We start from the raw sequence: 57,671 nt of genomic DNA, 5'->3' as shown, positions 1-57,671 counted from the left end.
CCCGGAGGTCGGGAAGCCGGCGAAGCAGTGGTGTCGGCACCCGAGGTATCGGTCATCTCCTTCACCGGATCGACCGCAGCCGGACGCACGGTCGGTGAATCCGCCGGACGTCTCCTCAAGCGCTGCCACCTGGAACTGGGTGGCAACAACGCACTCGTCGTCCTCCCCGGGGCAGACGTCGGTCCGGCCACCTCGGCGGGGGCATTCGGCTCATGGATGCATCAGGGACAGATCTGCATGACCACCGGGCGCCACCTCGTCCACGACAGCGTCTACGACGAATACGTCGAGCAGCTGGCCGAGCGCGCCAGGAACTTGCCGGTAGGCAATCCCGCCACCGAGGAGGTCGCGCTGGGGCCGATCATCGACGAGAAGCAGCGGACGAACGTCCGCGACATCATCGACAAGGCTCAGGCCGACGGCGCACGACTCGTCGCCGGCGGAACCGGTGAAGGAGCATTCGTGCCGCCGACGGTATTGGCAGACCTCAGCCCCTCGAACCCAGCCTGGACGCAGGAGATCTTCGGACCAGTAGCGCCCGTGAGTCGTTTCTCGACTCTTGAGGAGGCCGCGGAACTGATCAATGCCAGCGAATACGGGCTGTCGGTGGGCATCCTCGGTGATGTGGGCATGGCCATAGATTTGGCCGACCTCGTCGACTCCGGCAAGGTCCACATCAATGAGCAGACCGTCTCCGATGAGGCGAATGTGCCCTTCGGCGGCACCAAGGATTCCGGCAACGGGTCCCGCTTCGGTGGGGCCGAAGCCAATATCGAGGCCTTCACCGAAACCCAGTGGGTCACGATGCGCTCGCAGATCGCGCCGTATCCCTTCTGATTCGCTGACCGTCCAACCACACTGACCTACTGAACGACCGGAGACACTGATGTCCACACCTGCCGCAGCCCCTGGCACTGCCAACACCGCCCGCGCCGGCGATACCCGCTGGCCGGCGATCCTGTGCTGGCTGGCCGTCGCACTCGAAGGCTTCGACCTCGTGGTGCTGGGAGCCGTGATCCCCGAACTTCTGGCGACCAACGCCATCGGCTTCACCGCCGAGGCCGCGACCCTCGTCGCGACCTTGAGCCTGGTGGGAGTGGGCCTCGGTGCTGCGGCGGTGGGACCGATCGCCGACCGCTTCGGACGCCGCTACACGATCATCTTCTGCGTGCTCGTCTTCTCCGTCTTTACGATTCTCGTCGCGTTCTCCCCGAACGTCGCCCTGTTCACCACCTTCCGGTTCATCGCCGGACTTGCCCTGGGTGCAGTGATGCCCGGCTGCCTCGCCTACATCAGCGAGCACAACAAATCTGGCAAGACCGGCAAAGCGACGACCCTGACGATGACCGGCTACCACGCCGGTGCCGTGGCGATCTCGCTGCTCGCCGTCTTCTACTCGCACAACTGGCACCTGCTCTTCATCGCCGGCGGCGTCGCCGGACTCGTCCTCGTCCCGCTGCTGTGGTGGAAGCTGCCGGAATCTCAGGAGTTCGTCGAGGCTCAGGCGGCGAAGCAGGCACCTGCGCAATCCACCGGCGTGGCCCCGAAGACCGGCATGGCCGGTTTGTTCGTCGGCAGGTTCAAACTGGTCACGATCGGCGTCTGGGCCGCCAGCTTCATGGGTCTGCTGCTCGTCTACGGACTCAACACCTGGCTGCCGAAGATCATGGCCGATGCGGGCTACGAGGTCTCCGACTCCCTCGTCATGCTCTTCGTGCTCAACCTCGGTGCCGTCGTCGGACTCGTCATCGCCGGCTGGCTGGCGGACAAGCACGGCACCAAACCGATCGTGCTCATGTGGTTCCTCCTGGCAGCCGTGTTCCTCGCGGCACTGAGCATCCCGATGACGAGTCAGATCCTGCTCAACATCGCCGTCTTCATCACCGGTGTCTTCGTCTTCTCCGCCCAGGTCCTCGTCTACGCCTTCGTCTCAGCGATCTACCCACCCACCGCACGCGGAACGGCGCTGGGCATGGCCTCGGCAGTCGGCCGCATCGGAGCCATCGTCGGACCGTTCATCACCGGCACCCTCGTCACGGCAGGCATTGCCTATCCGTGGGGCTTCTATCTCTTCGCTGTCGTCGCCGTACTCGGTTTCGCCGCGATGGTCATCGTTCCGAAGGCTGTTGATGCAGCCGGACGGTGATTCGCAGGTGTCGTAATCTTAGGTCTATGACCGACTGGATCGATGCCGCGTTCGTCCGTGGAGGCACGAGCAAAGGACTCTACTTCCGTGCCGATTCCCTGCCCGAGCTGGACACGGTGCCAGCCCCGGGAGCCGCCGGCGACACCTCGGCATGGGATGCGATCTTCTGTTCCGCACTCGGCTCCCCGGACGCCTTCGGCCGTCAGCTTGATGGCATGGGTGGTGGAATATCGTCATTGTCGAAGGTGATGGTGGTGTCCGCGTCGATGCGGACAGGTGTCGACCTCGACTACACCTTCGGTCAGGTCGATGTCGCCGAGGCGGTCGTGGACTATTCCGGCAACTGCGGAAATCTGTCCTCCGGTGTCGTGCCCTTCGCCCTGCTGGCCGAGATCATCTCCGCGGCCGACGGGTGGCACGTCTTTCGTCTCCACAACACGAACACGGGCAAGCTCGTCGACGTCGGCCTCACCGTCGTCGATGGACAGGCTGCGGTCGCGGGAGACTTCGAACTCACCGGTGTCAGCGGCACCGGAGCACCGATCGAACTCATCTACCCCGATCCCGCAGGCAGCCGCACCTCGGGGATTCTGCCCACGGGAGCGCCGTCGGAATCGATCGACATCGACGGTCGCTTGGTCGACGTCTCCATGGTCGATGCGGCGCTGCCCGTCGTCATCGTGCCCGCAGAAGCGATCGGTCTCAACGGCGATGAGTCTCCGGAGTCCATCGACGCCGAAGCTCCCACGAGGTTGATGATCGAGGAACTGAGACGCAAAGCGGCCGTGCGAATGGGCTTGTGCGAGACTCCGGAGACAGCTCCGCAGGTTGTACCCAAGATCGCGGTCGTGAGCTCACAGAAGCCGACGACCCTTCTCGACGGCACCACCTTGGATGCGAGAGATTCCGATGTCGTCGTCCGTATGATCTCGATGGGGCAGACCCACAAGGCTGTACCGGGTACCGGAGCAATGTGTCTGGCCGCGGCCGCGCAGATCCCCGGCACCATCGTCGACTCCATCATCACCCGTTCTGAGTGTTCGGTGCCCGGCCCCGAGGTCCGCCTCGGCACACCTTCGGGTGTTGTCACCGCCTCCGCCGTCTGGGATGACAAGCAGAAGACCGTGACTGCGACCTCCCTGTTCCGCACCGCCCGGGTGCTCATGGTCGGGAAGGTCGCCGTCACGGTCTGAATCCGTGCGGGCCTGGGCGCTCAGAAGCCCTTGTCTATGCCGTTCTTCCCGGCATTGTGGTTGCCTTTGGCAGTGCCGTTCTTGCCAGCATTCTTGCCGCCGTTCTTCCCGGCATTGTGGTTGCCGTTGGCGGCGCCGTTCTTTCCGGCGTTGTGGTTGCCGTCCTCATCGCCGTCCTCATCGTCGGGCCCGAAGAGCCCGACGACCACAGGATCGTGGTCCGAGGCACGGAACGGATCCGGGGCGTAGAAATCGCTGATGTTGTAATTGAAGCGGCTGTATTCGAGTGCAAGGGCCTCGACGGAGTTGATGTTCCAGACATCGGCACCGGTGATCGCATCGAAGGCACTCGAGGGCAGATCCGCCTGTGCGCCGGGAGCCGCCGCCTGGTCGGCGGCGTCAGTGCCCGTTGAGCCCGAAGAGTCCAGTGCCAGCACATGGTCGAGGCTGCCGGTGCGGGACTTGAACACGTAGGTCGACTTGGCCGTCATCTCGGACGCGACATCCTTGAACCCTGCTTCGTAGAAGACCTGCATCGGGTCTTCCTGCGTGTAGGCGTTGAAGTCGCCGAGCAGGTAGACGAGGTCGGAATCCGCTGCCTCCTGCTGCTGACCGGCGAAGTCCACGAGCGACGTCGCCTGCTTCACACGGTCAGCATTCGAGGCACCCTGACCGTCGCCGCTGTCCTCATTGCCCGGACCTGAGCCCGAACCTTTGGACTTGAAGTGGTTCGAGATCGTCACGAAGGTCTTGTCCGTGTCAGTTTCGCCTGACTCGTCCTTCGGCGCGAATGCCTGCGAGAGGGGTTCGCGCGCGTTCGAGAACGCGGCCTCATCGTCAAGGATCGTCGAATCGTTCTGCGGGGCCACCTCGGCGGGCTGATAGATCAGGGCCGTGCGGATGACATCCTCATCTGCGGGAACGTCGTCGGGGGAGGGAACGAAATCCCACTTCTCGGTGCCGGCGGCCTCGTTGAGGCGTTCGACCAGCGTCGCGAGAGCATCATCGCGGTCCTTGTCGAACGCGGCGGAGTTCTCGATCTCCATGAGAGAGACCACCGAGGTGTCGAGCTTGTTGATGGCCGAGACGATCTTCGTCTCCTGCCGCTTGAGGCTCTGCGCGTTGGCAGCACCGCGAGCATCGCAACCGCCGCGAACCGTGATCGGGTTGCCCTCGCGATCGGAATAGTAGTCACAGCCGGAGAGCTGATCGCCAGTCGTCGTGAAGTAGTTGAGAACGTTGAAGCTGGCCATACTGATCTGTCCGCCGACAGCTTCCGGAGCCTCTGTACGCGTGTCCGAGAAACTCGCTGGCTGAATTGCTTCGGCGTTGTCCCCGGTCAGACGCGTCGTGGGCTGGAAGCGCCACTTCTCATGGTCGAAGCCCAGCACCACCGGAGAGGTCATCGTGGCGCTCGCACCGACACGCACAGGGGCGTCGTTTGAGACGTAGGGCAGAGGAACGTCTTTGTCGTTCTGCAGGTAGTTGACGGTCGCGCCGTCGTCGAGGACGACCTCACGCTCGAGGTTGTCGGCCTCGATGGCCCTGGCCTCATCGCTGCCCGGGCGGGCGACGTCGGTGGGCTGAGGGAGCGTGCCCTCACCGGTGGCCAATACGACCTCGCCGTAGGTGTTGGTGTTGTAGTTGTCGGCCACGGTCATCTTACCGCTGGGCTGCAGGAGCATTCCCTCGAGCGCCTCACGTGCGGCAGCGACGGTGGGGAACGCGTCTTCGACGGGCTTGACCACCTCGGCGGGTTCATCCAGGGCCGCGACTCCATCGCTGCTGACGGAGATCTGGGTCTGACCGTAGCGTTCGGAGACTGCGCCGGTGAGTTCGAGGTGATCACCGATGCTGACATCGTCAACCGAGTCGGGGGAGTACACGAAGACACCGTCCGAGGCTCCGGGAGTCTCGTCCTCGGCTCCGCCGGTGCCCGGCGTCTGCACGTAGTAGCCGTTCAGCCCACCGGTGGGGTACGACGCTGTGACGACTCCCTGAGTCTTGACAGTTGTGCCTGCCAGGGGACTCTCCTCGCCGGTGCCCTGAATGTCGGCGATGGGCGTGACGTCCTCAGGGGCCGGATCATCTCCGCCGCCATCGTCGCCGGGAAGTGCGTCGGGGGTCGGGGCCGCAGAGTTCCAAATGCCGTCGATGAGTTGGATCGACTGTCCGCCCGTGGCGGTGGCACCCGTGGGTTCGGCATCCTTGCCGACAACAGCCTCGGGAGTGTTCGTATTCGCCTTGCCCGTGACTCCCTTGCCGTCGACGACTCCGCCGACCTGATCGAAGTCCACGAGCATGCCTTCATCATCGATGATGAAGGCCGAGGAGCCATAGCTGCCGTCGGCGGCGGTCCCGGAGTTCACGGAGTTCGTGATCGACACTTCGACGGCCAGCGCTCCGCTGTCGCCGACGGTGGTGCCAGCGGGAACGGTGGCGAGATTCTCCTCGGCCTGAACGCTTCCGCCGCGAGTCACGGACCCGAACGTCCATCCGGAGACGTCGGTGCCCGGCTCGGCTGCGATCTCAATGAAGTCGGTGTCGAGCACGTACCCGATCTCGCTGATGTGCGGATCCTCGGCGGCGGTTGCCGGCGTCGCCGGTAAGGTGAGGCCGATCGCCGCGACGAGGCTGAGCGCCGCGCACGATGAGGCCGTCTTGGAGACTGTCATGGGAGCCTTTCGGAGTTTTGTGCACCGGAGTCGACGACGGCGCAGACGCATGCACACTATCCGTTGACGAGGCGTCATCGGTGACGATCTTGTGAATACGGTGTGAACTGACTGTACTATGTCTCACTGGCACTGACGCTGAAAGATCTAGACTGATGGCAAACCATCGATCTGCAGGGAGGCAGAAGATGCGTGTGCTGATCGTCGGTGCCGGAATCGCTGGCTCCACGCTGGCCCATTGGCTGCAGCGAGCGGGGCATGAGCCCACTCTCCTCGAGCGCTCACATGGACTGCGCCGCGGTGGATACCTGATCGACTTCTGGGGCACCGGATTCGACGTGGCGGAGCGGATGGGCCTCGTCCCCAGGCTGCGCCGAGACGGATACGAGCTCATAGAGGCCCGCGACGTCGCAGGAGACGGACACCGGATCGCGTCTCTTGATCCCCAAAGCCTCGTCGCGGGAGCAGGCGGCCGATATGTCAGCATCCTTCGAGCAGACCTCGCCGCCGCGATATACGACAGCCTCGACGACGGAGTCGAGACGATCTTCGGTGATACCGTCGCCCGACTCACCGATGGGGAACAGAGCATCGGCGTCGAATTCGACCATGGCGCCCCGCGCGAATTCGACCTCGTCGTGGGTGCCGACGGGCTGCACTCTCGCGTCCGTGAGCTGGCCTTCGGACACGAGTCCCTGTTCGAGCGCGATCTGGGGATCGCCGTCGCTGCGTTCGATGTCGTCGGCTACCGCCCACGCGATGAACACGTCGCGCTCATGCATGCCGAAGTCGGGTTCCAAGCGATCCGTGTCGCTCTGCGCGAGGACCTGACGATGTTCATGCTCACCTTCGGCCACCATGGTCCTGTCCCCACCGATGACGTCGGGGCCCAGCAGGAGCTGCTGCGCACGAGCCTGGCCGATGCAGGGTGGGAGATCCCAACGATCCTCGACGAGCTGCCGCGAGCACGGACACTCTACCTTGACCGGGCGAACCAGATCCGGATGCCCTCGTGGACCAGCGGCAGGGTCGCACTGATCGGTGATGCGGCGGCGAGCCCGTCATTGCTCGCCGGTCAGGGATCGGCGCTGGCGATGGTCGAGGCCTATGTTCTGGCTGCCGAACTGGCTGCCACACCTGAGGACCATCGCCGAGCCTTCGCTGCTTATGAACGCCGGCTGATGCCGATGCTGCGCAGCAAACAGGACGCGGCCAAGGGCCTCGGCACGGCGTTCGCCCCGCCGAATCGCCTACGCCTCATGCTGCGAAACACACTGATGAGGCTCATGGGTCTGCCGCCCGTTGCGAACCTCGCCATGGGGCGCAGCCTGCGGGACCCGATCGAGCTTCCCGCCTGGTCGGGCACCTGAGCTCAGGCACCCGACCAGATCACGCACCCGAGGGGCTCAGGCCTTGAGCTCGGCCGCCAGCTCGTGGAAGTCACGGCTGGGATTGCCGAAACGGTGCAGGGTCATCGACACTGCCTGCTCCTGCACGTAGTACCGCATCTCCACCCGCGCCGAGGAGGTCACAGGCTCATCGATGACCGCAACCTCCGGACGTGGTGCTGTGGCAGCCAGCAGCTCAGGTTCCTGCGGTCCGAGCACGCGGATGCGGGCACCGACGGAGTCGTCGTAGCGTCCTTCGCCGACCATATTCGCGAACGTCGCTGCGGACTCGGTCCGAGCTGCGACACCCGCGTTCGTGGCGGCGATCTTCACCTCGGAGGCCACCTCCTCGGCGACGGACAGCTGCACGGTCGACCCGACGCACTTCGCTGCGTGCAAAGACCTCTCCAGGTCGAACAGCGACGACGTCGAGGTCACTCGCAGTGTGACAGGGCGGGGCCGGTAGCGGAAGATGTTGGCTTCTGACTTCAGGCCCGTGTGATCCTTTGCCGCTCCGAATTCGCGTGCCAGCCAACGCTCATCGTCAGCCTTGGCCAGCTCGAGGCTCTGACTTGCGTCAGTGGCGCCCGGCAGAGTGGAGGGATCGTCGGTGTAGTGGCCGAAGAGCATGAGGTAGTTCGGGCCACCGGCCTTCGAACCGAGCCCGACGGAGGACTGCTTCCAGCCGCCGAAGGACTGGCGCCGCACGATCGCTCCGGTGATGCCGCGGTTGACGTAGGCGTTGCCGACCTGCACACGGTCGAGCCAGGTGCGCACCTCCTCGGGGTCGAGGGAGTGGATGCCGCCGGTGAGGCCGAAGTCCACATCATTCTGGAACTCGATGGCCTCGTCGAGGTCGCGGGCGTGCATGAGACCGAGCACCGGACCGAACACCTCGGTGAGGTGGAAGAAGGATCCAGGCTTGACGCCGTCCTTGATTCCCGGGCTCCACAGCCGACCGGTGTCATCGAGCTGCTTGGGCTCGAGCAGCCAGGACTCACCCGGTTCGAGGGAGGTCAGAGCTCGTTCGAGCTTGTCGGAGGGATCCTCGGTCAGCGGTCCCATCGTCGCTGACATGTTCGCCGGCCAGTCGACGACCATCGAGGAAGCAGCATCGATGAGCTGCTTGCGGTAGCGCTCGGAGTCGTAGGTCGAGCCGACCATGATGCCCAACGAGGCGGCCGAGCACTTCTGACCGGCATGGCCGAAGGCGGAATACACGAGATCGGCCACGGCCAGATCGCGGTCGGCCGCCGGAGTGATGAGCAGTGCGTTCTTGCCCGAAGTCTCCGCGTTGACGTGCAGGTCAGGACGGAAGGACTTGAACAGGGCCGCCGTTTCGGAGGCACCGGTGAGGATGACACGGTCGACATCCGGGTGGGCGACGAGATGACGGCTGAGATCCCGGTCGGACGGTGTGCACAGCTGCAGCACGTCCTTCGGGACGCCGGCTTCCCACAGGCAATCGATGATGAGGGCCGAACACTGAGGTGTGGGCTTCGACGGTTTGTGGATGACGGCCGAACCGGCCGCCAACGCAGCCACGGTGCCGCCGGTGGGAATGGCGATGGGGAAGTTCCACGGCGGAGTCACGACGACCATCTCATCAGGGACGAAGTTCGCTCCTTCGAGGCTGCCCAGCTCTGCGGCATTGAGTGCGTAGTAGCGGATGAAGTCGATGGCTTCGGAGATCTCCGGGTCGGACTGAGACGGCATCTTCCCGACCTCGGCGGCCTCGACGGCGATGAACTCACCACGGCGGGCGGCGACCACTTCGGCGGCCCGGTGGAGGATCTCTCCACGACCGGCGGCACCCAGCGCACGCCAGGCCTTGGCAGCCTCGCGGCCATCGGCGATCATCTCATCGAGCTTCGCGGCCGAGTCGACCTTCGGCGTCTTCGGACGGTCGTCGAGATATCCGGGGGCGGTCGCCTCGGCGATGATCTCCTTGGCCCACTTCTGGTTCGCCGGCAGCGAGGGATCGGTATCCGGTTCATTGACGAACTCAGTCGGGACACCCCCGGAAACGTCGCGTTCGGTCGAGCGATCCTGGATTCGGTTCGGCCTGGGCGCAGTCTCGCCATCGGCAGCGAGGATCTCCTCGAGCTGTTTGACGGAGTCCTGGAAGCGGTCGGCCTCCCGGACGAAGACCTCGTTGCCGTTGGCCAGGTCGAAGATGCCTGACATGAAGTTCTCGTGAGAAGAGTTCTCCTCGAGTCTGCGCACAAGGTAGGAGATTGCGACGTCGAATTCCTTCGGATGCACAGCCGGGACATAGAGGAGGAGGTCTCCGACGTCCTCGGTCACCGCGGCGGCCTGTTCCGAGGCCATGCCCTGCAGCATCTCGAATTCCACACGGTCGGTGACCTCGCGGTCGAGCGAGAGGTGGTGGGCGAAGGCGATATCGAAGAGGTTGTGACCTGCCACGCCGATGCGCAGCCCCTTCATCCGTTCGGGAGTGAAGAGCCAATGGAGGACGCGCTTGTAGTTCGCGTCGGTGGACTGCTTCGAATCGCATGTTGTCGCCGGCCAGCCGGCGATCTCCGCGTGAACGGTCTCCATCGCCAGGTTCGCGCCCTTGACGAGGCGTACCTTGATTCCGACCCCGCCGTCGGCGACACGCTCGTTGGCGAATTCGCTCAGGCGCTGCACGGCACCCAGTGCATCGGGCTGGTAGCCCTGGATGACGATTCCGGCCTCGAGGTTCTTGAACTCGGGTTCGGAGAGCAGGCGGGTGAAGACCGCGATCGTGAGTTCGAGATCCCGGTACTCCTCCATGTCCAGGTTGACGAACTTGGATCCGGTCGGTGCCTTCGCCGCCTGCTGGTAGAGCGGTCGGAGGCGTTCGACTACGTAGTCGACGGTCTCGTCGAAGGCCCACATGGAGATCTGAGAAGCGACAGAGGAGACCTTGACGGAGACGTAGTCGACGTCTTCACGGGCCAGGAGTCGGTGGGTCTCCTCGAGGTGGTGATCGGCTTCGCCATCACCGAGGACGGCTTCGCCGAGGAGGTTGATGTTGAGTCGGTGACCGTCTGCGGTCAGTGCGGCCACTGTCTTGCCGAACTGCTTGTCGCGGGCATCGACGACCATGTGCCCGACCATCTGACGCAGGCGGGTGCGGGCTGCCGGAACGACGACCTGCGGCAGAACCCGAGCCAGAGCGGCACCGGTCGTGATCTGGGCGCGGTCGAGGGCAGACATCGTCTCGGGCGCGAGTTTGCCGACCTCGGTCAGGGCATCGGCGGCGGCGTGCACATCATCGGTGCGCACGACCCTATCGACGAATCCGACGGTGAAGTCGAGTCCGTTGGGGTCGGAGAGCACTGCCGAGAGGCGTTCGGCGGCAGGGTTCTTCGCCGTGGTCTTGCTCGTTGCCACGCGCAGCCATTTGCGAACGGTGTCGATTGAGCGACTGGTGAGCTGATCAAGATCGGAGTCTGTGTGCAACAACTGCTCGTTCCTTTTCTGTTGGACGAACTCTGGATGAGTCTGGCTGGGGTCTGTACCAGCAGTTCCCGCGTCGCCGTTGACCGTTGACGGGATCGTTGAGAACAGTATGCGCCGGAGAGAATACGGGGTGAAGGGCTCGTGACCAATCGCAGACATAGTTGAGTCAGAAGTACTAGAATGGCGTGATGTATTCCTCAGAGATGCGTCGTGATGCCGTGGCCAGGACGGCCTCATCCTCCATCGCCGAGGTGGCAGCTGAGCTGGACGTCTCACCGTCGAGTCTGCGTCGGTGGTTGGTGAGATCCGATCTCGAGGATCGTCCCCGAAGCGGCCGTCCGCAGATCCAGAGCACGGCCGATCAGGTGGTGGAAGCGCTGGTGAGCACGGCAGGGGCGAGGATCTCGGGGAAGGACTATTCGACCCGGGCGCTGGCCGATGCCACTGGCCTGAGCCAGAGCATCGTCTCCCGTGCGATGAGGGGGATGACCGTGCCGCGGGATCAGGTGCACGGCGGCGATGAGATCACCGTCGTCGCGGGAGGATTCCCCTTGGTCATCATCGGCATTCGCGTTGCCGATCAACGAGGTGGAGGTGCGAGCGCAGTCTCGGCGCGGCGGGTTCAGCGCCGCATCGCCGGCATCGTGGCCGGTCTGCGTTCGGCAGGGGTCCGACATTGGCCGCAGCGATTCGACAGTGAGCACCGCCAGACCGATGCGGCGGCGATGCTCGAGCTGCTGCAGGCAGGCGGCGACCGCGAGCGCTTCGTCGTCTTCGATCCCTTCGGAGAGACGAGCGGTACGTCCGAGAGCGCGAACATCGCCGTCCACCGTGAGTTCGCCGAGTTTCTCGATGACGCGAAATCTGCCCTCGCAGCCTGCCGCGATATTCCCGGGTCTCTGCTCGACATGCTCGCAGCTCGCGTGCGGCATGGTTTCGAAGGCGTGATGTGGCGGCAGTCGAGTCAAGCAGACCCTCGGAGAAGTTCCATGATTTCTGACTCAATGGAGATCTCTTCGTGGCTGCCGAAGGAGACTCGATCCATCACCGAGCATCTGGCGATCGCGCTGCGAGAGGAGATCATCGACTCCGGCTATGAGCCCGGGGACAGAATCAACCCGCGTCTCCTGTCACGCCGTATGCAGGTGCCCCGATCGTCGGTGGATGCCGCGCTCCGGCGCATGGTCGATGACAAGCTGCTTGACGGCTCACGTGGTGGTTCGAGAATTCCGCTGATCACCACCCTCGACGTGCTCGACCTCTATGCCGGGCGTATGGCGGTGGGGGAGGTTCTGCTGCGGTCTCTGGCGCTCCGGCCGAAACGCTACTTCGTGCCGGTGCAGCTGGCGCTGCGGCAGGTGGAGGCATCGGCGGCGACGAAGAGCGGCATCGACGTCGAGGACGCCGACCTCCACTTCCAGCAGGAACTGGCTCGTGCCTCCGGGCTGCGGCAGAGCACACGCGCCTTCGAAGCCCTGACGCTGCGTCTGCGTCTGTTCATCTCTGTGCTGCAGCTTGACTACTCACCGGCCAGCGATCGCATCCTCATCGACGACCGTGCCATCTTCAAGGCGCTGTCGCTGGGGGATGCCGACACCGCTGTGAGCGCCTGGCGGGGCAAGGTCGACAACGCGGTCAGGCACATGGCTGGGCTTTTTGCTCGCCGCAGGTTCGACCAGGACCTCTGGGCACAGCTCACCCGGCGGCGTTGAACGGCCCCGCCGGACAACCTCGGCGAGGGTGACTGGTATAAATTTGGGGAAAGTCAGTGCTTGAGTCCGCACAGCCGAGAGGGATAGTTGAAACGTGGAGACCTTGATTGTAGGCGTGGCCGGTGGCACCGGCAGCGGAAAGACGACCTTGACCCAGGCGCTGCTGGACAAGTGCGCGGGCCCACCCTCGGTGCTGTTTCACGACAACTACTATCGGCGGCGAGACGAACTGACCTACGAAGAACGGGAGAAGGTCAACTACGACGATCTCGACGCCTTCGACAACGACCTCTTCGTCGAGCACCTGCGCGCACTGCGGTCCTCGCGATCGGTCGAGAGCCCGGTCTATGACTTCTCGATCCACAATCGCAGCGATCGCACGACGCTGGTCCAACCATCGCCGGTGATCATCGTCGAGGGAATCCTCATCTTCGCAGAGCCCCGGATCTGCGAACTGCTGGACATCAAACTCTTCGTCGACACGGACGCCGATGTTCGTCTGCTGCGACGGATCAAGCGGGATGTCGTCGAACGAGGCCGCACCCTGCAGTCGGTCGAGGACCAGTATCTGGGAACTGTCAAGCCGATGCATGAACTCTACGTCGAGCCTTCGAAGCGCAATGCAGACATCATCATCCCTGATGGTGGGCACAACATCGTGGCCATGGACATGGTGCTCAACCGAATTCAGAGGGACGTCGGTTAGTTTCCTGATTGATTGAGAGATCTCGTGTCAGTAGCGACTCGTAGTGTACTGACATGGACGCGACCATCGTTCCGGAGACGCCACCGGCGGATCATGATCTGCTCGCTGAGATCGACCGCTTCGCCTCCATGCTGCGTGGTGGCGCGTCTGCGGTGACCGAGTCCGCAGCGCTCGCTCGGATCGGCGCACTTGAGTCCCTCAAAGCGACGATTGCTTCCGTGCAGTCGACCGAAGCCGTGGCCTTCGAGGTGCTGCGTCGGCGTCGAGATGTGCTCAACCAGGTCCCGGACCGCGACTGCGGTATCCACGCTGCCGAGGAGATCGCCTTGGCGAAGAGAGTCTCCCCAGGCAGCGGTCGGAAGTTCCTCTCAGTCTCGCGTACCATCGTCGGCGAATTGCCCAACACATTCAAGGCACTGTCCTCGGGTGAGATCTCCGAGGACAAGGCACGCATCATGGTCGACGAGACAGCATGCCTGCCTTCCGCCGACCGACGCAAGGTCGACACTCGGATGAAATCGAGTATGGGGCCATCGGGACTGCGGAGTCTGCGGACCGAAGCGCGAGCCCTGGCAGAAGAGATGAATGACGAAGCCGCTGCCGAACGAGTGAAGAGGGCAACAGCCAATCGGCGTGTGACGATGACTCCGCTCGACGACGGGATGGGACGTGTCTCTGCGATTCTGCCCATCCAACAGGCAGTCGCGGTCCATGAAGGACTGCGAGAGGCGACAGATTCAGCTCTGGCGGCCGGGACGGCACAGGGGCGCAGGCACAATCAGCTCATGGCCGATACCTTCGTCGAGCGGCTCACCGGTCAGGCAGGTGCCGAGGCAGTTCCCACCGAAGTCCACCTGGTCGTCGAGGCGGAATCCCTGTTCTCCGACGGTATGGTTCCCGCGTGGCTGCCCGGATTCGGCCCCCTGCCTGCCAAGACGGCTCGCAGCTTCATCGCCGCAAATGAGGCGGAGGTCTTCATCCGCCGCATGTTCACTCAGGTCACCGATGGCCAGCTGGTGGGCATGGAATCACGCTCGCGTTCCTTCACCGGATTGCTCAGGCAGATGGTCGTCTACCGCGATGACGTGTGCCGGACGCCGTGGTGCGATGCCAGGATCAAGCACGCCGATCACGCCGAAGGATATGCATCCGGGGGAGTGACCTCGTGGGAGAACGGCTCGGGACTGTGCGCAGCCTGCAACTATGCCAAGGAACACCCGGGGTGGATGCACGAGGCCACGGCTCAGGGTTTGAAGGTCACCACACCGAGCGGCCTCGACTACGAAGCGGCAACACCTCCGTTCGTCAGACGAATGAGATACCCACGCCCCGGTACGGCACCACCGGATGCGAACGCCGCCGACGATTGGCGGCTGCAACTCGCTGGGCTGCTCGAACCGCAGAGAGACCCGCCTGATACCGATTCGGAGCCGGGCGACGTCGACGAACGCGAGGTGGAGCTGCCGTTCCTCCCGATCTCGGCCTCGGAAGCCAGGAAGTTCGTGGCAGCGGCGCCAGCAGGGGAGAGCATCGATTGCGAGACCGCCGAGATTGCGAAGGTAGTCGATCCTCTGCGCCTTCCGCCGAAGTTGAGTCTGAGATACCGCCCCCGGTCCCTTGGACCTGGGCGATCTCGGCCGACTGGCCGGCGGCGTGTGCCGGAGACTTCGCCGGGAAGCACAATTGAGGAGGCGCTGCGCTCAAGGACGCTCGACGTCGGATGACGTGCTGAGACTGCAACAAATCCGACACGGCTGACATCACGTTTCGACGCAGGATTCAGAGTATGAATGTTGACGATGGCAACTCGCACGGACCCCGAACGACGCGCTTGCGCCGGATTGCGACACTCTTGCCGCTGGTCACTGTCGCCGCGTGGGTGATCACGATCTTCGTGCCCGTCCTCGACAGCGGAAACGATGTCGGGCCGAGGATCAGGATCACGTCGATGGGGGAGATCCCATTTGATCCGACGACTGCTGTTCCAGGATTCTTCGCAGTCTGGCTGTTGGTGGTCGTCTTCTCGATTCTCCCGCTGCTCTTCGGGATCTCGCGCTGGTGGTCTGGCGCAGCGATGATCATCGCCGCGATCCTCATCATCGTTCTCGTCTTCACCGCTCTCAACCCGCCATCTCTGATATGGGACGGTCAGACTGCTGAGGGAATGCCGACGGGTGGCATGGAAGTCGCACTCCCTGACTTCGGCTTCGTCGTAGGTTTGGTGGGAGCTTCTGCGCTTGGCGCAGCGGGGATCACCGGATGGTCTGCTGTCAGATCTCGTCCGAGGCGACAGTCATGACAACGCCGACGCCTCTCCAAGTGAGGTATGCCCACACTGGAGGGACGTCGGCGTCGGTGGAGCCGAGACGTCACTGTTCGGAGACGAACACTCCGTCGAAGAAGCTGCCGATCTCATCATGGGCATCCAACGGGAAGATGCCCGATACGTACTGATCAGGACGGACCACGACCACGGCACCGTCACGGCTGATGCCGCGCACGTCGAAGATGTCCTCATCGGCCAGCGTCGCGTAGATCTTCTCCACATACTCAAGGTCGAACTCGCCCACATGCGGACGGAAGACCGTCGGCACATCGGGGAAGGAGAACTCGGTGTGTCCCTGCTGGTAGATGACGCTGAGCTCGAGGAGGCTGTCGAGGTCCTCACCTGCACGACGGTACTTGACCAACGGCGAGGCCGGATCCGCGTTGAGCCAGTCGGCCAACTGGGTGACCTTGGACGAAGCGCTGCTACCCGGTGCCGGAGCATCGGCGAAGACATAGACGCGCCAGCGGCCGTCGGCCCGTGCCCTGTGGCCGAGGTGGATGTAGTTGGCGTCGCAGTTGCGCTGGACCCGAGCAGACTTGAACCTCTTGCCCACAGGGAAGCCGGTGGCCAGCTCCTGGTGCGCGGTGGACGCGGTGATCATCGACTCGGTGTATTCGGTCATGAACCCTGCCGGGAACTCAGCGGTCTTGACATAGAAGTCCTGCAGGTAGGTCTCATCCGGCAGCTCCTCCTGCGGAGTGGCCATCAGCGTCGACCATTCTTTGTCGAAGTCGATGAGGTTCTTCGCCGTGACCTGACGCTCGGCGGAATAGGTCCGCAGCAGCTCCTGTGAGGATCGTCCGGACAGCACCTGGCCGAGCTTCCACGAGATGTTGAACCCGTCCTGCATCGATACGTTCATGCCCTGACCGGCCTTCGCCGAGTGTGTGTGGCAGGCATCGCCGGTGATGAACACGCGCGGACATGGTGATCCGGGAGTCGTGTCGTCGGTGTCGTCGAAGGCATCGGTGAGCCGGTGTCCGACCTCGTAGACACTGTGCCAGGCGACGTTCTTCACGTCGATGCTGTAGGGCTTGATGATGGCGTTCGCGCGATCGATGATCTCGTCGACGCTCGTCTGCCGCACCTTGCGTGCATCGTCCTCTGGGACCTCGCCGAGGTCGACGTACATGCGGAACAGGTGCCCGCCCTCGCGGGGGATGTGAAGGATGTTGCCATGCTTGGAGGAGATGGCGCATTTATTGCGGATATCGGGGAAGTCGGAGTTGGCGAGCACATCCATGACGCCCCAGGCGTGATTCGCCTGGTCTCCGGTCATCGTGCGACCGATCGACCTGCGTACGCCCGAGCGGGCTCCGTCGCAGCCCACGACATAACCGGCGCGGATCGTGCGCTCTTCGCCTGCGCGCGCTCCCGCGGTATAGCGAACTGTCACCGTCACCGGGTGATCGGAACCGGTGTCGCCGTCGACCGCCAGATCGACGAATTCGATGCCGTAGTCGGGCTCGACGCGTCCAGGGGACTGCTTGGCGAACTGAGCGAAGTAGTCGAGGACGCGAGCCTGGTTGACGATGAGGTGGGGGAACTCGCTGATTCCGGTCTCATCGTCCTTCGGCCGTCCCGTGCGGATGATGTGCTCGGGGTTCTCCGGGTCCGGGTTCCAGAAGGACATGTCGATGATGTGATAGCCCTCGCGGATGATCTCCTCGGCGAATCCGAACGCCTGGAAGGTCTCGACCGATCGGGCCTGGATGCCATCGGCCTGACCGATGACCAGTCGTGAGTCCCGCTTCTCGATCATCCGGGTGTTGACCTCGGGATACTGAGACAGCTGTGCCGCCGCGACCATGCCCGCCGGGCCGCTGCCGACGATGAGGACATCGACCTCATCGGGCAGGTCCTGTGGGCGATCGATTCCGTAACCTGCTGCAGCTTCGATCCGCGGGTCTGCGGACACATAGCCGTGCTGGTGAAAATGCATGTCAACCTCCGGTTCATCACACGTCTTCGTGACTTTCCAATATTAGCAGTTCATATACGATCTTGTGTTACTCAGGTCATCTTGAGCCAATGCCTATGATCGGGCTCACTGACTGCTCCTCCTCGTGGTCGGGACCCAGCGGGATGCGCGAACGGTCACGCAGGGCCAAGGTTGCGGCCAGAGATATGAGCGTGATGATGGCCAGGTAGATGGCCACCGAGGTGGTTGTGCCGGTGGAGGCCACCAGTGCTTTTGCGATCGTGGGAGCAAAGGCTCCGCCCAGGATCGACCCGATCGCATAGGAGACCGAGACACCGGAGAATCGCACGCTGGAGGGGAAGATCTCGGCATACATCGCCGGTTGCTGCCCGTAGGTGAATCCGAGCCCGACGGTGAGGATGATCAGTCCCAGGAAGAGCATCCAGATGCTGCCGGTGTTGACCAGTGGGAAGAGTGAGAAGATGCCGATCAGCAGCAGCATCCAGCCCAGCAGATAGGTGTTCCTGCGACCGATCTTGTCCGAGACGGAGCCGGCGATGATCGTGAAGATCAGCCATGACACCGCCGAGGCGGAGACCGCCCAGAGTACGGGACCGCGATCGAGCCCGACCGGTCCGGTTGGGTCCGTGGCGTAGTTCTGGATGTAGCCGCCGGTGGTCATGTAGCCGGCGGCATTATTGCCGACGAAGAGCAGCGAGGCCAGGATGACGAGCAGCCAGTGGCTCTTGAGCAGTTTACCCAGAGGGTTGGTCACCTGCTCCTTGCGCTCGGCGATCTCGTGGAAGACCGGGGACTCTTCGACCCCGCGGCGGATCCAGTAGCCCACGGCGACGAGCAGGATCGAGAGGAAGAACGGCACCCGCCAGCCCCACTCGAGGAAGGCCTCTCCAGGTGCGATCGTGGTCATGAGCGCGAGCACGCCCGAGGAGAGGATGAGTCCGATGGAGACGCCGATCTGCGGGAAGGATCCGCGCAGTCCGCGATGCTTGGGCTCCGCGTGCTCGACGGCGAGAAGAACCGCTCCACCCCACTCGCCGCCGGCCGAGACGCCCTGGATGATGCGCAGGACGATGAGGAGGATGGGAGCGGCGATGCCGATCGAATCGTAGGTCGGCAGGAAGCCGATCAGAGCGGTGGCGGCCCCCATAGCGATGAGTGTGATGATGAGGACGACCCGTCGCCCCAGCTTGTCGCCGTAGTGTCCGGCCAGGAAGGCGCCCAGGGGTCGGAACAGGAAGCTGATGCCGACGGTGGCGAAGGCGACCATGGTCGACAGAGTCGAACCCAGCGGGCCGAAGAACAGCTCGTTGAAGATCAGCCCAGAGGCAGCCGCGTAGAGGAAGTAGTCGTACCACTCGATGCTGGTACCGACGACGGTCGCGAATGCCACCCGACCTTGGGTGTGCTTTTTACCCACCATGACTCCTGTGTCGCATTGAGACTCCTGCGTTAGTGCCGCTGTCCCATGGGAGGAGGACGCAGGTATCGGAACGCTGACGTGACCTCAATCATGTGACGCGGACTACTTGTCCTCCGGAACCGTATCATATACGATCTGGGTGAAAGCCAATCGAAATGAGGTGCGAGATCGATGTCGACTCCAGCTGGTGTCCCAGTCCGACCGGGCAAGATCATTGCCGTCCATGTGGCGTACGAGTCACGCTCCGCCCAGCGCGGAAAACGGCCGTCCCAGCCGTCCTACTTCCTCAAGGCCACCAGCTCCCTGGCCGCATCTGGTGAGGCGATCGAGCGTCCCGCCGGAACATCGCTGCTTGCCTTCGAAGGCGAGATCGCGGTCATCATCGGCACCACGGCCCGATCCGTCAGTCCCGACGAGGCCTGGACCTTCGTCGAGGGAGTGACGGCGTCCAACGACTTCGGCCTCTACGACATCAAATCCCCCGACAAGGGGTCGAACCTGCGGTCGAAGAGCCGTGACGGCTACACGCCGCTGGGTCCCGACATCATCCCCGCCGCCGAGGCTGACCCTCAGTCGCTGCGCATCCGCACCTGGGTCAACGGCGAGGTCAAGCAGGACGACGGCACGAGTGCCGCACAGCTGATCTTCCCCCTGACCCAGATCATCGCCGATCTCAGCCAGCACATGACCCTGGAGCCCGGTGACGTCATCCTCACCGGAACTCCCGCAGGATCAACCGTTGTGGTACCTGGGGACACCGTCGAGGTCGAAGTCACGACCACCTCGGCGAGCACCGGATCACAGCTCAGCTCGAGTCGCCTCGTCACGAATGTCGTCGAGGGACCGGGCGCCTTCGACTCGAACCTCGGCAGCATCCCAGCCGTGACCGAAGCGCTGCAGGCCGACGCCTGGGGATCACGTGAGGAGGCTGGTCTGGCAGCGGAGGAATCGTCCACCGGTCCGCTGAGTGAGGACCTGCGCGCCAAGCTCACTGAGGCTCCGACCGCTGGTCTCTCCGCGCAGCTGCGCGGACGAGGACTCAACAACGTCGTCATCGAAGGCGTCTCCCCGCTCGTGCCCGGAAGCAAGGTCGTGGGCACCGCGAAGACGCTGCGCTTCGTGCCCAACCGCGAGGACCTGTTCACATCACACGGCGGCGGATACAACGCCCAGAAGCGGGCTTTCGACTCTCTGCAGTCCGGTGAGGTCGTCGTCATCGAAGCACGCGGTGAGTCCGGCTCGGGAACCCTCGGCGACGTGCTCGCGCTGCGGGCCAAGGCTCAGGGCGCGACAGGCGTCATCACCGACGGGGGAGTCCGCGACTCCGCCGAGGTGGCCGGGATCCTCCCCGTGTTCTCAACGTCGAGGAATCCCGCCGTACTCGGGCGCAAGCACGTCCCGTGGGAATCCGACGTGGCCGTGGCCTGCGGAAACGCCACAGTGCTGCCCGGTGACGTGATCGTCGGAGACGACGACGGAGTCATCGTCATCCCACGCGATCTCGTTGAGGAAGTCGCCGAGGCGGCGCTGACGAAGGAGATCGAAGACGGATGGGTGGCCGAGCAGGTGGCCGCCGGCAACCCGATCGAGTCGCTGTTCCCGCCCAAGGGCGAATGGAAAGAGAAGTTCGAAGCCTGGAAAGCCTCACGATGACCACCGCTGACGCCGTCGACGCAACGGCGGAGCCCAGCTCACTGAGCAAAGCGGAGACGGCCTACCGTTGGATCCGCAAGTGCATCGCGGACCAGACCTTCGAGCCCGGGCACAAACTGGTGCTGGCTCAGATCGCTCTCGAGCTCGATACCTCCGTCGTTCCGGTCAGGGAGGCCATCCGCCGACTCGAGGCCGATGGGCTCGTGACCTTCGAACGCAATGTCGGGGCTCGGGTCGCCATGGTCGACCAGAGCTCCTACGCCCAGTCGATGGAGGCCGTGGCGATCCTCGAGGGAGCCGCGACCGCGCAGGCTCTTGAGTTCCTGGACGAGCACGATCTCGCCGAGGCGGATGCGATCAATGAGCGCATGCGTGACCTGCTCGCCGACTTCGATCCCACCGAGTTCACCCGCCTCAATCACGAATTCCATGCGGCACTGTTTCGACGGTGCCCGAACGAACGGCTGCACACCCTGGTCGCCGTCGAATGGGACCGTCTTGCGCACCTGCGGAACTCGACCTTCTCCTTCGTGCCCGAACGGGCACGGGGTTCGGTCGACGAGCACGCCAGGATCGTCGCACTCATCCGGGCCCGCGCCTCGGCGGAGGAGATCGAGCGAGTCGTGAGGAATCACCGCTCAACGACCCTCGCCAGCTACCAGGAAGCCCAAGCCAAAACCCCAGATATCCCTGCAAGCACAGGAACCATCGACAGAGAAGAGGACAAGTCATGACCGAGTCCACTGCAACTCCCGCGAACCTGCCGGAGAAGATCCGTCACTACATCAACGGCGAGTTCGTCGATTCGATCGACGGCGAGGAATTCGACGTCATCAACCCGGTGACCAACGAGCCCTACATCAAGGCCGCTTCAGGCAAGAAGGCCGACATCGACGCAGCCGTCGCCTCGGCCAAGCAGGCCTTCGAGGAAGGCCCGTGGCCCTCGATGCTCCCACGTGAGCGTGCCCGCGTGCTCAACAAGATCGCCGATATCGCCGAGACCCGCAGCCAGGAACTCGCCGAGATGGAGTCCTTCGACTCCGGTCTGCCGATCACACAGGCCAAGGGTCAGGCCAATCGAGCCGCGGAGAACTTCCGCTTCTTCGCCGATCTCATCGTCGCCCAGGTCGATGACGCCTTCAAGGTTCCCGGACGCCAGGCCAATTACGTCAACCGCAAACCCATCGGCGTCGCCGGGCTCATCACCCCGTGGAACACGCCGTTCATGCTCGAGTCCTGGAAATTGGCTCCAGCCATCGCGACCGGCAACGCCGTCGTGCTCAAGCCTGCAGAATTCACTCCGCTGTCGGCCTCGCTGTGGCCGGGCATCTTCGAAGAGGCCGGACTGCCCAAGGGCGTGTTCAACATGGTCAACGGCTTCGGCGAAGAGGGCTTCGCCGGAGACTCCCTCGTCAAGCACCCTGACGTTCCGCTCATCTCCTTCACCGGTGAGTCGACTACCGGGCAGACGATCTTCGCCAACGCTGCTCCTTGGCTCAAGGGCCTGTCGATGGAGCTCGGCGGAAAGTCACCAGCCGTCGTCTTTGCCGATGCTGACCTCGACGCTGCGATCAACGCCACTGTCTTCGGCGTCTTCTCCCTCAACGGCGAACGCTGCACCGCCGGCTCGCGCATCCTCGTCGAAGAATCCGTCTATGACGAGTTCGTCGAGCGCTACGCCGCCCAGGCCAAGCGAGTGAAGGTGGGCCTGCCGTCGGATCCCAGCACCGAGGTGGCCGCACTGGTCCACCCCGAGCACTACGACAAGGTCATGTCCTACGTCGAAATCGGCAAGCAGGAAGCTCGCCTCGTCGCCGGCGGCGGCCGCCCCGAAGGGTTCGATACCGGCAACTTCGTCGAGCCGACCGTGTTCGCCGATGTCACCCCGGACGCTCGGATCTTCCAGGAGGAGATCTTCGGGCCCGTCGTCGCGATCACACCCTTCAAGTCTGATGAGGAGGCGCTGCAGCTGGCCAACAACACCAGGTACGGTCTGGCCGCCTACATCTGGACCTCCGACCTCAAACGGGCGCACAACTTCTCACAGGCCGTCGAATCCGGAATGGTGTGGCTGAACTCGAACAACGTCCGCGACCTCCGCACCCCCTTCGGCGGTGTCAAGGCTTCGGGCCTCGGCCACGAGGGCGGCTACCGGTCGATTGACTTCTACACGGAGCAGCAGTCCGTGCACATCAACCTCGGCGAGGTCCACAATCCAGTCTTCGGGAAGCAGTGAGAGGAAACCACATGTCCCAAACAATTCCAGTCCCAACAGTTCCGGCCCCGGACATTCTGCGGTGCGCCTACATGGAGCTCGTCGTCACCGATCTGAAGAAGTCGCGCGACTTCTACGTCGATGTGCTCGACCTGCAGGTCACCGAGGAAGACGAGAACACCGTCTACCTGCGATCCATGGAAGAGTTCATCCACCACAACCTGATCCTCCGCCAGGGTCCGGTTGCCGCTGTGGCCGCATTCTCCTACCGAGTGCGCAGCCCCGAAGACGTCGACGCCGCCGAGGCGTACTACCGCGAACTCGGCTGCCCGGTTGTGCGGAAGAAGGAGGGATTCGTCGCCGGCATCGGTGATTCGGTGCGCGTCCAGGATCCTCTCGGCTTCCCCTACGAGTTCTTCTATGAGGTCGACCACGTCGAACGTCTGGCCTGGCGCTACGACCTCTACTCTCCGGGTGCACTCGTGCGTATCGACCACTTCAACCAGGTCACCCCGGACGTGCCGAAGGCAGTGGACTACATGGAGAACCTGGGATTCCGCGTCACCGAGGACATCCAGGACTCCGAGGGCACTGTCTTCGCTGCGTGGATGCGGCGCAAGCCCACCGTGCACGACACCGCGATGACCGGCGGTGACGGACCGCGCATGCATCACGTCGCGTTCGCCACGCACGAGAAGCACAACATCCTCGCCATCTGCGACAAGCTCGGTGCGCTGCGCCTGTCCGACGCAATCGAGCGCGGGCCGGGTCGCCACGGCGTCTCGAACGCCTTCTACCTCTATCTGCGCGACCCGGACGGTCACCGGATCGAGATCTACACGCAGGACTATTACACCGGCGACCCCGACAACCCCCGAGTGACTTGGGACGTCCACGACAACCAGCGTCGTGACTGGTGGGGCAACCCGGTCGTGCCCTCCTGGTACACCGACGCCTCCACGGTCCTCGACCTCGAGGGCAACCCGGTGTCGCTGACGCAGCGCACCGACGACTCCGAAATGGACGTCACGATCGGCGCCGACGGGTTCTCCTACACTCGCCGTGAGGACGCGACGACGAACTTCGGTGAGCATTCCGGTGCTGACGACGGAGAAGACGAGTTCAAATTGGGCCACCAGCTCTGAGGAGACGTGCACATGCTCGATGAATCAACGATCGCGGCAATCGCCGACGATCTGGCGCAAGCGGAGAAGGACCGGACGAAGATCGGTCTGCTCACGACCACGTACCCCGACATGACCGTCGAGGACTCCTACGCCGTGCAGAATGAATGGCGTCGCCGCGGTGAAGCATCCGGGCGCAGACTGATCGGACACAAGATCGGACTGACCTCGAAGCCGATGCAGCAGGCGACGGGGATCAGCGAACCCGACTACGGTGCGATCTTCGCCGACCAGGTCTATGACACAGGTTCGGTCATCGACCACTCGCAGTATTCGGGCGTGCGTGTCGAGGTCGAACTCGCCTTCGTGCTGAAGGACGAGCTGCGCGGACCAGGCATCAGTCTCATCGATGTGCTGCGCGCCACCGAATACGTGGTGCCGGCGCTTGAGGTGCTGTCCTCGCGGATCGAGATGGAAGGCCGCACCATCGTCGACACGATCTCCGACAACGCTGCGTTGGGGGCCATGGTCCTCGGCGGCAATCCGGTGGCCGTCGACGCTATTGATCTGCGCCGGGTCGGTGCGCTGCTGTACCGCAATGAGTCGGTTGAGGACTCCGGCCTCGCAGCCGCCGTCCTCGACCACCCGGCCCGCGGAATCGTGTGGCTGGCGAACAAACTAGCCGAACACGGCGATGTCCTTCAGGCCGGCGAGACAGTCCTGGCTGGGTCCTTCACCCGCCCTATGTGGGTCAGCCCGGGCGACACCGTCCACGCAGACTACGGAGATCTGGGAGTCATCACATGTCGTTTCGAGTAGAGCTGCCGCAGACCTTCACCCAGCGCGTGACCGAGCTGGATGACGGAGAGTATCTTGCCGGAATGTGGGTCTGCTCCGGCTCGCCCGCAGCTGCAGAGATCGCCGCGGCCTCAGGGATGCAGTGGGTGCTCATCGACGCCGAGCATTCGCCGATCGGCTTGGAAACCACGACCAGTCTGCTGCGGGCCATGAACGGATACCCCGCGACGCCCGTCGTGCGGGTGCCCGTGAACGACCAGGTTCTCATCAAGCAGTACCTCGACCTCGGTGCGCAGAATCTGCTCGTGCCGATGATCGATACCCCTGCCGACGCCGAGGCGGCTGTGCGTTCCGTGTACTACCCACCTCGCGGCGCGCGTGGGGTGGGATCGGCACTGGCGCGGGCCTCCCGCTGGAACGCGGTGCCGAACTACCTCGCGCGGGCCGAGGAACTCGTGTCCCTGACCGTGCAGATCGAATCGGCAACGGCGGTGGACAACGCGGCGCAGATCGCTGCAGTCGACGGAATCGATGCAGTATTCGTCGGGCCTTCTGACCTTGCTGCTTCGATGGGTCTGCTCGGGCAGCAGACGCATCCCGATGTCACTGATGCGGTGCTGCGGACCTTCGATGCGGTCAAGGCGGCCGGCAAACTCGTCGGCGTCAATGCCTTCGATCCCGAACAGGCACGGAAATACCTCGACGCCGGTGCCTCATTCGTCCTCGTCGGTGCCGACGTCGGACTGATGATGAACGGCGCTCGTGCCTGGGCGGAGACCTGGGTGCGCGACTGAACAGCTGAACGGCTGAACAGCGTGGCGGTGGCCCGAAGGACGTGTGTCCTCCGGGCCACCGCTCTTCTCCCTTCTTCTTACTCCTTGCTTCGTCGGCTGCCGGTGATGAGCAGCGCCGTGGCTCCGAGTCCGATGAGGCAGATCCCGGCACCGATGAGCATTCCGTTGCCAGAGGTTCCCGTCCGCGGCAGCTGTGCCGGTGGGGCCGGCGCCGCAGGTTTGTCAGCGACGGGCTCGGCCGGTGGTCCTGCCGGCGGCGCAGGCTTGTCAGCGACAGGTTCGACCGGTGGTTCTGCTGGCGCCTCAGGTACTTCAGGCGCCTCTGGTGGAGCAGGTGGCGTCGTGGGCTCCTCGGGTGGCAGCGTCGGAGTCTCTTCGGGCGGCCTGTGCACTGTTTCAGCGGGGATGCCCCAGTCGCTCGTCCACTTCTGGTGCTCGTCATTGCCCTGGATCGTGGTCACATAGGTGACCCAGCCGACGGGCATGTCAACAGGCTCTGAGCTCACGGTTGCCTTTCCATCGTGGTCTCCGACAAGGGTGATGTCCTGAGAATGGAGCTTCGTGCCGCTGGCTTCCTTCGACTGTCGCGGCTCTGACTCTGAGTGATAGGCCGTCATCGTGATCACAGCTTCACCGCCCGGGCGCAATCCGCTGACCGTGACTTCGTCGTGGACGGCGTTGACCTCAAGAACCGCCGACGTCTCGGCATTAGGGGTCCAGGGAACAAAGCCTGTCTCTCGTGGCTGACCGTGGGCGCCCTTCCATTCCTTGGTGGACTCGTCGCCGGTGATGGTCTCGGTGAAGTACAGCCATCCGTGGAAGTTCTTCGGGACTGTGATCGCGTCGGAACGGTGCGTGCCGTTGCCGACGTCCTCCGACGTCACCTCTGCAATCACCTCGGCGTCGTCGTTCTTCTTCCCAGCTTCGGGTGCCGATTCCGTCTTCCACAGTTGATGTTCGACGGTCACCGTATGGTCGCCGACCAGGCCGGAGACAGTGAACTTGTCGGTGATCGAATCGCCGGGCTGTGGACTCTGGTCAGAGATGTCGGTGGACACACGAGGCTGCGAGGTCACGTCGATCTTCGCCTGAGCAGAGATCTTGACGGGTTTATCAGGGGTGATGACGCGTTGGACACGTTTGGTCTTCTGCGGTTCGTAGAGCAGGACAGACTCGGGAGCGAGACTCGCTGAGGCCTTGGCCGTGACTGCGGCTGGAGCCTTGAGTCTGAGGGTGGTGACTACGGGTTTCACCTCGCTGGTCAGGGACTTCGGTGCGTCCTCGGTTCCGTCGATGTCGAGAGTGATGGGAATTCCTGGCACGGCAGTGCCGGAGGAGCTGGTCAAGGACACCGAGAGCGTGACTGTATCCGTCGTGGGGAACTGGGGTCCCGCATCGTCGTCCTGATCGTCATCGACTCGTTCGAAGTCACCGCCCTCGGGTCCCTGTTTGCCGTACGGCTCGAGCACCGGCATGGCCACGACGGGGGTCAAGCTGACATCGAGGGTATAGGGGCCCGCGAGCTTCTTCGCCTCGGCGCTGATCTTTGAGAACTGCTTGGCAGCACCTGTGAATTTCTTTCCCAGGTCGCCCGGCTCCCGCGGTGGAACCTTGTGGTCGTGCGGGATCGCCTCATCCAGACGTGCCAATGCGCTCAAGGCCGCCTGCACGTCCGCCGATTCGGATCCGGAGTACTCGTGCAGCGCCCACGCGGTCTGCGCGGTCGTGATCTTCTGCGCTTTCGAGTTCGTGAAGTACTTGGGCAGAGGCGACTGCTTGCCGGCATCGATGCAGTACGCCTGCGTATCATCGAAGGTTCTGTAGGAGCCGTACCAGGTCTTGCCCTGCGCTGCGTGATGCCAGATGCCCGGACCATAGGTGTCACTGGCCTTGAGCATCGGCAGCTCCCCAAGCGAGGAGGGCGGCCCTTGGGCCATGGCCGGACCGAGCCCGATGAGAGATGCCAGAGTCAGGACCACGATGAAGAGAGCGGAGCGGAGAGTGAAGCGTCTGCGAGTAGTCATACCCCGATTCCACGCTGGATGAGTCGAGCCTGACCAGAGCAGAAAATCTGCCTGTGAATTCACCCGACGCCGTCCACAGGAAAACGAACATGAGTCGACGGCGATCGCAGCAGGGGTGTGGACAGGAAAACGAGACCTCGGAGGGGCATCGTTCCAGGTCACAATGGGTGCCGTTGAGATTGGGCAGGCAGTGCACGATTCTGTGGCCGTTATCCCTCGCCGAGGCGGTGCCGATAACGGTGACCCGTCCACATGGCAGCGAACTTGAGTGGCCACCGAAAGTCGGCAACTGTTGCGGTACGGCAACACCGTTTTGGGCCTGACGTCAGCATTGGACCGTAAACTTGGCGAGGCGGTGAATTCCATACCAAGAAGGACGATATATGTCGCATCAGGCGGGCCCCGGAAACGGCCCCGACTCGCAGCAGAACGCGCACCCGGGCAATTCCGTGCCCCCGCGCGCGCAACCGCCTCGGGTCGCCGACCCCCGGAACCTCAACGTGCCGCCTCAGCAGGGGATGCCGCAGCAAGGGATGCCGCAGCAAGGGCAAGCGCCGAGGCAGGGGCCGCCACAGGGGCCATCGATGCACGGTCCGCCGCCACAGCGCCCGAACAACGACCGGTTTCGGCCGCGACCGCAGCAGCCCGGTCCCGGTTCGCAGGGTCCAGGCCCTCAGCCGCCGCCGCGGCAGATTCCCCAGCCGGGGATGAACCCCGCGCCACGAGGCCAGGGCCACCCCCACCTCGGCGCCCCGATGGGCCAGCCCCCGATGCAGGGCCAGGCACAGATGTATGGCCAGCCCCCGATGCCGGGACGCGTCTACGAACAGGCGCGGTTCGCCCCGACCGTGACCCAGGAGATGCGGGTCCGCGCGCGCCTGCAGGCGCCTCAGCAGGTGGTTTCGGAGACTCCATGGACCGGCGCCGTGCGCCAATCTCAGCCTGAGGAAGAGCCCGGGTCGACCGCCAACATCATCCGTCTGGTCATCGCCATCCTTGCTGTGGTCGGGCTATTCATCGGGCTGTTGGTTCTCGCTCTTCTCGGGGGACTGAGCTTCGGCCTCAGGCTCTTCGCCCTGGTCGCGCTGTCGGCGATACCGCTGATCGGAATCATCGCCTATGTGCTCTGGCTCGACCGATGGAAACCGCAGCCGAAGATCATCCTCGGCCTCTGCCTCCTCTGGGGCGCCGTCGCTGCCGTCACCCTCACGCTCGTATTCTCCATCGTCGGCAAGGTCGCACTCTATTTCGCCGGCGTCGGAAGTCTGCCCGATGCCTACGGCGCAGTCGTCGAGGCCCCGATCGTCGAAGAGACGACGAAGACCGTACTGCTCGTCGTCCTCGTCCTCGCCGCTCGGCGACACTTCGAAGGTCCCCTCGACGGACTCGTCTACGGAGCCCTCATCGGCGCAGGCTTCGCCTTCACCGAAAACGTCCTCTACCTCGGCGGAGCCTGGGAACAGAGCGGCGGGGACCTCCTGGGAACATTCATCCTCCGCTGCCTGTGCTCACCGCTGCTGCACACTGTGTTCTGCACCTGTGCTGGTGTGACCATCGGCTTCGCTGCCCGCAAGTGGAAATGGTGGGCGACTGTCCTGATGTGGCTGCCCGGCCTTCTCGTCGGCATGCTTCTGCACGCCGTCTGGAACGGCACGATGACCGGGTTGGGCCAGATCAACGGCATCGCGTCGATCATCGGTCTCATCGTCCTCAGCTTCATATTCACCACTTGCTGGATTGTGCTCGGGATACTTCTGCGGCGCAGCGAGCGACTCCACACACAGAATATGCTCGGCGACTACGCGAACACGGGATGGATGACTCACTCCGAAGTCGACATGCTCGCAACCTGGAAGGGACGCAAATTCGGCAAGCGCTGGGCCGATTCCTTCCCCGGCGGCAAAGAAGAGATGCGCACCATGATTCGCACCTCCGGAGATCTCTCGACCACGCGCATGCGGCTCCTGGCCGGAGTCGGCGGGCAGAAGGAACGTGACATCGAGAGCTTCCAGCTGAAGAAGTTCGCCTCCGCCCGCGATCGCCTTCTTGCCGCATCGGGAAGCGTGGTGCGCTGAGTCTCGTGATGCTCGTCGACGTCGTCATCATCGTCCTGGGGATCGCTGCGCTCTTCTCCGGGTTCCGCCAGGGTTTCATCATCGGCCTCGCCACCGTCGCCGGCTTCGTTGTCGGCTGGATCGTGGGCAGGCTGCTCTCACCTCTGATCGAACGCCTGAGCGAAGGCACGCAGGTCATGGAGAATCCCGGTGTCGTCATCCTCCTCGCATCGATGCCGCTCGTCCTCAGCGTTCTGTTCGCCTTCGCCGGCAACGGGGTCGGCGTGTGGATCAAACGGTCCATGGACTCGGAGCTCGGGCAGGGCATCGACTCGATCGGCGGCACAGTCACCGCGGGCGTCGTCTACGTCCTCGTCATCTGGCTGGCGGCGGGCTTCATTCGAACCACGCCGTGGGTCGAGCCGAACCGATGGGTCGCAGACTCCACGGTGATAGCGGCCGTTGACAAGACGATTCCGTACTCTTCGCAGATCGCTCTGGGCGACATCTCCCAAGGCCTCGAGGCCACAGGCTTCCCGCAAGTCTTCTCGGGGCAGACAGAGCAGATCCGCGGCGTCGGAGAACCCGACTCTGCGATGGTCGACGTCGGTCGTGGTGTGGAGGAATCCGTCGTCAAGGTCACGACGACTGCCACCACCTGCCCGACAGGATCGGAGGGTTCTGGGTTCGTCTTCAGCGACGGACTCATCGCCACCAACGCCCACGTCGTTGCAGGCTCAACGGACCTCGCCGTCCAGGTCGGCGGGAAAGGCAGACCGTATTCCGCCGAGGTGGTGGAATTCGACTCCGAGGCCGACGTGGCCGTCCTGCGCGTTCCCGAGCTCGATGCCCCCGCCCTCGAATTCGGCAGCGGGCTTGGACCGGGAGATGACTCAGTTGTCGCCGGATTCCCTCAGAACGGGCCTTATACGATCTCTCCTTCGCGAGTGCGCGAGAAGATCGACGCGCGCGGTCTCGACATCTACGATTCGGGATCAGTGGTGCGCGAGGTGTATTCGCTGCGTGGAATCGTCCGCGAAGGAAACTCGGGAGGTCCGCTGCTCGACGCGAACGGTGACGTGGTGGGGATGGTCTTCGCCAGGTCCGCGACCGATGAGGAGACAGGGTATGCCCTCACGCGAGCGGAGATCAGCGACGAGCTGCAAGCAGGAGCACAGAACCGGACTCCGGAGTCGACAGGACACTGCACCGGCTGAGGCAGCACGCAGGCGGACGAGTACTGTTTCACGTCAAGGCTGTGACGTACTACTTCACGTCAAGGCTGTGACGTACTACTTCACGTCAAGGCTGTGACGAACTACTTCACGTCAAGGCCAGCGAGGACGGCGCGGTGGTCACTTGAGCCGCGGTCGAGCACCTCGTCGGAGGTGGCTTCGAACCCGCGATAGAGAACATGGTCGAGCCGGGTGACGGGGAGGCGGGCAGGCCAAGTGAAACCGAAGCCGCCGCCGGTTTCGACCCGCGTATCCTCAAGTGGGGGAGACAGGGTCGAGAAATTTGTATCCGTCGTTGCAGTGTTGAAGTCACCGGCCACGATGACACGCTCGGCGTCATCGGTTTCGACCTCTGTGGCCAACCTGCGGATTGCGGCATTGCGCATAGCTTCGTGACCAGGTCGCACCGAAGGCATGTGTACGGAGTAGAACCTGATGTCGCCGTGGTCTGTGGAGACGGTTGTGGCGAAGGCACGAGGCCACTGCAGGCCCAGGTCCACCTCTTCGGGTGGGGACATCGGCCATTTCGACCACACGCCGATCGTGTCGACGACCTGCGAATGCTCGAACGAGGAATCGAGTTCCTTGTGGATGATCTTGCCCGACAGGGACTCGAGCTCCTGAATCGTGACGATGTCGGGGTCAGCGGATACGAGATTCTTCGCCGCTGCGGTGGGCTCGGACAACCTGGCACCCACATTGTGCGTGGCGACGGTGATATCCGGGTCGCCTTTGTCGCTCGCTGGAATCACCGCGGAGCCGAACATCGAGGCCCAGACCACTGTCGGCACTAAAAACCCGATGGCTGAGAGCAGCGAGAAGCGGATGAGGAACATGAGCAGGACCAGGGCAAGGAAGATTCCCGTCCACGGCAGAATGCTCTCGATGAGCAGCGCAATGCCCATCCTGGTCGGCAGCAGGTGGTGGAGCAGAAGAAATGCGGCATAGGCGATGCCGAAGATCAGTGCGGTGATCCCCTTGGCTGGGCTATGCGTTTTCCTGGGTTGAGAATAGTCCTCGTTCATCGATTAAGAATCTTAACCGTTGAGTCTGTCCTCATGCTGGGCGGGCCATGCGACGTGGCTCACTTTTTTGCCCAAAAAAGAGCATCAGTCACCGGTGGGCGGTCGCGGACCACACCGTGACATCGGGGTGAGTGTCATAGCGGTAGCCGGAGCCTCTCATCGTCCGAATCACAGAAGAGTACTCTCCCAGACGCCGGCGCAGGCGTCGGATGTGCACGTCAACAGTCCTCTCATCAGGGACTTCGCCACCCGACCAGACGGCAGTGATGAGATCTTCACGGGGCAGAGTGGCATCGGCATGGGATACGAGAGTCGCCAGGAGGTCGAATTCCTTGGTGGTGACATCGACGAGATCGCCGTCGATGCGGACCTCACGGCGGGGGATGTCGATGCGCAGGCGCTCGGCGGTTCTGTTCTGGAAGTTCCCATCGAATCGGGATCCGAAGCCGCCGGTGGGGGCGGCTTCGCCGATGCCCTGCTCGGACTCACGGCGCAGGGTCGGCGGATGGATCCGGTTGGGAATGCGCGAGCGGACCGGGCCGTGTGATCCAGCTGGAGTGCCCGTGGCGGCGGGGGAGCCGTTGGCCACGGCACGAACGGCATCGATGTCGTTGCCGCGACCCTCGGGTGCCAGGGCGATGACCGCTTGGGTCTCGGCTTGGGAGGCCAGCTCCCTCGCGTAGGCCTGCAGCTCACCGGCGATTGCAGAGAGGTTGGTCCCATCGGCAGCCGCCTTGGACTCATCAAGGCCGACGTAGACGATGATTCCGCGGGCCGCCTTCGGAGACGGCACGACGCCGGCGGGGCCGAAGGTGTGGGGCGGGTTCTGCGGATCTACTGCACTCAACCGGGCTCCTGCGCGTCGGATGGCAGCTGCGCTGCGTGGATGTGCGTACGCTGGTTCTGGATTCGACATGGCTGTCCTTTGCTTCGACCTGTCAGGCCGTTGTGACTGAATGAGTCCGCTGCGGAGTCTGCGTGTACTCGTTCGAAGCCGGACAGCGGAGGGACGGTCACCGACAACGAACGCAGGGCATACACATGCCTGCGGAACACATTCGCTTTGGGTGCGTCGAAGAAGTCATGCCTTCATTATTTGTCACAAAACTCGCCGGTTGCAAAGGAAAGCTCGAAAATGAGACGAGTGTGACGAAATATGACGTCGAATTCATCGTCATCCGGCGTCATCCAGTTTTGGTCAGTCGACGATTCCGTACATTCGGTCACCGGCATCGCCGAGCCCGGGGACGATGTATCCCTTCTCGTTGAGCTTCTCGTCGAGTGCCGCCGTGTAGATCTCGACGTCCGCCGACTGCGCGTAGTCCTTCTCGATGCGCGCAACGCCCTCTGGGGCACTGACGAGGCAGACTGCTGTGACGTCCCTTGCGCCTCGGGCGAGGAGGAAATCGATGGCCATGGCCAAGGTCCCACCCGTTGCCAGCATCGGATCGACGACGAAGATCTGCCGACCGCTGAGGTCATCGGGCAGACGATCTGCGTAGGCGCTGGGCTCAAATGTCTCCTCGTCGCGGACCATCCCCAAGAAACCGACTTCGGCGGTGGGGAGGATGCGCAGCATGCCGTCGAGCATGCCCAGGCCCGCGCGCAGGATCGGAACGACGACCGGGCGCGGTTCGGCCAGGCGGGTGCCGGTGAACGTCGTGACCGGGGTCGTGATCTCTTTGTCCTCGACCGCAACTGAGCGGGTGGCCTCGTAGGCGAGGAGCATGACGAGCTCCTCGGTGAGCTGACGGAAGCGAGCAGAATCCGTGCTCTGGTCACGCAGGACACTGAGTTTGTGGGCGATGAGCGGGTGATCGGCTACATGAAGGCGCATAAGAGAAATGGTACGGAACTTTTCATCTTCGCGCGTGGAGCTGTGGTGAATGATCGGCCGAGGAGTCACAATAGGAGCATGTCCTACTTCACTGAGATCCTTGCCGAAACAAGCGATGGTTTTCGTGCGCTCGATGTCGATGTTCGGGATGCCTCGGATCTCGACAGCCTTGTCGAGATGATGCAGGCCGCCGGGTCGGAAGACGGCGAATCGGTCGCGGTCATCGAGCACGAGGACGAATGGTTCGGCCTCGTTCGAGTCTGCACGGACAACGAGATCCGCGTCTTCCTGTCTGACCTGCGTGCCGTCGAGCTCAGCCCCTTCGCAGAGATCTTCGCCGACTTCCTCGATTCGCAGCCCGATGCCTACGAGGCCGAGCCGGAGGAAGAGTTCGGTCTCGAAGACGACGCGGTCACCGAGACCGATGACGATGACGAGGATGAAGAGGTTGCGATGCTCGAGTTCGACGTCGACGCCGAATGGGGCGGCGATGCCGAGATCTACGCCGACCGCGGAGTCCTCGCTGCCGACCTCATCGAGCAGGTGGAGAAGTACCGCTCGGACCCTGCCCGAGTCGTAGCCCATGTCGGTGAGACCGTCGGGTTCGCCGATCAGCTCCAGGCCGCCCGCTGAATTCACCGGAAGGGTCTTCGCCGGAGGAGAGTGCGGATCTCGGCTTCGGCGCCCACGCGCACTTCCAGGATTGGATGGCACTCGCCCTCGCCGAGGCGGCGCTGGCGAGTGCGCATGACGACGTTCCCGTCGGGGCTGTGGTGCTCAGCGGTGAAGGTGCGGTGATCGGCCGCGGTCACAACCGACGCGAAGTCGATCAGGATCCGCTCGGGCATGCCGAGCTCATGGCGCTGCGCAATGCCGCCGAGACGACCGGACGGTGGCGCCTCGACGACGCCACCCTTGTCGTCACCCTCGAGCCCTGCGCAATGTGTGCAGGGGCTGTGGTCGGGTCGCGGGTTGCGCGAGTCGTCTATGGAGCCTTCGATGAGAAGGCCGGAGCCGCCGGTTCGGTCTGGGATCTGCTGCGAGATCGCGCCGCACTGCATCACCCAGAGGTCTACTCCGGAGTTGCGGCGACGAAGTGCCGGAACCTGCTCAGTGATTTCTTCGCCGCGAAACGGGTGGATCCCGGTGGCCGAAGCGCGCCGAGGGAGTGAGTCGGCACAGTGGCTCAGGTCACGCCCACTCGATTTGGACGCCGCCTGGGGCTGACTGTAATGTTGTCCGCGGTGGCGTGTCCGAGCGGCCGAAGGTGCAACACTCGAAATGTTGTGTAGGGTAACCCCCTACCGTGGGTTCAAATCCCACCGCCACCGCGTTTTGCCTGAGTCGCGATATCGTTTGCAAACGGTGTCGCGACTCAGGCATTTTTGTGCGCGGAGGCGACTGGTGATCGTCATTCACCCCTCGGTACCGAATGCGGACCCCGCCTCCGAGGGCCGCGGACAACCACCCCGATGACGGAATCGACCACGACGTTTGCGATGATTGCGTGTGGTTGAAACGCGTGAGCTGTCCCCGGTCAGGTGCCGCGATCAGATTGTGATCGTTGACACATTATGCAAAACAGACTTAACTGGTCAGTCGGAACGGAAGTGTCTTTCCATGATGCGAAAAGAAATTTCTGTTGTGGAAGCTGTGTCTGTTTCTCTGCGCATGTTCAAGGCGCATGGTCGCTGACGATGATGTCGGTGACTGATCAAATCGAACAACTTGAGGTGGTCCATGAAAATGGCTGACAACGACCAACAGCGGGACACGAAGACCGCTGACAACAGCAGCGGGAGTCCCGGTCTGCTCGACAGATTCTTCGAAATCACATCACGTGGGTCCTCGATCAGACAAGAGATCCGCGGAGGCATCGTCGCCTTCGTGGCGATGGCCTACATCGTCGTCCTCAACCCGCTCATCTTGGGCGGATCACAGGATGTCGCCGGCAACTCACTCGACTTCGCCCAACTGACCGCTGTCACCGGCCTCGTCGCCGGCGTCATCACGATCCTCTTCGGCGTCGTCGCGAAGCTCCCCTTCGCGCTCGCCGCGGGGCTGGGCATGAACAGCTTCCTGGCGGTCTCCGTGGTCCAGGAAGTCACCTGGGTCGAAGCCATGGGGCTCGTGGTCATCAACGGTGTCATCATCGTCGTCCTCGGAGCCACCGGCATCCGGACCGCGATCTTCAATGCTGTGCCCCACGCGCTGAAGGTGGCGATCACGGTCGGCATCGGCTTGTTCATCGCGTTCATCGGCTTCGTCAACTCCGGCTTCGTCACCCGCACCCCGGCAGGACCTCCCGTCCAACTGGGACAGGACGGGTCGATCGCATCGTTGCCGACTCTGGTGTTCGTCGTGGCGCTGATCCTCATCGGCATCCTCGTCGCACGCAACGTTCCGGGCGGAATCCTCATCGGCATCATCGTGGCCACGATCCTGGCCATGATCATCCAGGCATTTGCGAAGCTGGGCACCGTGGGCGACCCGGTCAGTCCGGATCCGAAGGGCTGGAACCTCGCCGCGCCTGAGATCCCTGCCCAGGTCGTCGCATTGCCCGACTTCTCCCTCGTCGGAGCCTTCGACCTGTTCGGAGCCTTCGAGCGCATCGGTGTCCTTGCGGCCACAATGCTCGTCTTCACCCTGGTGTTCACGAACTTCTTCGACGCCATGGGCACGATGACCGGTCTGGCCCGCAGTGCCGGTCTGCAGACGAAGGACGGAATGTTCCCCCGCATCCGCGGTGCGTTCATCGTCGAAGGCATCGGCGCCGTCGCCGGTGGTGGAGCCTCCGCCTCATCGAACACTGTGTTCGTCGACGCGGCAGCCGGCATCGCCGAAGGTGCTCGAACGGGACTTGCCGCCTGCATCACGGGCGTGCTGTTCCTGGTGTCGATGTTCTTCGCACCGCTCATCGGCGTCATCCCGATGGAAGCCGGAGCCGCCGCCCTCGTCGTCGTCGGCGCCATGATGGTCACGCAGATCCGCGAGATCGACATGAGTGACTTCAGGACTTCGCTGCCGGTGTTCCTGACCATGGTCACCATGCCGCTGACCTATTCGATCGCCAACGGAATCGGCGTCGGATTCATCTCCTGGGCACTCATCCACGCGATGAGCAAGCGCGGCCGCGACGTGCACTGGCTTCTCTGGGTCGTCTCCGCCGGATTCGTGCTGTACTTCGTTCGCGGACCGATTTCGGCTATCTTGGGAGGATGAACGAAATGTTGGGACATCTTGCGTGGGGAAAGGGCCAGATCGCACACGGCGACTGAAGCCCTGTCAGTCGCTGCACTGACGGGCCGCCCAGCCAACCGGGCCACCTCGTCAACTCGACACCACGTTCTTCGCTGCTGTTCGCATGGATAACCAGAAGTTTCGAAGAACGAAGCAAATGTTCTAACCATGCACTGTGCGCCGCATAGACGAGGCGCAGGAGGTAAGTGCGATGTCTGCTCCGGCAACTCAACGTTCCACCGCCCAGGTTTGCGTGAACTCAGACGTTCACGAATTCGACGGGCCACCACATACAAATGCTCTCGACTTCCTCCGCGGAGTCGGTCTCACCGCAGCCAAAGAAGGCTGCGCCGAAGGCGAATGTGGGGCCTGCGCGATCATGGTCGCCCGCCCCGATGCCGATGGATCAACCCGCTGGACATCGATCAACTCGTGCCTGCTGCCAGCTGCGGCACTCGATGGCCAGGAAGTCATCACGGCCGAAGGCCTCGCCGATGATGAGTCCGTCCACCCCGTCCAGGAAGAGATGGCTGTGCGCGGCGGATCCCAATGCGGATACTGCACCCCCGGCTTCATCTGCTCCATGGCCGCCGAATACTACCGGCCCGAACGCGCCGACGATGCTGCAGAGGCCACCGCAGACGCCGACCACCACTGCGGCCCCAACGGCTTCGACATCCACTCCCTGTCCGGCAACCTCTGCCGCTGCACTGGCTACCGCCCCATCCGCGACGCCGCCTACGCCCTCGGCCAGCCCGAACCCGGCGACACGATCGCCGCGCGCACCGAGAAGCCGGCACCCGCCTCGGCGAGCACCGACATCTACCGCCCGGACACAGCAACAGGCGAGACCGGACGCTTCCGTCGCCCCTCGACCCTCGCCGAGGCGCTCGACATCCTCGCCAGCGAACCCGAGGTTCTCGTCGTCGCCGGTGCCACCGACTGGGGAGTCGAGGTCAACATCAAGGGAGCACGGGCGAAGTCGATGCTCGCCATCGACCGTCTGCCTGAGCTGCGCGGCATCCGCCGCACTCCCGAATACATCGAACTCGGTGCCGCCCACACCTTGAGCGAACTCGAACGCGAACTCGCCGGCTCGATCCCGCTGCTGGGCAAACTGATCCCGCAGTTCGCCTCCCGCCTCATCCGCAACGCGGCCACCATCGGAGGCAACCTCGGCACGGGCTCACCCATCGGCGACACCCCGCCGGCACTTCTCGCCTTGGATGCGCAGCTCGTGCTCACCTCGGCGATGGGGTCTCGGGTCGTGGAGCTGGCCGAGTACTTCACCGGCTACCGGCAGACCGTGCGCGAGGCCGGTGAACTCATCACCGCCATCCGCATCCCGCTGCCGCTGGCACCCATGACCTCATTCCAGAAGATCGCGAAGCGCCGCTTCGACGACATCTCCTCGGTCGCCATCGGCTACGCGGTCACCGTCGATGACGGGATCGTGACCAAAGCCAGACTGGGACTCGGGGGAGTCGCAGCCACCCCGCTGCGCGCCACAGCTACCGAAGCCCAGCTCGAAGGCTCACCCTGGACTCTGGAAACCATCCACGGTGCGGCAGAGACTTTGGCCGCCGAAGGCACCCCGATGGACGACCACAGGGCGAGTGCGAAATATCGGACCGCGATGCTGCGGTCCTCCTTGGAACGCTTCTATGCCGAACAGGAGGCAGGACGATGAGCCACCTCTCACAGCGTCCCACCGACCCCATCGTCGGTGAGTCCCACCACCACGAAAGCGCCTTCGGACACGTCACCGGAGCGGCCCTCTACACCGATGACCTCGTGGGACGCCTCGCAGGAGTCCTCCACGCCTTCCCGGTGCAGTCCACTCAAGCGCACGCGAAACTTCGCAAGGTCGACATCGAGCCCGCCTATCAGGTGCCCGGAGTCGTCCGCGTGATCACCGCGGCAGACATCCCCGGCGTCAACGACCAGGGCGTCAAACACGACGAGCCGATGCTGCCCGTCGACGAGGTGATGTTCTACGGCCAGCCCATCGCCTGGGTCCTGGGTGATAATCTCGAAGCCGCGAAAGCCGGAGCCGCGTCCGTTGTCGTCGAATACGAAACGCTGCCCTCACTCGTCACCGTGCGTGAAGCGATCGAGGCGGAGAGCTTCCACGGCATCCAGCCCGTCATCGACAAGGGCGACGCCACCGGAGCCTTCGCCGATGCCGCTCACGTGTTCGAGGGCGAATTCGAGTTCGCCGGTCAGGAGCACTTCTACCTCGAGACCCAGGCCTCGCTGGCCCACGTCGACGAGAGCGGACAGGTCTTCGTCCAGTGCTCGACCCAGCATCCCACCGAAACGCAGGACATCGTCTCCCATGTCCTCGGGGTTCCCGCCCACGAGGTGACCGTGCAGTGCCTGCGAATGGGTGGAGGCTTCGGCGGCAAGGAGATGCAGCCCCATGGGTACGCGGCTCTTGCGGCCCTCGGCGCGAAGCTCACCGGGCGCCCCGTGCGTCTGCGGCTCAACCGCACTCTCGACATCACCATGACAGGCAAGCGCCACGGATTCCACTCGTCCTGGAAGATCGGATTCACCGCCGAGGGCAAGATCCTCGCCCTCGACGCCACGCTGACCGCTGACGGCGGGTGGAGTCTCGACCTGTCCGAGCCCGTGCTCACCAGGGCCATGTGCCACATCGACAACGCCTACTGGGTGCCCAACATCCGCGTGGCCGGGCGCATTGCGAAATGCAACAAGACCTCGCAGACCGCCTTCCGCGGGTTCGGCGGACCCCAGGGCATGCTGGTGATGGAGGACATCCTCGGCCGGGTCGCTCCGAAGCTGGGCCTGTCCGCCCGTGAGCTGCGCCGCCGCAACTTCTACACCGCCGGTCAGGACACCCCGTACTACCAGCCTGTGCGTCACCCCGAGAGGATGGAGGCGGCCTGGGACCAGGTCGTGTCCACTGCCGAGGTGGAGGCCAGGGAAGCTGAGATCGACCGGTTCAACGCGGGCAGCGAGAACGTCAAACGCGGACTCGCGCTGACCCCGGTGAAGTTCGGGATTTCGTTCAATCTCACGGCCTTCAACCAGGGCGGGGCCCTCGTGCTCGTGTACAAGGACGGTTCCGTCCTCGTCACCCACGGCGGCACAGAGATGGGCCAGGGCCTGCACATGAAGATGCTGCAGGTCGCGGCTACGACGTTGGGTGTGCCTCTGTCCACGGTGCGGCTTGCGCCCACGCGCACAGATAAGGTCCCCAACACCTCGGCGACGGCGGCGAGCTCCGGCACCGACCTCAACGGCGGTGCGGTCAAAGACGCCTGCGAACAGATTCTGGGCCGTCTGACACAGGTGGCCGCCGGAATCCTCGGGGCGCCCGCGCACGAAGTCAGCGTCACCCGCGGCATCGTCAGCGCGCTGTCATCGAAGAAGACCATCACCTGGGAAGAGCTCATCAACGCCGCCTACTTCCAGCGGATCCAGCTCTCGGCCTCAGGGTTCTACCGGACTGAGGGACTGCACTGGGACCTGTCGATCATGACCGGCGAGCCCTTCAAATACTTCGCCTACGGAGTGGCGGCGAGCGAGGTCGAGGTCAACCGCTTCGACGGCTCCTACAGATTGCGTCGGGTCGACATCGTCCATGACGTCGGCGATTCGCTCTCACCGCTGATCGACCTCGGCCAGATCGAGGGCGGATTCGTCCAGGGTGCCGGATGGCTGACCCTGGAAGACCTACGGTGGGACGAATCAGACAAGCCCAGCCGCGGGCGCCTGGCGACCCAGGCTGCGAGCACGTACAAGATCCCTAGCTTCTCCGAGGCCCCGGAGGTCTTCAACGTCTCGCTGCTGGACAAGGCGCACGAAGAGGGCGCCGTCTACGGTTCCAAAGCTGTGGGCGAACCTCCGCTCATGCTCGCCTTCTCGGTCCGGGAGGCCCTGCGGGCAGCCGTGGCCGCGTTCGGTTCGGAGACCTTCGGCGTGCACGGTCCATCGGTTGAGCTGGCGTCGCCGGCAACACCCGAAGCCGTGTTCTGGGCCATCGAATCGGTGCGCCCACCTGTCATCGGCGACGCGGCTGCATCGGGGGATGCTGCTGCCGCGACGGCAGCGGAAGGCCTCAGTGTCCCATCATGACGTGGATGGACACAGCGGCCGAGCTTCGGAAGACTCGGGTGCCGGCCGTCCTCGTCACTCTCGCCTCGGTTCGCGGGCACGCCCCACGTGAGGCCGGAGCGAAGCTGATCGTCACTGCCGATGACCTGCATGGGACCATCGGCGGCGGCAATCTGGAGATGACGGCCGTCACCCGCGCCCGCGAGATCCTCGCATCCGGGTCGGACTCCGAACCCGAGATGCTCACGCTGCGGCTCAACGACAAGGCACCTGCCAGATACGGACGCCAATGCTGCGGGGGAGAGGTCAGCGTTCTGCTCGAATCGCTGCCCGTTCCCGCCTCGGTGGCGATCTTCGGGATCGGCAACATCGGACTCGAATTGACCCGCATCCTGGCCCGCCACGACATCGACGTCCACGTCAGCGATTCCCGTCCCGAGCACCTCGAAGCGCTCGACCGATTGGAGCCGCCTGTCGCCCAGGTTCATCGCGAGTTCGCCGTCATCGGCGAAGAGGTGCTCCTCGGGCTGCCCCCGGGCACCCATGTACTCATCATGACCCACGACCACGCCGAGGATCTTCACCTCTGCGATGCGGCGCTGGCCCGCGGTGACCTCGGCTCCATCGGGCTCATCGGCTCGAGCGCCAAATGGCAGCGGTTTCGGAAGAACCTCATCGCCGAAGGCCATGCACCCGAGGTCGTCGACACCATCGACTGCCCCATCGGCCTGCCTGACCTGCCCGGCAAGCAGCCGGCGACGATCGCTCTCAGCGTCGCCGCCGACCTGCTGAGCCGCATGGTCTGAACCACTGACCTCATCATTCTTCACCTGCAAGGAGCACCACCATGTTCATCTGCCGCGCCCGTGTCTTCGACACACCGACCAGCCCCTTCGCCGGGGGCACCCTGCGCTCCGACTCGGACGTCGCTCTCGTCGTCGATGACGGACTGATCATCGCCCGCACCGATTATGCGAGTGCGGCCGCGGACCATCCCGACGCCGAGGTGGTCGACCTCCGTGCCGGTGTCCTCATCCCCGGCCTCATCGACACCCACGTCCACTACCCGCAGGTCCGCGCCATCGGCTACCTCGGCAAGCCGCTGCTCGAGTGGCTCGACCACTGTGCCCTGCCCGAAGAGGCCAAGCTCGGTGACGAGGCCTATGCGGCAGTCGTGGCCGGCGAGTTCCTCACCGGGCTGACCTCGGCGGGGACCACCTCGGCGATGGTCTTCGGTTCGCACTTCGCCACCGCGATGGACTCCTTCTTCACCCAGGCCGCCGAGGTGGGTCTGCGGATCACATCGGGACTGGTCACCAGTGACAAGATGCTCCCAGAACCGCTGCTGACGAGCGTGGAGAGGTCCGCGTCCGAGAGCCAGGACCTCATCGATCGCTGGCATGGGAAGGGCCATCTCCGGTATGCGGTGACCCCGCGCTTCTCGTTCTCTGCCGGTCAGGAGCTGTTGGCCGCCGGCGGCCAACTGGTCGCGGACAACCCGGGCATCTGGGTGACTTCTCACCTCAATGAGAACCGCGACGAGATCGCCGGTGTCGCCGAGATGTTCCCGGAGGCACTCGACTACCTCGATACCTATGATCGGGCAGGACTGCTGGGGAGGCAGACGGTCCTGGCCCACAACGTCCACCCGAGCGATCGCGAACTGGCGCGGATGGCAGAAGTGGGGGCCGCCTCGGCGCACTGTCCGACGTCGAACTCGAATCTGGCCAGCGGCTTCTTCCCACTGCGCCGACACATCGAGGCCGGGGTGCGTGTGGCACTCGGCTCCGATGTGGGAGCGGGGACGGGATTCTCCCTCCTCAAGGAGGGCGTCCAAGCCTATTTCATGCAGCAGTTGGACCCGTCTGGCGGACTGCCGCTGAGTTCGGCACACCTTCTGCACCTGGCAACGGCCGCCGGCGCCGAGGCCCTGGAGCTGTCAGATCAGGTCGGGGACCTGTCCGTGGGCAAGCGCTTCGACGCCGCCTACATCCAGCCGAGCGCTGGCGAGCCTCTGGCCGTGGGGCTGGAGCACGCCAGCAGCGATGACGACGCCTTGGCGAAGATCTTCGCCATGGGCACCCCTGCCGACATCGCCCAGGTGTGGGTCGATGGGGAGCTCGTCAAGGGCTGAGCCGCCCTCAGGGGACGAGCCTTCGTCAGGAACGGCAGTGCGCGAGCCGCTTCACCTCGGCGGTGTCGACGAAGACTCCGTTGATGGACTGATCGCCCTCGCGCAGGTCCTTGAGTTTCGAGGGTGTGAGGAAGCGTGCCGGTTTCGCGGCGTCGACGGAAGGGGCGGTCGAGTTTCCGAAGCGCAGCTCGTTGAACAGGAAGAACCGCGGCACCGCCATGAGCGCGGCCGAGGAGATTCCCGAGTGGACGATCGCCTGCACCTATGAGGCCATGTCAGCGCGCAGACCGGCGGCGCCGAAGGGCAGCAGCCCTGGGATCACAGGTGGGAGGAAGCGGATGCTCCCCGCGAAGAACGGAGCGACGACGAAGCTGATTCGGAGTCGGCCTCTTTGCTCTTTCGTATCGTGGATTCACTCGTCCATAAATTGTGATGTGCACGACGGTGTGCCTCCATTTCCATGACGTCAAATAGCTGATTCGGGCAGCTGATTTCGGCATTCGGAGCAAGTGTCGAGTGGCGTGCCGGTTCCGAAGATTTCTGCAGGAGGGTTGACTCCATCTCAATTGCCTGCCTATGCTTGATTTCATCAAACGGAAATGAGTTTCCGCAATACGGAAAAAAATGAATCCGCACTCGCAGCGACGCGAAGGAGAACCCCATGACGACATTCGATTTCACCAATGCCGACAGCTACATCCTCAACTGCTCCACCCTGCTCACCGAACTGCCCGTGATGGAGCGGGCCCAGGCCGCTAAGGACGCCGGTTTCAGCCAGGTCGAGTTCTGGTGGCCCTTCGACGGCAGCCCGAGGCCCACCTCGGCGGAGGTTGACGAGTTCATCGCCTCACTCGACAAGGCCGGAGTCGAACTCAAGGGGCTGAACTTCTGGGCCGGGAACATGGCCGCCGGCGACCGGGGCATGGTCTCGATCAAGGGCGCAGAAGCCGACTTCGCGGCCAACGTCGATATCGTCGTCGAGATCGGCCGCCGTACAGGCTGCCGAGCCTTCAACGCCCTCTACGGTCTGCGCACCGAAGGCCAGACGCCCGAGGAGCAGGACGAGATCGGACTCGAGAACCTCAAGCTTGCGGCCGACGCCGTGGCCGCCATCGAGGGAACCGTCCTTGTCGAACCCGTCTCCGGAGCCGATGACTACCCGCTCAAGCGCGCCTCAGATGCCGCCGAGGTGGTCCAGCGAGTCCGTGCTCAGGGCGTTGCCAACATCGCCGTCCTCGCCGACTTCTTTCACATGTCGATCAACGGCGACGACGTGGCCGCGGTCATCGAAGCCGACGCCGCGAAGTTCGGACACATCCAGATCGCCGATGCTGCCGGCCGCGGAGCACCAGGGACGGGTGAGCTGCCCTTGCAGGACTGGATCAACCGCTCCTACGAACTCGGCTACACCGGCTCCATCGCCCTCGAATACAAGCAGGACCGCGCCACCGCATTCGAATGGCTCGCGAACTGAATCTGCCTCCACCTCCAGCTCTCCGCACCAGATAGGACACGAACATGAGCAAGACAATCGCATTCATCGGACTCGGAATCATGGGCCTGCCGATGGCCAAGAATCTCGTCAGCGCCGGCTTCACCGTCCGCGGGTACAACCGCTCACCTGAGAAGGCCGCCGAACTCGCGAAAGCCGGCGGCCAGGCCGCAGGCACCATCGCCGAGGCGGTCGACGGTGCCGATGTCATCATCACCATGGTCCCGGATTCCCCAGACGTCGAAGACGTGTTGACTGGCGAGGACGGAATCCTCGCCCACGCCGAGGCCGGCGCGTACTGGATCGACAACTCGACCATCCGTCCCGATGTCGCCAAGAGCCTCTCCTCTCAGGCAGCGGCGAAGGGCCTCAAGCCTCTCGATGCACCGGTCTCCGGTGGCGAGGCGGGAGCGATCAACGGCGCACTGTCGATCATGGTCGGCGGCGCTCAGGCTGACTTCGATGCAGTAGCCGATGTCTTCGACGCGGTCGGCAAGACCATCGTCCTCGTTGGACCCTCGGGCTCGGGCCAGACGGTGAAGGCTGCGAACCAGCTCATCGTCGCCGGAAACATCGAACTCCTCGCCGAGGCTGTCGTCTTCCTCGAGGCCTACGGGGTCGAGACCACCTCGGCGCTGCAGGTCCTCGGCGGGGGATTGGCCGGATCAAAGGTCCTCGAGCAGAAGGGGCAGAAGATGCTCGACCGCTCCTTCGACCCCGGGTTCCGACTGGCGCTGCACCACAAGGACATGGGCATCGTCACCGCCGCAGCCCGTGAGGTCGGCGTCGCGATCCCACTCGGATCGGCCGTCGCGCAGCTCGTCGCCTCGACCGTCCAGCAGGGCAATGGGGGACTCGACCACTCGGGCCTGTTCACTGTCGTCGAGCAGCTCTCAGGGAAGAAGTAGACACCACCACGAACCGAGCCGGCGACAGCGTCGTCGCCGGCTCACTGAACTCGGCCCATTGTGGGCCGCTGAACCCGGTCCGCTCGAACGTGGGCCGCTTGAGCGAAGGAAGAACAATGACACGTATGCGCGCAGTTGACGCGGTGGTGCTCATCCTCGAAAAGGAAGGCGCCACCCAGACATTCGGCCTGCCGGGCGCGGCCATCAACCCGCTGTACTCAGCGATGAAGGCCCACGGCGGAATCCGCCATACGCTGGCCCGCCACGTCGAAGGGGCCTCACACATGGCCGACGGGTACACGCGGGCGGCGGCGGGGAACATCGGCATCTGCCTCGGCACCTCGGGGCCTGCCGGGACCGACATGATCACCGGCCTCTACGCCGCAGCCGCGGACTCGCAGCCCATCCTGTGCATCACCGGACAGGCTCCCGTCGCGGTCCTGGACAAGGAGGACTTCCAGGCCGTGGACATCGCCTCGATCGCGAAGCCCGTGACCAAGATGGCCACGACCGTGCTCGAGGCTGGACAGGTCCCCGGCGTCTTCCAGTCGGCCTTCCAGCTCATGCGCTCGGCTCGGCCCGGCCCGGTCCTCATCGACCTGCCGATCGACGTCCAGCAGACCGAGATCGACTTCGACATCGACACCTACGAGCCGTTGGTTCCATCGAAGCCTGCGGCCACCTCGGCGCAGGCGGAGAAGGTCCTCGATCTCATCGCCGCCGCATCGCACCCACTCATCATCGCCGGCGGCGGAATCCTCAACGCCGATGCCGCGGACAGACTCGTCGAATTCGCCGAGGCGACCTCGATCCCGGTCTCCCCGACGCTGATGGGATGGGGTGCGATCCCGGACGACCACCCGCTGCAGGCGGGCATGGTCGGCATCCAGACCCACGTGCGCTACGGCAACGCCTCATTCCTGGAATCCGATCTGGTCATCGGCATCGGCAATCGCTGGGCCAACCGTCACACCGGGGACCTCGGGGTCTACCGCAACGGTCGGAAATTCGTCCATATCGACATCGAGCCCACGCAGATCGGGCGTGTGTTCTCACCCGACTACGGTGTCGTCTCCGATGCCGGTGCCGCGCTCGACGCTCTGCTGTCCGCGGCGCGCGGTCGGGCTGAGGCGGCGGGCCTGCCTGACTTCACCGGCTGGGCCCGCGAGTGCACGGCGCGCAAGTCGACCGAGCATCGCAAGACCAACTACACCGATATGCCGATCAAACCGCAGCGTGTCTACCAGGAGATGAACTCCGCCTTCGACGAGGACGTGACCTATGTGTCGACGATCGGCCTGAGCCAGATCGCCGGTGCGCAGATGCTCCACGTCTACAAGCCGCGCCACTGGATCAATGCAGGTCAGGCCGGGCCCTTGGGCTGGACCGGACCGGCTGCGCTGGGGGTGGCGAAGGCCAAGCCGGAGGAGACGGTTGTTGCGCTCTCCGGTGACTACGACTTCCAGTTCATGATCGAGGAGCTGGCCGTCGGTGCGCAGCACAAGATCCCCTATCTGCACGTCGTCGTGAACAACTCCTACCTGGGGCTCATCCGACAGTCGCAGCGCGGCTTCGACATGGACTACCAGGTGTCGTTGGCCTTCGACAACATCAACTCGTCGGGAGAGGCCGCGAGCTACGGCGTCGACCATGTGGCCGTCGCACAGGGACTGGGGTGCAAGGCGCTGCGTGTCGAGGATCCTGAGCTCATCGGCGAGGGCCTGCGGGTGGCCAAGGAGCTCATGGACGAGCACCAGGTGCCCGTTGTCGTCGAGGTCATCCTCGAGCGCGTCACGAACATCTCGATGGGGGCGGCACTGGACAGCATCAATGAGTTCGACGTCCTCGCCCAGACTCCGGCTGATGCGCCTACGGCGCTGACGCCGATGGGCGAACTGGCCGCGGCGAAGTAGGCTGCCGGTCGACGGAGGCCGGGTGTCGGCGCTCGTCGTCGGAGGGCCGATGTCGGCCAAGTCACAATTGGTATACCATGACCCCGAGGGAGTCGGATGCGCGATTCCGACCCCTCGGGGACTTGTATGACATGCTCGGCGCAGATGCCGAGGACAATGGCCCCGGCTGGCATGGCCGGGTGAACTGACCCGGCCGTCCCGGTTGGGTGAATGAGGAGGATGCATGAACGTCGATGACGCCGGTACACAGGTCACCGATCAAGCTTTTGACCTGGTCATCAGGGCGCAGCGGGCCGTTCTGCCCGAGGGCGTCAGCGCCGCCGAGGTCGGTGTGCGTGAGGGCGCAATCGTCGAGATCGCCACCAGGGGAGCTGCACTCAGCGGGACCGCCTCGGCGAATGCACAGGTCGTCGAGCTCGACGCTTCACAGGTGCTGCTGCCAGGCCTCGTCGATTCGCACGTGCACGTCAATGACCCCGGCCGCAGCGAATGGGAAGGCTTCGCCAGCGCCACCCGCGCGGCAGCCGCCGGGGGCGTGACGACGATCGTCGACATGCCGCTGAACTCCCTGCCGCCGACGGTCAACGTCGAATCACTCGACATCAAGCGCGAGGTCGCGGCGTCCAAGGCATTCATCGACGTGGGCTTCTGGGGCGGAGCGATCCCCGGCAATACCGGTGACCTCAAGCCTCTCTTCGACGCCGGGGTCTACGGTTTCAAGTGCTTCCTCGAAGACTCAGGGGTCGATGAGTTCCCACCGCTGGAGCCCGAAGAGCTGCGCGCCGACCTGGCGGAACTCGCGAAGTACGACGGCCTGCTCATCGTCCACGCAGAGGACCACTCGGTCATGGCCGAGGCCCCGAAGAACTCGGGGCGCAAATTCAGCGACTTCCTCGCCTCCCGCCCGCGTGAGGCCGAGAACGTCGCGATCGCCCGCGTCATCGACGCCGCCCGCGAGACCGGCGCCCGCGCCCACATCCTGCACCTGTCATCGGCCGACGCACTGCCTCAGATTGCGGAGGCCAAGGCCGAGGGTGTCAAGCTCACGGTCGAGACCTGCCCCCACTACCTCGTCTTCTCCGCCGAGGAGATCCCGGACGGCGCGACGACGCATAAGTGCTGCCCGCCCATCCGCGAGGAATCCAACCGCGAAGCGCTGTGGCAGGGGCTCCTCGACGGCACGATCGACTGCATCGTCTCCGACCACTCGCCCTCGACGGCCGAGCTCAAACTCCTCGACACCGGTGACTTCGGCGCGGCCTGGGGCGGAATCTCCTCCCTGCAGCTGGGCCTCTCGCTCGTGTGGACCGAGGCTGCAGAGCGCGGAATCGACCTCGCCGAGGTGGTGACCTGGATGTCCAGTGCCCCCGCATCCGTGGCCGGAGTGAAGAACAAGGGTGCTATCGCACTCGGCAACGACGCGGACTTCGCAGTCTTCGCCCCCGATGAAGAGTGGACCGTTCACGCCACAGAGCTCTACCACCGCAACCAGATCAGCGCCTACGACACGCGTGCCGTCCGCGGCGCCGTCAAGCAGACGATCCTCCGCGGCGCACCCGTGGACTTCGACGAGCCCCAGGGTCGCCTCCTCCGCGCCCGCTGAGACCCGTCTCCCTCCCTCAACCTCCCCGACGTCACTATCTGCGCCCGGCGCCGCGAGTCATTAGTGACGTCGGGGAGGTTTAGTGGATTCGCTGCCAGAGTCATCCACAGGTTTATCCACATTTTCTACGCTGGTGTGGCGAATGGTGCTGTTTGTTGTCATTATCTGCAGTATGTATTCGATCATGACAACGGCGCGACTGTTGCGTTCTGGATTCACCAAACGCGAGCTGGCGCGCGCTGAGCGGTGCTGTGTCCGCCGAGTCGCTCGGGGTCGCTATGCGGTCGAGCGAACATGCGAGAAAGTCGAGCATGAGGGCATCTGGGCTGCCGTGCGTGAGGGGCACGCCCAGGAATTCGAGCTCTTCGATGACCGCAGAGACGCTGAGCAGTATCTCAAGGCTCTAGTGCGCGCTCGGGCAGAGAAGGTCAACGAGGAAGAGTCATCAGGCCGGTCGAAGCGGCGACGCGAAGTATTCTCGCACCTCTCAGCCGCTCTCATTCACGGGCTTCCGATTGTCGTCGTGGCCGAACGGCGGGTGGAGGTCATCAGGTGCGGTGCTTCGCGTAAGCATCGTCATCTTCGAGTCCGAAACACCCCTCTGACGCCCGGGAGCGTCATGACGATCGGCATCTACAGGGTGACCACACTTGAGCGGACGATTGTCGACGTCGCGCTGACCTATGAGCTGGCAACGGCGGTGGCGATGATCGATCATGCTCTGCGCCGGGGACTGACATCGATGGAAGAGATTCATACAGCGTTTGCGGAACGCGACGCAGCGCGTGCTCAGAGGAGGGCGCGGTGTGCGCTGGATCTATCGGATGCGCGGCGCGAGTCACCGGCAGAGTCAGTCGCCGCCGCACGATTCTTCGAACATGGCATCGGTGGATTTGATCCGCAGGTGGAGTTCAAGGACCGGGACGGTCGTGTATTCGCCCGGGTCGATTTCTGTCACCGTGGGGCGAAGGTGATCATCGAAGTCGACGGCCTCGCGAAGTACTCCATGGGTCCCAGAACTCCTCGGAAGGCGCTTGAGGATGAAAAGGTTCGTGATGCGCAATTGGCCGCACTCGGATACAGGGTCGTCCATCTGACGTGGAAGCAGCTCTTCCTCGCGACGCCCTTCGAGGACATCAAGCGGATCGTGTCGGAACGAGTTGTTGCACGCTGAACCTCCCCGACGTCACTAAAGGCTCGCGGCGCCGCGCGGTATTAGTGACGTCGGGGAGGTTGAGGGAGATCTGAAGTTCAGGCGCCGAGCTTCTCGCGGAGGCGGGCGACGTGGCCTTCGGCGTCGACGTTGTATTCGACGTCGGAGAGAGTTCCGTCTTCGGCGATGACGAAGGTTGAGCGCAGGGTGCCGTCGAAGGTGTTGCCGCCCACCGTCTTCTCACCGAACGAGCCGTACGCCTTCGCCAGCTCCGCACCCGGATCCGAGAGCAGTGGGAAGGTCAGGTTCTGGTCGTCGGTGAACGCCTGCAGCGCCTCGGCGTCATCGGGGGAGACTCCGAGCACCTGAAACCCGGCAGCGGCCAGTGATGAGAGGTTGTCGCGGAAGTCGCAGGCCTCGGTGGTGCAGCCAGGCGTCGCAGCCTTCGGGTAGAAGTAGAGGATGACCTTCTGTCCGGCGAAGTCCGCCTTCGAGTAGGTCTTTCCGCTGGCATCGGCCAGGGAGAAGTCCGGTGCGGTCTGTCCGACTTCGAGCTGTGTGCTCATGGTGGTGAGTCCTTTCGTGGGTGACTGCTGGTGTCCTTGGTGGTCAGTTCCGTTGCGCGCCCGCGACGCCTGCGCCTGCGCCCGCGCCCACGAGCGCGCACGCGTGGGCGGCGGTGGCTTCGATGAGTTCCTCGGCGCGGCCGGAGAGCTCGGCGAGGTCGGCGGGGCCCGGTGCGATTGAGAGAGCCGCAGTGATGCCGGCCTCGCGGCATTCGGCTGGGCTGAGGGCGACGCGGCCTGCGATGACGATGATCTTCGCCGAGGCGGGGGCATAGTCGCGTACGGCCGCGACGACCTTCCCGCCCAGAGACTGGGAATCGAAGGATCCTTCGCCCGTGAGCACGATGTCGGCGGCGGCCAGGGCCTCGGCCAGGCCCACAGCCTCGGCGACCATCGTCGACCCGGGCACGACCTCGGCACCCAGAAGACTCGTCAGGGCCAGAGGGATTCCGCCGGCGGCACCGAACCCCGGCGTCGCCGCCAAGGACTCAGCCTGAGCGGCCGATCCGGCGAGCACCTCGGCGAGGTGGGCCAGTCCGGAGTTGAGGACGGCAACGGACGCCGCATCGGCGCCCTTCTGCGGACCGAAGACCGCGGCGGCACCTCGAGGCCCGGTGAGCGGATTGTCGACGTCGACGGCGATGCGCCAGCGGACCTCGCGGGCACGCGGATCCAACGCGGAGACATCGACTCCGGTCAAGGAGGACAGTCCGCCGCCACCGGGAGCGATGGGCGCACCTGAGGAGTCGGCGAAGGTCACGCCCAAGGCCGCGGCGAGGCCGACGCCGCCATCGGTGCTCGCTGAGCCGCCGATGCACAGCAGGATCTCCTCCACCCCCTGGTCAAGGACGTGGCGGGCGATGAGGCCAACGCCGTATGTATCTGCGCGCTCGGGCGCGAGGGCGACGTCGGAGACCTGGGGGAGGCCATTGGCCTGAGCCGCCTCGATGACCGCGGTCTTCCCATCAGCGGAGATGCCGAACAAGGCGGTCGTCGGCCGGCCCAGGGCATCGACGACCTCGATTGAGCGAGCCGGGGTGTCCCACACGGCCAGCAGGGCGTCGAGCGTTCCCTCACCGCCGTCGGCGAAGGGCAGGTCGGTGATCTGCGAGTCGGGGAACACTTGGCGGGCACCGCGAGCCAGGGCGGCAGCGGCAGCGGGGGCGCCGGCAGAGCCCTTGAAGGAATCAGGTGCGCAGACGATCGTGGGTGCTTCCATGCTCATGACGTCATTCAACCTCATTGTCGAGAAAACGATGGCCAAGTGCCCAGAACGCGGACTGCGCGGGGACTCTTCCACCATTATCCGCTTTGTGGAATAACTTTTCCAAATCCTTCGGCGAAAGCCGCCGACGTCGACCACGGAATTTGACTTAGCGCGGACCTGGGGTCAAACTCGAAGCAGTTAAATGGAAACAATCTTCCGTGATGTGAAACACATTCTCAGTGGTTGTGCATCTCGATTTTCTCAGGAGGTCAATGTGGACCTAGGCGAGTTCAACCAGCTGTCGACGGATGATGCCCGCGCGAGACTGCGTCCGTGCCTCGACGTCGACCGGTGGATCGACGGGGTCGTCGCAGCGCGGCCGTTCTCCACTGTGGAAGCAGCCCTCGCGGCTGCCCGCACCAGTGCGACCCCACTGACCGACGACGAGATCAACCAGGCCATGTCCCACCATCCCAGGATCGGTGAGAAGGCCGAAGGCTCTTCCGCCGAGGCGGCTCATTCCGCCCGCGAACAGGCCGGCCTTGGCTCCCTCGACGGTGACATCCAGGAGCGTCTCGCCGCGGGCAACGCCGCCTACGAAGAGCGCTTCGACCGCGTCTTCCTCATCCGCGCAGCCGGTCGCAGTCCCGAGGAGATCCTCGCCGAACTTCAGCGCCGCATGGCCAACACCGACACCGACGAACTCGCCGAGGTCGGCGAGCAGCTGATCCAGATCGCCGCACTCAGACTCGAAGGACTCCTTGCATGAGCTTCATCTCCGCCCACGCTCTCGACTCCACGCTCGGCACCCCTGCCGCCGACCTCGAGGTCACGCTCTACTCTGGCACCGAAGTGCTCGCCAACGCCCGCACCGATGGCAACGGTCGTGTCTCGGAATTCGGACCGGACCACCTCGGCGCCGGTGATTATCGGATCGTATTTGGTACCGGTGCCTACTTCGAGGCCCAGGGGCAGGATCACTTCCACCCACAGGTGACGATCGACTTCACGGTCAAAGCAGGCGAGGCGCACTATCACATACCATTGTTGCTGAGTCCCTTCGCCTACAGCACCTACCGGGGAAGCTGAGCGGACGGCCCCACCCATAAGACATCAGGGGAAGCAGGCCCCCTGCAGGATCATGATCCTCAACAAACCGCCGAAGTTCGCCGGGTTCGATGCCCGGTGACCTCGCAAATCAATTGGTCACAGCGGCCATGTCGGACTCGGTGACGAGTGCGGCGCGGTCGTTGGCATAGGCAACAGGAGCAAGAAGATGAGCAAGGTGAAACTGACGACGAATCAGTACGGCAAGGCGGAGAATCGTCTGATGCGGGTCTACCGTGACTCCGAACGTCACGAGATCCGCGACCTCAACGTCACCTCCCAGCTGTGGGGCGACTTCGAGACCGCCCACACCGAGGGCAACAACGAACACGTCGTCGCCACCGACACCCAGAAGAACACGATCTTCGCCAAGGCCAAGGAACTCGGAGTGAGTTCACCCGAGCAGTTCCTCCTCGGGCTCGGCGAGCACTTCACCTCCAGCTTCGACTGGGTCACCGGCGGACGCTGGGCGGCCGAAGAGTACGGCTGGTCGCGCATCAACGATCACAATCACTCTTTCTACAAGTCAGCGCCGGAGACCCGCACCGCGGTGCTCACCCGCGACGGCGACACCACCACCCTGATATCGGGCTTCTACGGGCTGACCGTGCTCAAGACCACCGAATCAGGCTTCGTCGGCTACCCGAAGGACAAGTACACGACCCTGCCGGAGACCGACGACCGCATCCTCGCCACCGACATCGCGACCCGCTGGATCTACAACTCCACGGATCTCGACTTCGAGGGCGTGTACTCACGAGTCAAGGAGATCATCCTCGACTCGTTCACCGACCACTACTCGCATGCCCTGCAGCACACTCTGTACCAGATGGGTGAGAAGGTCATCGAGGCTGTGCCGGAGATCGACGAGATCCGCTTCTCGTGCCCGAACAAGCACCATTTCCTCTACGACGTCGAACGCTTCGGCTTGGAGAACCCGAACGAAGTGCTCATCGTCGCTGATCGGCCCTACGGGTTGATCGAGGCCACCTTCACCCGTGACGGGGTGGAGGAGAACAAGGACGCCTGGGCGCAGATCGCCGGCTTCTGCTGATAATTTCCATAGTCGGGTCCACGGGAACACCTTCCCGTGGGCCTGACGTGTTTGAGAGGGAGAACTATGACCCAGGACACAACCTCGGCGATCCCGAGGGGAACCGGTGACGAAGAGATCGACGAGTGGCTCGAGTCCTGGGAGGGGCTTGTCAACCAGCGTGGAACTCTGCGTGCGGCCGAGATCATGGAGGCCCTGCGCCGACGTGCCGCGTCGAACTCGGTGGCCCAGCCCAAGGTCACGACCACCGACTACGTCAACACGATCCCGGCCGATCAGGAACCTGCCTACCCGGGCGATGAGCGCCTCGAGCGCAAGTACCGCAAATGGCTGCGCTGGAACGCCGCGATGCTCGTCCACCGAGCTCAGCGTCCCGAGATCTCCGTCGGCGGACACATCTCGACCTACGCCGGTGCTGCGACCCTCTACGAGATCGGGTTCAACAACTTCTTCCGCGGGCAGGACCATTCCGGCGGCGGCGACCAGGTCTTCTTCCAGGGGCACGCCTCACCCGGAATGTACGCCAGGGCATACCTCGAAAACCGCCTGAGCGACAAGCAGCTCGACGGCTTCCGGCAGGAGGCCTCGAAGGCCCCCGACGGGTTGAGCTCCTACCCGCACCCGCGACTGATGCCCGACTTCTGGCAGTTCCCGACAGTGTCGATGGGTCTGGGCCCGATCAACTCGATCTACCAGGCGCAGATGAACCGCTACCTGCACAACCGCGGCATCAAAGACACCTCCGATCAGCGCGTCTGGGCCTTCCTCGGCGACGGCGAGATGGACGAGCCGGAATCACGCGGCGCGCTCCAGCTGGCCGCGAACGAGGGCCTCGACAACCTCACCTACGTCATCAACTGCAACCTGCAGCGACTCGACGGACCGGTGCGCGGCAACGGCAAGATCGTGCAGGAACTCGAAGCGGTCTTCACCGGCGCCGGCTGGAACGTCATCAAGGTCCTCTGGGGCCGCGAATGGGACTCCCTGCTCGACGCCGACCACACCGGCGAGCTGGTCCGGATCATGAACGAGACCCTCGACGGCGACTACCAGACCTTCAAGGCCGAGTCCGGCGGATTCATCCGCGACAACTTCTTCGGCCGCTCACCGGTGACGAAGGGCCTCGTCGAGCACCTGAGCGACGACGACATCTGGAACCTCAAGCGCGGCGGTCACGACTACCATAAGGTCTACGCCGCCTACGAGCAGGCCGTGAACACGAAGGGCAAGCCGACAGTCGTCCTCGTCCAGACGGTCAAGGGCTACGGTTTGGGCACGAGCTTCGAGTCGCGCAATGCCACGCACCAGATGAAGAAGTTCACGGCCGCCGACGTCAAGGCCTTCCGCGACCGGATGGACATCCCGATCACCGATAAGGTCATCGACGACGATCCCTACGCGGTGCCCTACTACCACCCGGGCAACGACGCTGAAGAAGTCCAATACATGCTGGAGAAGCGGTCCAAGCTGGGCGGATTCCTGCCCAATCGCAAGCCCGAGAACAGCAAGAAGACCCTGCCTGCCGTCTCCGACAAGGCCTTCTCGCAGACCAAGAAGGGCTCGGGCCATCAGCAGGCCGCGACCACGATGGCCTTCGTGCGCCTGCTCAAGGACCTCATGCGCGAGAAAGGCATCGGCAACAGGATCGTGCCCATCATCCCCGATGAGGCCCGGACCTTCGGCATCGATGCCTTCTTCCCGACCGCGAAGATCTACAACCCGAACGGACAGAACTACCTGGCAGTCGACCGGGAACTGTTCCTGTCCTACAAGGAGGCGACCTCGGGTCAGCTGCTCCACGTCGGCATCAACGAGGCCGGTGCGGCCGCAGGATTCACCGCCGCCGGCACCTCGTATTCGACGCACGGCGAGCCGATGATCCCGATCTACGTCTTCTACTCGATGTTCGGGTTCCAACGCACCGGCGACGCCTTCTGGGCCGCCGGGGACCAGATGACCCGCGGGTTCATCATCGGCGCCACAGCCGGTCGAACGACGCTGACCGGTGAGGGCCTGCAGCACGCCGACGGACACTCACCCGTGCTGGCCGCGACCAACCCTGCGGTGCGGATCTACGACCCGGCCTACGGATACGAGATCGGCCACATCATGCGTGATGGCCTGCACCGCATGTACGGCGAGCACGACCTCGGCGATGACGCCCGCAACGTCATGTACTACCTGACCGTCTACAACGAGCCGATGCTCCAGCCGGCCGAACCCGAGGATGTCGACGTCGATGGGATCCTGCGCGGCATCCATCGAGTGGCAGATGCAGGCACCGGCGCCGAGGCGGGGGCCGGCGATCGTCCGCAGGCTCAGCTCCTCGCATCGGGAGTCGCAGTCCCGTGGGCATTGGAAGCCCGTGGTCTGCTGGCTCAGGAATGGGGCGTGGATGCGGCCGTCTGGTCGGTGACCTCATGGGCCGAGCTGCGCCGCGATGCGCTGAAGTGCGAGGCCGAGAAGCTCGAGAACTTCGAAGCCGAGCCGCGTACGCCTTATGTGCGCGAGCGCCTGGGCGCCGAGGCGGGTCCGATCGTCGCTACCAGCGACTTCGACTCCACGCAGCCTGACCTCATCCGTCCGTTCCTCAGCCAGGACTTCGCGACCCTGGGTGCTGACGGCTTCGGGTTCTCGGACACGCGTGCCGCCGCCCGGCGCCATTTCAAGATCGATGCGCACTCGATGGTCGTCCGGAGTCTGCAGCTGCTCGCCGACCGCGGTGAGATCGCTCGCTGGGTGCCGGTTGAGGCGGCGAAGAAGTATCGCCTGAATGAGGTCAACGCAGGAACCTCAGGCACCGCCGGAGGCGATTCCTGAGGCATGAGCTGCCGAGGCAACGCCGGAGCGCCGAGACAACTGTGTGTGCACAGGGGTCTCGGCGCTCCGGCGTTGTCTCGAAGAAAGTGGGGCGGCTGGGTGGGGTGGGTGAAGGACTGAGTTAGGAGCCGCCGCGCATGTCTGCTGAGATTGCCTCGGCGGCCGATCGCAGCAGCGGGATGGCGCGATCTGAGAAGGCCTGGTCGACGCGGCTGATGGGGCCGGACACGGAGATCGCCAGGGGAGCGGGGGCCTCGGGGATCGACATCGCGAAGCAGCGCACACCCAGCTCCTGCTCCTGCTCGTCGATCGAGTACCCGCGGTCGCGGATCCGCACGAGCTCGGCCTCGAGATCTGCGACTGTGCCGATGCTGTACTGCGTGGGCGTGGGCATCCCGGCGGTGGTCACGATGTGACGCACCTGCTCGGAATCGAGGCCGGCGAGCATCGCCTTGCCCACTCCGGTGTCGTGCATATGGGCACGCCGGCCCACCTCGGTGAACATCCGCATCTGGTGCTGCGAAGCCACCTGATCGACGTAGACGACCATGTCTCCGTCGATGGTTGCAACGTTCGCGGACTCGCCGAGTTCGTCCACAAGGGTGCGCAGGTAGGGGCGGGCGATGGCGCCCAGTTGGGCGCCGGCGAGGTTGCCCAGGCGGATCAGTCCC

Annotated in this window: 44 protein-coding genes and 1 tRNA gene (2 of these 45 only partly in view); 33 read left to right on the top strand and 12 right to left on the bottom strand. The window is 64.1% G+C overall.

Annotation, left to right across the window (positions count from 1 at the left end; translation table 11 throughout):
• The 3 genes in view from JTF07_RS14930 to JTF07_RS14920 are tightly spaced (at most 49 nt apart) and all read left to right on the top strand, a layout consistent with a single transcriptional unit that may run on beyond the window.
• Positions 1-837 carry the 3' portion of a benzaldehyde dehydrogenase gene (locus JTF07_RS14930; RefSeq protein WP_204235003.1) on the top strand. Its footprint begins 627 nt before the window's first position, so 837 of the gene's 1,464 nt are visible here — the last part of the coding sequence; the start codon falls outside the window, past its left edge; its stop codon occupies positions 835-837.
• Positions 838-886: 49 nt separating this feature from the next.
• Positions 887-2,146: an MFS transporter gene (locus tag JTF07_RS14925; RefSeq protein ID WP_204235002.1), complete on the top strand. Its 1,260-nt coding sequence runs from the start codon at positions 887-889 to the stop codon at positions 2,144-2,146.
• A 26-nt stretch (positions 2,147-2,172) separates the two neighbouring features.
• Positions 2,173-3,339 (top strand): PrpF domain-containing protein, encoded by a 1,167-nt coding sequence (locus tag JTF07_RS14920; RefSeq protein ID WP_204235001.1) that lies wholly within the window; start codon positions 2,173-2,175, stop codon positions 3,337-3,339.
• A gap of 20 nt (positions 3,340-3,359) precedes the next feature.
• On the opposite strand, the gene JTF07_RS14915 is transcribed toward JTF07_RS14920, so the two are convergent.
• Positions 3,360-6,014, bottom strand: coding sequence for an ExeM/NucH family extracellular endonuclease (locus tag JTF07_RS14915; RefSeq protein WP_252199837.1), 2,655 nt, complete (start codon positions 6,012-6,014; stop codon positions 3,360-3,362).
• A 188-nt stretch (positions 6,015-6,202) separates the two neighbouring features.
• Between JTF07_RS14915 and JTF07_RS14910 the strand changes: the two genes are divergently transcribed.
• Positions 6,203-7,384 carry an FAD-binding domain gene (locus tag JTF07_RS14910; protein WP_252199836.1) on the top strand — a complete coding sequence of 394 codons (1,182 nt, stop codon included), beginning with the start codon at positions 6,203-6,205 and terminating at the stop codon, positions 7,382-7,384.
• A gap of 36 nt (positions 7,385-7,420) precedes the next feature.
• On the opposite strand, the gene JTF07_RS14905 is transcribed toward JTF07_RS14910, so the two are convergent.
• Positions 7,421-10,855 carry a bifunctional proline dehydrogenase/L-glutamate gamma-semialdehyde dehydrogenase gene (locus tag JTF07_RS14905; RefSeq protein ID WP_204234999.1) on the bottom strand — a complete coding sequence of 1,145 codons (3,435 nt, stop codon included), beginning with the start codon at positions 10,853-10,855 and terminating at the stop codon, positions 7,421-7,423.
• A gap of 185 nt (positions 10,856-11,040) precedes the next feature.
• Here JTF07_RS14905 and JTF07_RS14900 point away from each other — a divergent pair, with 185 nt between their 5' ends.
• The 4 genes from JTF07_RS14900 to JTF07_RS14885 all read left to right on the top strand — a co-directional run bounded on the left by JTF07_RS14900 (position 11,041) and on the right by JTF07_RS14885 (position 15,569).
• Positions 11,041-12,564, top strand: a complete 1,524-nt coding sequence (locus JTF07_RS14900) for a transposase (protein ID WP_204234998.1) — start codon at positions 11,041-11,043, stop codon at positions 12,562-12,564.
• A gap of 94 nt (positions 12,565-12,658) precedes the next feature.
• Positions 12,659-13,270, top strand: a complete 612-nt coding sequence (udk, locus tag JTF07_RS14895; RefSeq protein WP_353843983.1) for a uridine kinase — start codon at positions 12,659-12,661, stop codon at positions 13,268-13,270.
• Between the two features lie 53 nt (positions 13,271-13,323).
• On the top strand, positions 13,324-14,994 hold the full coding sequence (locus tag JTF07_RS14890; protein ID WP_204234997.1) for an HNH endonuclease: 1,671 nt from the start codon (positions 13,324-13,326) through the stop codon (positions 14,992-14,994).
• Between the two features lie 62 nt (positions 14,995-15,056).
• Entirely contained in the window at positions 15,057-15,569 is a 513-nt protein-coding gene (locus tag JTF07_RS14885; RefSeq protein ID WP_204234996.1) for a hypothetical protein, read from the top strand.
• A gap of 70 nt (positions 15,570-15,639) precedes the next feature.
• Here JTF07_RS14885 and JTF07_RS14880 read toward each other — a convergent pair whose 3' ends face one another.
• On the bottom strand, positions 15,640-17,541 hold the full coding sequence (locus JTF07_RS14880; protein WP_204234995.1) for an FAD-binding monooxygenase: 1,902 nt from the start codon (positions 17,539-17,541) through the stop codon (positions 15,640-15,642).
• Positions 17,542-17,617: 76 nt separating this feature from the next.
• Entirely contained in the window at positions 17,618-18,961 is a 1,344-nt protein-coding gene (locus JTF07_RS14875) for an MFS transporter (protein WP_204234994.1), read from the bottom strand.
• A 171-nt stretch (positions 18,962-19,132) separates the two neighbouring features.
• On the opposite strand from JTF07_RS14875, the gene JTF07_RS14870 reads away from it, so the two are divergent.
• Genes JTF07_RS14870 through JTF07_RS14845 form a run of 6 tightly spaced genes read left to right on the top strand, consistent with a single transcriptional unit; the run spans position 19,133 to position 25,545 of the window.
• Positions 19,133-20,614, top strand: coding sequence for a fumarylacetoacetate hydrolase family protein (locus JTF07_RS14870; protein ID WP_204234993.1), 1,482 nt, complete (start codon positions 19,133-19,135; stop codon positions 20,612-20,614).
• Positions 20,611-21,348 carry a GntR family transcriptional regulator gene (locus JTF07_RS14865; protein WP_204234992.1) on the top strand — a complete coding sequence of 246 codons (738 nt, stop codon included), beginning with the start codon at positions 20,611-20,613 and terminating at the stop codon, positions 21,346-21,348. Before JTF07_RS14870 ends, JTF07_RS14865 begins: the two co-directional genes overlap by 4 nt.
• On the top strand, positions 21,345-22,850 hold the full coding sequence (gene hpaE / locus JTF07_RS14860; protein ID WP_204234991.1) for a 5-carboxymethyl-2-hydroxymuconate semialdehyde dehydrogenase: 1,506 nt from the start codon (positions 21,345-21,347) through the stop codon (positions 22,848-22,850). The genes JTF07_RS14865 and hpaE overlap by 4 nt, the downstream gene beginning before the upstream one ends.
• An 11-nt stretch (positions 22,851-22,861) precedes the next feature.
• The gene (gene hpaD / locus JTF07_RS14855) at positions 22,862-23,974 is read left to right on the top strand and encodes a 3,4-dihydroxyphenylacetate 2,3-dioxygenase (RefSeq protein WP_143922206.1); all 1,113 of its coding nucleotides are present in this window, start codon (positions 22,862-22,864) and stop codon (positions 23,972-23,974) included.
• 12 nt (positions 23,975-23,986) lie between these two features.
• Entirely contained in the window at positions 23,987-24,772 is a 786-nt protein-coding gene (locus tag JTF07_RS14850; RefSeq protein ID WP_204234990.1) for a 2-keto-4-pentenoate hydratase, read from the top strand.
• Positions 24,757-25,545 (top strand): HpcH/HpaI aldolase family protein, encoded by a 789-nt coding sequence (locus JTF07_RS14845; protein ID WP_204234989.1) that lies wholly within the window; start codon positions 24,757-24,759, stop codon positions 25,543-25,545. Before JTF07_RS14850 ends, JTF07_RS14845 begins: the two co-directional genes overlap by 16 nt.
• Positions 25,546-25,622: 77 nt before the next feature.
• Here JTF07_RS14845 and JTF07_RS14840 read toward each other — a convergent pair whose 3' ends face one another.
• Entirely contained in the window at positions 25,623-27,569 is a 1,947-nt protein-coding gene (locus JTF07_RS14840; RefSeq protein WP_204234988.1) for an LPXTG cell wall anchor domain-containing protein, read from the bottom strand.
• A gap of 383 nt (positions 27,570-27,952) precedes the next feature.
• Between JTF07_RS14840 and JTF07_RS14835 the strand changes: the two genes are divergently transcribed.
• Both JTF07_RS14835 and JTF07_RS14830 read left to right on the top strand, forming a co-directional pair.
• Complete coding sequence (locus JTF07_RS14835) at positions 27,953-29,644, top strand: PrsW family intramembrane metalloprotease (protein ID WP_286672967.1); 1,692 nt, start codon at positions 27,953-27,955, stop codon at positions 29,642-29,644.
• Positions 29,645-29,652: 8 nt separating this feature from the next.
• Positions 29,653-30,840, top strand: coding sequence for a MarP family serine protease (locus tag JTF07_RS14830; RefSeq protein ID WP_204235144.1), 1,188 nt, complete (start codon positions 29,653-29,655; stop codon positions 30,838-30,840).
• A 101-nt stretch (positions 30,841-30,941) separates the two neighbouring features.
• On the opposite strand, the gene JTF07_RS14825 is transcribed toward JTF07_RS14830, so the two are convergent.
• The 3 genes from JTF07_RS14825 to upp all read right to left on the bottom strand — a co-directional run bounded on the left by JTF07_RS14825 (position 30,942) and on the right by upp (position 33,720).
• Positions 30,942-31,883, bottom strand: a complete 942-nt coding sequence (locus JTF07_RS14825) for an endonuclease/exonuclease/phosphatase family protein (RefSeq protein WP_204234987.1) — start codon at positions 31,881-31,883, stop codon at positions 30,942-30,944.
• Between the two features lie 88 nt (positions 31,884-31,971).
• The gene (locus JTF07_RS14820; RefSeq protein ID WP_204234986.1) at positions 31,972-32,799 is read right to left on the bottom strand and encodes a winged helix-turn-helix transcriptional regulator; all 828 of its coding nucleotides are present in this window, start codon (positions 32,797-32,799) and stop codon (positions 31,972-31,974) included.
• A 282-nt stretch (positions 32,800-33,081) separates the two neighbouring features.
• Positions 33,082-33,720, bottom strand: coding sequence for a uracil phosphoribosyltransferase (gene upp, locus JTF07_RS14815; protein ID WP_143922199.1), 639 nt, complete (start codon positions 33,718-33,720; stop codon positions 33,082-33,084).
• 78 nt (positions 33,721-33,798) lie between these two features.
• Here upp and JTF07_RS14810 point away from each other — a divergent pair, with 78 nt between their 5' ends.
• The 8 genes from JTF07_RS14810 to guaD all read left to right on the top strand — a co-directional run bounded on the left by JTF07_RS14810 (position 33,799) and on the right by guaD (position 43,177).
• Positions 33,799-34,353 (top strand): tRNA adenosine deaminase-associated protein, encoded by a 555-nt coding sequence (locus JTF07_RS14810; protein WP_204234985.1) that lies wholly within the window; start codon positions 33,799-33,801, stop codon positions 34,351-34,353.
• 74 nt (positions 34,354-34,427) lie between these two features.
• Positions 34,428-34,892 (top strand): nucleoside deaminase, encoded by a 465-nt coding sequence (locus tag JTF07_RS14805; RefSeq protein ID WP_204234984.1) that lies wholly within the window; start codon positions 34,428-34,430, stop codon positions 34,890-34,892.
• Between the two features lie 71 nt (positions 34,893-34,963).
• Positions 34,964-35,051 (top strand) — tRNA-Ser (locus JTF07_RS14800).
• Between the two features lie 415 nt (positions 35,052-35,466).
• The gene (locus JTF07_RS14795) at positions 35,467-36,942 is read left to right on the top strand and encodes an NCS2 family permease (protein WP_204234983.1); all 1,476 of its coding nucleotides are present in this window, start codon (positions 35,467-35,469) and stop codon (positions 36,940-36,942) included.
• Between the two features lie 229 nt (positions 36,943-37,171).
• Entirely contained in the window at positions 37,172-38,650 is a 1,479-nt protein-coding gene (locus tag JTF07_RS14790) for a xanthine dehydrogenase small subunit (protein WP_204234982.1), read from the top strand.
• Positions 38,647-41,064 (top strand): xanthine dehydrogenase molybdopterin binding subunit, encoded by a 2,418-nt coding sequence (gene xdhB / locus JTF07_RS14785; RefSeq protein ID WP_204234981.1) that lies wholly within the window; start codon positions 38,647-38,649, stop codon positions 41,062-41,064. Before JTF07_RS14790 ends, xdhB begins: the two co-directional genes overlap by 4 nt.
• Positions 41,061-41,849: a xanthine dehydrogenase accessory protein XdhC gene (xdhC, locus tag JTF07_RS14780; protein ID WP_353843982.1), complete on the top strand. Its 789-nt coding sequence runs from the start codon at positions 41,061-41,063 to the stop codon at positions 41,847-41,849. The genes xdhB and xdhC overlap by 4 nt, the downstream gene beginning before the upstream one ends.
• A gap of 41 nt (positions 41,850-41,890) precedes the next feature.
• Positions 41,891-43,177 carry a guanine deaminase gene (gene guaD / locus JTF07_RS14775; protein WP_204234980.1) on the top strand — a complete coding sequence of 429 codons (1,287 nt, stop codon included), beginning with the start codon at positions 41,891-41,893 and terminating at the stop codon, positions 43,175-43,177.
• A 25-nt stretch (positions 43,178-43,202) separates the two neighbouring features.
• Here the strand turns inward: guaD and JTF07_RS14770 are convergent, their stop codons facing one another.
• Positions 43,203-43,439 (bottom strand): hypothetical protein, encoded by a 237-nt coding sequence (locus JTF07_RS14770; RefSeq protein WP_204234979.1) that lies wholly within the window; start codon positions 43,437-43,439, stop codon positions 43,203-43,205.
• Between the two features lie 399 nt (positions 43,440-43,838).
• On the opposite strand from JTF07_RS14770, the gene JTF07_RS14765 reads away from it, so the two are divergent.
• From JTF07_RS14765 to JTF07_RS14745, 5 genes are all read left to right on the top strand, one after another.
• Entirely contained in the window at positions 43,839-44,651 is an 813-nt protein-coding gene (locus JTF07_RS14765; protein ID WP_204234978.1) for a hydroxypyruvate isomerase family protein, read from the top strand.
• 44 nt (positions 44,652-44,695) lie between these two features.
• A complete protein-coding gene (locus JTF07_RS14760; RefSeq protein WP_204234977.1) occupies positions 44,696-45,577 on the top strand; it encodes a 2-hydroxy-3-oxopropionate reductase in 882 nt (293 codons plus the stop codon).
• 116 nt (positions 45,578-45,693) lie between these two features.
• Positions 45,694-47,490 (top strand): glyoxylate carboligase, encoded by a 1,797-nt coding sequence (gene gcl, locus JTF07_RS14755; RefSeq protein WP_204234976.1) that lies wholly within the window; start codon positions 45,694-45,696, stop codon positions 47,488-47,490.
• Positions 47,491-47,713: 223 nt separating this feature from the next.
• The gene (gene allB / locus JTF07_RS14750; protein ID WP_204234975.1) at positions 47,714-49,093 is read left to right on the top strand and encodes an allantoinase AllB; all 1,380 of its coding nucleotides are present in this window, start codon (positions 47,714-47,716) and stop codon (positions 49,091-49,093) included.
• 184 nt (positions 49,094-49,277) lie between these two features.
• Positions 49,278-50,267 carry a putative endonuclease domain-containing protein gene (locus tag JTF07_RS14745; RefSeq protein ID WP_204234974.1) on the top strand — a complete coding sequence of 330 codons (990 nt, stop codon included), beginning with the start codon at positions 49,278-49,280 and terminating at the stop codon, positions 50,265-50,267.
• Positions 50,268-50,344: 77 nt separating this feature from the next.
• On the opposite strand, the gene bcp is transcribed toward JTF07_RS14745, so the two are convergent.
• Together bcp and JTF07_RS14735 are read right to left on the bottom strand one after the other, a co-directional pair.
• Positions 50,345-50,812: a thioredoxin-dependent thiol peroxidase gene (bcp, locus tag JTF07_RS14740; protein WP_204234973.1), complete on the bottom strand. Its 468-nt coding sequence runs from the start codon at positions 50,810-50,812 to the stop codon at positions 50,345-50,347.
• Between the two features lie 43 nt (positions 50,813-50,855).
• Positions 50,856-52,031 (bottom strand): glycerate kinase, encoded by a 1,176-nt coding sequence (locus tag JTF07_RS14735; protein ID WP_204235142.1) that lies wholly within the window; start codon positions 52,029-52,031, stop codon positions 50,856-50,858.
• Between the two features lie 262 nt (positions 52,032-52,293).
• Between JTF07_RS14735 and uraD the strand changes: the two genes are divergently transcribed.
• From uraD to aceE, 4 genes are all read left to right on the top strand, one after another.
• Positions 52,294-52,788, top strand: coding sequence for a 2-oxo-4-hydroxy-4-carboxy-5-ureidoimidazoline decarboxylase (gene uraD, locus JTF07_RS14730; protein WP_204234972.1), 495 nt, complete (start codon positions 52,294-52,296; stop codon positions 52,786-52,788).
• Positions 52,785-53,108 carry a hydroxyisourate hydrolase gene (gene uraH / locus JTF07_RS14725; RefSeq protein WP_092103512.1) on the top strand — a complete coding sequence of 108 codons (324 nt, stop codon included), beginning with the start codon at positions 52,785-52,787 and terminating at the stop codon, positions 53,106-53,108. The genes uraD and uraH overlap by 4 nt, the downstream gene beginning before the upstream one ends.
• Positions 53,109-53,295: 187 nt before the next feature.
• Positions 53,296-54,180: a factor-independent urate hydroxylase gene (gene pucL / locus JTF07_RS14720; RefSeq protein WP_204234971.1), complete on the top strand. Its 885-nt coding sequence runs from the start codon at positions 53,296-53,298 to the stop codon at positions 54,178-54,180.
• Positions 54,181-54,246: 66 nt separating this feature from the next.
• Complete coding sequence (gene aceE, locus JTF07_RS14715; protein WP_204234970.1) at positions 54,247-57,000, top strand: pyruvate dehydrogenase (acetyl-transferring), homodimeric type; 2,754 nt, start codon at positions 54,247-54,249, stop codon at positions 56,998-57,000.
• A gap of 121 nt (positions 57,001-57,121) precedes the next feature.
• Here the strand turns inward: aceE and JTF07_RS14710 are convergent, their stop codons facing one another.
• On the bottom strand, positions 57,122-57,671 hold the 3' portion of the coding sequence (locus tag JTF07_RS14710) for an IclR family transcriptional regulator (RefSeq protein WP_204234969.1). It continues 236 nt past the right edge of the window; only the last 550 of its 786 coding nucleotides appear in the window; the start codon falls outside the window, past its right edge; its stop codon occupies positions 57,122-57,124.

The sequence above is a fragment of the Brevibacterium sp. RIT 803 genome, assembly GCF_016892625.1.
Classification (GTDB): Bacteria; Actinomycetota; Actinomycetes; order Actinomycetales; family Brevibacteriaceae; genus Brevibacterium.
Note: the sequence above shows the minus strand (reverse complement) of the source record. Positions and strands in the feature narration are given on the sequence as shown.

Coding starts and splice junctions, on each gene's coding strand:
- uraH (WP_092103512.1), top strand. CDS start 52,785: ATGAGCTTCATCTCCGCCCACGCTCTCGACTCCACGCTCGGCACCCCT.
- pucL (WP_204234971.1), top strand. CDS start 53,296: ATGAGCAAGGTGAAACTGACGACGAATCAGTACGGCAAGGCGGAGAAT.
- JTF07_RS14735 (WP_204235142.1), bottom strand. CDS start 52,031: ATGGAAGCACCCACGATCGTCTGCGCACCTGATTCCTTCAAGGGCTCT.
- hpaD (WP_143922206.1), top strand. CDS start 22,862: ATGTCCCAAACAATTCCAGTCCCAACAGTTCCGGCCCCGGACATTCTG.
- JTF07_RS14760 (WP_204234977.1), top strand. CDS start 44,696: ATGAGCAAGACAATCGCATTCATCGGACTCGGAATCATGGGCCTGCCG.
- allB (WP_204234975.1), top strand. CDS start 47,714: ATGAACGTCGATGACGCCGGTACACAGGTCACCGATCAAGCTTTTGAC.
- JTF07_RS14840 (WP_204234988.1), bottom strand. CDS start 27,569: ATGACTACTCGCAGACGCTTCACTCTCCGCTCCGCTCTCTTCATCGTG.
- JTF07_RS14910 (WP_252199836.1), top strand. CDS start 6,203: ATGCGTGTGCTGATCGTCGGTGCCGGAATCGCTGGCTCCACGCTGGCC.
- hpaE (WP_204234991.1), top strand. CDS start 21,345: ATGACCGAGTCCACTGCAACTCCCGCGAACCTGCCGGAGAAGATCCGT.
- JTF07_RS14915 (WP_252199837.1), bottom strand. CDS start 6,014: ATGACAGTCTCCAAGACGGCCTCATCGTGCGCGGCGCTCAGCCTCGTC.
- JTF07_RS14825 (WP_204234987.1), bottom strand. CDS start 31,883: ATGAACGAGGACTATTCTCAACCCAGGAAAACGCATAGCCCAGCCAAG.
- JTF07_RS14925 (WP_204235002.1), top strand. CDS start 887: ATGTCCACACCTGCCGCAGCCCCTGGCACTGCCAACACCGCCCGCGCC.
- JTF07_RS14920 (WP_204235001.1), top strand. CDS start 2,173: ATGACCGACTGGATCGATGCCGCGTTCGTCCGTGGAGGCACGAGCAAA.
- JTF07_RS14745 (WP_204234974.1), top strand. CDS start 49,278: ATGACAACGGCGCGACTGTTGCGTTCTGGATTCACCAAACGCGAGCTG.
- JTF07_RS14820 (WP_204234986.1), bottom strand. CDS start 32,799: ATGTCGAATCCAGAACCAGCGTACGCACATCCACGCAGCGCAGCTGCC.
- bcp (WP_204234973.1), bottom strand. CDS start 50,812: ATGAGCACACAGCTCGAAGTCGGACAGACCGCACCGGACTTCTCCCTG.
- JTF07_RS14865 (WP_204234992.1), top strand. CDS start 20,611: ATGACCACCGCTGACGCCGTCGACGCAACGGCGGAGCCCAGCTCACTG.
- guaD (WP_204234980.1), top strand. CDS start 41,891: ATGTTCATCTGCCGCGCCCGTGTCTTCGACACACCGACCAGCCCCTTC.
- JTF07_RS14850 (WP_204234990.1), top strand. CDS start 23,987: ATGCTCGATGAATCAACGATCGCGGCAATCGCCGACGATCTGGCGCAA.
- JTF07_RS14795 (WP_204234983.1), top strand. CDS start 35,467: ATGGCTGACAACGACCAACAGCGGGACACGAAGACCGCTGACAACAGC.
- JTF07_RS14835 (WP_286672967.1), top strand. CDS start 27,953: ATGTCGCATCAGGCGGGCCCCGGAAACGGCCCCGACTCGCAGCAGAAC.
- JTF07_RS14890 (WP_204234997.1), top strand. CDS start 13,324: ATGGACGCGACCATCGTTCCGGAGACGCCACCGGCGGATCATGATCTG.
- JTF07_RS14830 (WP_204235144.1), top strand. CDS start 29,653: ATGCTCGTCGACGTCGTCATCATCGTCCTGGGGATCGCTGCGCTCTTC.
- JTF07_RS14845 (WP_204234989.1), top strand. CDS start 24,757: ATGTCGTTTCGAGTAGAGCTGCCGCAGACCTTCACCCAGCGCGTGACC.
- aceE (WP_204234970.1), top strand. CDS start 54,247: ATGACCCAGGACACAACCTCGGCGATCCCGAGGGGAACCGGTGACGAA.
- JTF07_RS14900 (WP_204234998.1), top strand. CDS start 11,041: ATGTATTCCTCAGAGATGCGTCGTGATGCCGTGGCCAGGACGGCCTCA.
- JTF07_RS14880 (WP_204234995.1), bottom strand. CDS start 17,541: ATGCATTTTCACCAGCACGGCTATGTGTCCGCAGACCCGCGGATCGAA.
- upp (WP_143922199.1), bottom strand. CDS start 33,720: ATGCGCCTTCATGTAGCCGATCACCCGCTCATCGCCCACAAACTCAGT.
- JTF07_RS14805 (WP_204234984.1), top strand. CDS start 34,428: ATGGCACTCGCCCTCGCCGAGGCGGCGCTGGCGAGTGCGCATGACGAC.
- JTF07_RS14790 (WP_204234982.1), top strand. CDS start 37,172: ATGTCTGCTCCGGCAACTCAACGTTCCACCGCCCAGGTTTGCGTGAAC.
- JTF07_RS14875 (WP_204234994.1), bottom strand. CDS start 18,961: ATGGTGGGTAAAAAGCACACCCAAGGTCGGGTGGCATTCGCGACCGTC.
- xdhC (WP_353843982.1), top strand. CDS start 41,061: ATGACGTGGATGGACACAGCGGCCGAGCTTCGGAAGACTCGGGTGCCG.
- JTF07_RS14870 (WP_204234993.1), top strand. CDS start 19,133: ATGTCGACTCCAGCTGGTGTCCCAGTCCGACCGGGCAAGATCATTGCC.
- JTF07_RS14885 (WP_204234996.1), top strand. CDS start 15,057: ATGAATGTTGACGATGGCAACTCGCACGGACCCCGAACGACGCGCTTG.
- xdhB (WP_204234981.1), top strand. CDS start 38,647: ATGAGCCACCTCTCACAGCGTCCCACCGACCCCATCGTCGGTGAGTCC.
- gcl (WP_204234976.1), top strand. CDS start 45,694: ATGACACGTATGCGCGCAGTTGACGCGGTGGTGCTCATCCTCGAAAAG.
- JTF07_RS14810 (WP_204234985.1), top strand. CDS start 33,799: ATGTCCTACTTCACTGAGATCCTTGCCGAAACAAGCGATGGTTTTCGT.
- JTF07_RS14765 (WP_204234978.1), top strand. CDS start 43,839: ATGACGACATTCGATTTCACCAATGCCGACAGCTACATCCTCAACTGC.